This is a genomic window from Reticulibacter mediterranei, from assembly GCF_016587455.1.
Map to the genome: position 1 here is coordinate 5299944 of NZ_BNJK01000001.1, position 57671 is coordinate 5357614.

At 51.2% G+C, this 57671-nt stretch carries 53 protein-coding genes (1 of these 53 only partly in view); 24 read left to right on the forward strand and 29 right to left on the reverse strand.

Going from position 1 to position 57671, the window contains the following annotated elements; translation table 11 throughout:
• The 5 genes from K3T83_RS22785 to K3T83_RS22805 form a co-directional block, all read right to left on the reverse strand.
• Nucleotides 1-277, reverse strand: the 5' end (the start) of a protein-coding gene (locus K3T83_RS22785) for an HAD family hydrolase (RefSeq protein ID WP_220205230.1). 620 nt of this gene lie to the left of the window's left edge; only the first 277 of its 897 coding nucleotides appear in the window; it begins with the start codon at nucleotides 275-277; its stop codon lies off the left edge, out of view.
• A 157-nt stretch (nucleotides 278-434) separates the two neighbouring features.
• Entirely contained in the window at nucleotides 435-1088 is a 654-nt protein-coding gene (locus tag K3T83_RS22790; RefSeq protein ID WP_220205231.1) for an ATP-dependent Clp protease proteolytic subunit, read from the reverse strand.
• A 163-nt stretch (nucleotides 1089-1251) separates the two neighbouring features.
• A complete protein-coding gene (locus tag K3T83_RS22795) occupies nucleotides 1252-2928 on the reverse strand; it encodes an ATP-binding protein (RefSeq protein ID WP_220205232.1) in 1677 nt (558 codons plus the stop codon).
• Nucleotides 2916-3692 carry a DnaD domain-containing protein gene (locus tag K3T83_RS22800; RefSeq protein ID WP_220205233.1) on the reverse strand — a complete coding sequence of 259 codons (777 nt, stop codon included), beginning with the start codon at nucleotides 3690-3692 and terminating at the stop codon, nucleotides 2916-2918. Before K3T83_RS22800 ends, K3T83_RS22795 begins: the two co-directional genes overlap by 13 nt.
• Before the next feature lie 13 nt (nucleotides 3693-3705).
• On the reverse strand, nucleotides 3706-6333 hold the full coding sequence (locus K3T83_RS22805; RefSeq protein WP_220205234.1) for a replicative DNA helicase: 2628 nt from the start codon (nucleotides 6331-6333) through the stop codon (nucleotides 3706-3708).
• Between the two features lie 698 nt (nucleotides 6334-7031).
• Here K3T83_RS22805 and K3T83_RS22810 point away from each other — a divergent pair.
• The 6 genes from K3T83_RS22810 to K3T83_RS22835 all read left to right on the forward strand — a co-directional run bounded on the left by K3T83_RS22810 (nucleotide 7032) and on the right by K3T83_RS22835 (nucleotide 12693).
• The gene (locus K3T83_RS22810; protein ID WP_220205235.1) at nucleotides 7032-8621 is read left to right on the forward strand and encodes a peptidoglycan-binding domain-containing protein; all 1590 of its coding nucleotides are present in this window, start codon (nucleotides 7032-7034) and stop codon (nucleotides 8619-8621) included.
• A gap of 100 nt (nucleotides 8622-8721) precedes the next feature.
• Entirely contained in the window at nucleotides 8722-9138 is a 417-nt protein-coding gene (gene tsaA, locus K3T83_RS22815) for a tRNA (N6-threonylcarbamoyladenosine(37)-N6)-methyltransferase TrmO (RefSeq protein WP_220205236.1), read from the forward strand.
• A 261-nt stretch (nucleotides 9139-9399) separates the two neighbouring features.
• Nucleotides 9400-10386: a peptidylprolyl isomerase gene (locus K3T83_RS56350; protein ID WP_236064960.1), complete on the forward strand. Its 987-nt coding sequence runs from the start codon at nucleotides 9400-9402 to the stop codon at nucleotides 10384-10386.
• 82 nt (nucleotides 10387-10468) lie between these two features.
• A complete protein-coding gene (locus tag K3T83_RS22825) occupies nucleotides 10469-10981 on the forward strand; it encodes a peptidylprolyl isomerase (protein WP_220205237.1) in 513 nt (170 codons plus the stop codon).
• Nucleotides 10982-11167: 186 nt separating this feature from the next.
• Nucleotides 11168-12124: a TIGR03560 family F420-dependent LLM class oxidoreductase gene (locus K3T83_RS22830; RefSeq protein WP_220205238.1), complete on the forward strand. Its 957-nt coding sequence runs from the start codon at nucleotides 11168-11170 to the stop codon at nucleotides 12122-12124.
• An 86-nt stretch (nucleotides 12125-12210) separates the two neighbouring features.
• Nucleotides 12211-12693 carry a nuclear transport factor 2 family protein gene (locus K3T83_RS22835; protein ID WP_220205239.1) on the forward strand — a complete coding sequence of 161 codons (483 nt, stop codon included), beginning with the start codon at nucleotides 12211-12213 and terminating at the stop codon, nucleotides 12691-12693.
• Between the two features lie 51 nt (nucleotides 12694-12744).
• Here K3T83_RS22835 and K3T83_RS22840 read toward each other — a convergent pair whose 3' ends face one another.
• The 8 genes from K3T83_RS22840 to K3T83_RS22875 all read right to left on the reverse strand — a co-directional run bounded on the left by K3T83_RS22840 (nucleotide 12745) and on the right by K3T83_RS22875 (nucleotide 22212).
• Nucleotides 12745-13332 carry a cell division FtsX domain-containing protein gene (locus K3T83_RS22840; RefSeq protein WP_220205240.1) on the reverse strand — a complete coding sequence of 196 codons (588 nt, stop codon included), beginning with the start codon at nucleotides 13330-13332 and terminating at the stop codon, nucleotides 12745-12747.
• A 121-nt stretch (nucleotides 13333-13453) separates the two neighbouring features.
• On the reverse strand, nucleotides 13454-14032 hold the full coding sequence (gene lepB, locus K3T83_RS22845; RefSeq protein ID WP_236064961.1) for a signal peptidase I: 579 nt from the start codon (nucleotides 14030-14032) through the stop codon (nucleotides 13454-13456).
• Nucleotides 14033-14317: 285 nt separating this feature from the next.
• Nucleotides 14318-16090, reverse strand: a complete 1773-nt coding sequence (locus tag K3T83_RS22850) for a hypothetical protein (protein ID WP_220205242.1) — start codon at nucleotides 16088-16090, stop codon at nucleotides 14318-14320.
• 125 nt (nucleotides 16091-16215) lie between these two features.
• Entirely contained in the window at nucleotides 16216-16533 is a 318-nt protein-coding gene (locus tag K3T83_RS22855; protein WP_220205243.1) for a hypothetical protein, read from the reverse strand.
• A gap of 71 nt (nucleotides 16534-16604) precedes the next feature.
• A complete protein-coding gene (locus K3T83_RS22860) occupies nucleotides 16605-18752 on the reverse strand; it encodes a glycosyltransferase (RefSeq protein WP_220205244.1) in 2148 nt (715 codons plus the stop codon).
• Nucleotides 18746-20092, reverse strand: coding sequence for a lipopolysaccharide biosynthesis protein (locus K3T83_RS22865; RefSeq protein ID WP_220205245.1), 1347 nt, complete (start codon nucleotides 20090-20092; stop codon nucleotides 18746-18748). Before K3T83_RS22865 ends, K3T83_RS22860 begins: the two co-directional genes overlap by 7 nt.
• 217 nt (nucleotides 20093-20309) lie before the next feature.
• On the reverse strand, nucleotides 20310-20999 hold the full coding sequence (locus K3T83_RS22870) for an RNA polymerase sigma factor (protein WP_220205246.1): 690 nt from the start codon (nucleotides 20997-20999) through the stop codon (nucleotides 20310-20312).
• A 373-nt stretch (nucleotides 21000-21372) separates the two neighbouring features.
• Nucleotides 21373-22212, reverse strand: coding sequence for a PIG-L family deacetylase (locus K3T83_RS22875; RefSeq protein WP_220205247.1), 840 nt, complete (start codon nucleotides 22210-22212; stop codon nucleotides 21373-21375).
• A 299-nt stretch (nucleotides 22213-22511) separates the two neighbouring features.
• On the opposite strand from K3T83_RS22875, the gene K3T83_RS22880 reads away from it, so the two are divergent.
• On the forward strand, nucleotides 22512-23282 hold the full coding sequence (locus K3T83_RS22880; RefSeq protein ID WP_220205248.1) for a phosphate signaling complex PhoU family protein: 771 nt from the start codon (nucleotides 22512-22514) through the stop codon (nucleotides 23280-23282).
• A 43-nt stretch (nucleotides 23283-23325) separates the two neighbouring features.
• Here K3T83_RS22880 and K3T83_RS22885 read toward each other — a convergent pair whose 3' ends face one another.
• From K3T83_RS22885 to K3T83_RS22895, 3 genes are all read right to left on the reverse strand, one after another.
• A complete protein-coding gene (locus K3T83_RS22885; protein ID WP_220205249.1) occupies nucleotides 23326-24081 on the reverse strand; it encodes an SGNH/GDSL hydrolase family protein in 756 nt (251 codons plus the stop codon).
• A gap of 79 nt (nucleotides 24082-24160) precedes the next feature.
• On the reverse strand, nucleotides 24161-25336 hold the full coding sequence (locus K3T83_RS22890) for a glycosyltransferase family 39 protein (protein WP_220205250.1): 1176 nt from the start codon (nucleotides 25334-25336) through the stop codon (nucleotides 24161-24163).
• A 187-nt stretch (nucleotides 25337-25523) separates the two neighbouring features.
• A complete protein-coding gene (locus tag K3T83_RS22895) occupies nucleotides 25524-26108 on the reverse strand; it encodes a beta-class carbonic anhydrase (protein WP_220205251.1) in 585 nt (194 codons plus the stop codon).
• 553 nt (nucleotides 26109-26661) lie between these two features.
• Here K3T83_RS22895 and K3T83_RS22900 point away from each other — a divergent pair.
• Nucleotides 26662-27219, forward strand: coding sequence for a DUF4388 domain-containing protein (locus K3T83_RS22900; protein ID WP_220205252.1), 558 nt, complete (start codon nucleotides 26662-26664; stop codon nucleotides 27217-27219).
• 62 nt (nucleotides 27220-27281) lie between these two features.
• Here K3T83_RS22900 and K3T83_RS22905 read toward each other — a convergent pair whose 3' ends face one another.
• The 8 genes from K3T83_RS22905 to K3T83_RS22940 all read right to left on the reverse strand — a co-directional run bounded on the left by K3T83_RS22905 (nucleotide 27282) and on the right by K3T83_RS22940 (nucleotide 37233).
• Nucleotides 27282-29486 (reverse strand): hypothetical protein, encoded by a 2205-nt coding sequence (locus K3T83_RS22905; protein ID WP_220205253.1) that lies wholly within the window; start codon nucleotides 29484-29486, stop codon nucleotides 27282-27284.
• A gap of 421 nt (nucleotides 29487-29907) precedes the next feature.
• On the reverse strand, nucleotides 29908-30243 hold the full coding sequence (locus K3T83_RS22910) for a hypothetical protein (RefSeq protein ID WP_220205254.1): 336 nt from the start codon (nucleotides 30241-30243) through the stop codon (nucleotides 29908-29910).
• Between the two features lie 176 nt (nucleotides 30244-30419).
• Nucleotides 30420-31769: an ABC transporter substrate-binding protein gene (locus tag K3T83_RS22915; RefSeq protein ID WP_220205255.1), complete on the reverse strand. Its 1350-nt coding sequence runs from the start codon at nucleotides 31767-31769 to the stop codon at nucleotides 30420-30422.
• A 55-nt stretch (nucleotides 31770-31824) separates the two neighbouring features.
• Nucleotides 31825-33429, reverse strand: coding sequence for a cache domain-containing protein (locus K3T83_RS22920; protein ID WP_220205256.1), 1605 nt, complete (start codon nucleotides 33427-33429; stop codon nucleotides 31825-31827).
• A gap of 17 nt (nucleotides 33430-33446) precedes the next feature.
• Nucleotides 33447-34004 carry a DUF4388 domain-containing protein gene (locus K3T83_RS22925; protein WP_220205257.1) on the reverse strand — a complete coding sequence of 186 codons (558 nt, stop codon included), beginning with the start codon at nucleotides 34002-34004 and terminating at the stop codon, nucleotides 33447-33449.
• A gap of 47 nt (nucleotides 34005-34051) precedes the next feature.
• The gene (locus tag K3T83_RS22930) at nucleotides 34052-34909 is read right to left on the reverse strand and encodes a carbohydrate ABC transporter permease (protein ID WP_236064962.1); all 858 of its coding nucleotides are present in this window, start codon (nucleotides 34907-34909) and stop codon (nucleotides 34052-34054) included.
• A 6-nt stretch (nucleotides 34910-34915) separates the two neighbouring features.
• A complete protein-coding gene (locus K3T83_RS22935; RefSeq protein WP_220205258.1) occupies nucleotides 34916-35890 on the reverse strand; it encodes a carbohydrate ABC transporter permease in 975 nt (324 codons plus the stop codon).
• A 20-nt stretch (nucleotides 35891-35910) separates the two neighbouring features.
• Nucleotides 35911-37233 (reverse strand): ABC transporter substrate-binding protein, encoded by a 1323-nt coding sequence (locus tag K3T83_RS22940; RefSeq protein ID WP_220205259.1) that lies wholly within the window; start codon nucleotides 37231-37233, stop codon nucleotides 35911-35913.
• A gap of 613 nt (nucleotides 37234-37846) precedes the next feature.
• Here K3T83_RS22940 and K3T83_RS22945 point away from each other — a divergent pair.
• On the forward strand, nucleotides 37847-38680 hold the full coding sequence (locus tag K3T83_RS22945) for a DUF3761 domain-containing protein (protein ID WP_220205260.1): 834 nt from the start codon (nucleotides 37847-37849) through the stop codon (nucleotides 38678-38680).
• 125 nt (nucleotides 38681-38805) lie between these two features.
• Here the strand turns inward: K3T83_RS22945 and K3T83_RS22950 are convergent, their stop codons facing one another.
• Nucleotides 38806-39159, reverse strand: a complete 354-nt coding sequence (locus tag K3T83_RS22950; RefSeq protein ID WP_220205261.1) for a hypothetical protein — start codon at nucleotides 39157-39159, stop codon at nucleotides 38806-38808.
• On the opposite strand from K3T83_RS22950, the gene K3T83_RS22955 reads away from it, so the two are divergent.
• The 9 genes from K3T83_RS22955 (at nucleotide 39158) to K3T83_RS22995 (ending at nucleotide 48688) form a co-directional block, all read left to right on the forward strand.
• On the forward strand, nucleotides 39158-40006 hold the full coding sequence (locus K3T83_RS22955) for a hypothetical protein (protein WP_220205262.1): 849 nt from the start codon (nucleotides 39158-39160) through the stop codon (nucleotides 40004-40006). The two genes, K3T83_RS22950 and K3T83_RS22955, sit on opposite strands and share 2 nt — an antisense overlap.
• Nucleotides 40007-40862: 856 nt before the next feature.
• A complete protein-coding gene (locus tag K3T83_RS22960; protein WP_373324605.1) occupies nucleotides 40863-41570 on the forward strand; it encodes an ABC transporter ATP-binding protein in 708 nt (235 codons plus the stop codon).
• 24 nt (nucleotides 41571-41594) lie between these two features.
• The gene (locus K3T83_RS22965; RefSeq protein WP_220205263.1) at nucleotides 41595-42908 is read left to right on the forward strand and encodes an ABC transporter permease; all 1314 of its coding nucleotides are present in this window, start codon (nucleotides 41595-41597) and stop codon (nucleotides 42906-42908) included.
• A 112-nt stretch (nucleotides 42909-43020) separates the two neighbouring features.
• The gene (locus K3T83_RS22970; RefSeq protein ID WP_220205264.1) at nucleotides 43021-43443 is read left to right on the forward strand and encodes a MarR family winged helix-turn-helix transcriptional regulator; all 423 of its coding nucleotides are present in this window, start codon (nucleotides 43021-43023) and stop codon (nucleotides 43441-43443) included.
• A gap of 43 nt (nucleotides 43444-43486) precedes the next feature.
• Entirely contained in the window at nucleotides 43487-44353 is an 867-nt protein-coding gene (locus tag K3T83_RS22975; protein WP_236064964.1) for an NmrA family NAD(P)-binding protein, read from the forward strand.
• A gap of 317 nt (nucleotides 44354-44670) precedes the next feature.
• Nucleotides 44671-45315: a globin family protein gene (locus tag K3T83_RS22980; RefSeq protein WP_220205265.1), complete on the forward strand. Its 645-nt coding sequence runs from the start codon at nucleotides 44671-44673 to the stop codon at nucleotides 45313-45315.
• Between the two features lie 197 nt (nucleotides 45316-45512).
• A complete protein-coding gene (hppD, locus tag K3T83_RS22985) occupies nucleotides 45513-46616 on the forward strand; it encodes a 4-hydroxyphenylpyruvate dioxygenase (protein ID WP_220205266.1) in 1104 nt (367 codons plus the stop codon).
• Complete coding sequence (locus K3T83_RS22990) at nucleotides 46616-47506, forward strand: fumarylacetoacetate hydrolase family protein (protein ID WP_220205267.1); 891 nt, start codon at nucleotides 46616-46618, stop codon at nucleotides 47504-47506. The genes hppD and K3T83_RS22990 overlap by 1 nt, the downstream gene beginning before the upstream one ends.
• 18 nt (nucleotides 47507-47524) lie before the next feature.
• Nucleotides 47525-48688 carry a homogentisate 1,2-dioxygenase gene (locus tag K3T83_RS22995; RefSeq protein WP_220205268.1) on the forward strand — a complete coding sequence of 388 codons (1164 nt, stop codon included), beginning with the start codon at nucleotides 47525-47527 and terminating at the stop codon, nucleotides 48686-48688.
• An 86-nt stretch (nucleotides 48689-48774) separates the two neighbouring features.
• Here K3T83_RS22995 and K3T83_RS23000 read toward each other — a convergent pair whose 3' ends face one another.
• On the reverse strand, nucleotides 48775-49152 hold the full coding sequence (locus K3T83_RS23000) for a DUF4180 domain-containing protein (protein WP_236064965.1): 378 nt from the start codon (nucleotides 49150-49152) through the stop codon (nucleotides 48775-48777).
• Nucleotides 49153-49581: 429 nt separating this feature from the next.
• Between K3T83_RS23000 and K3T83_RS23005 the strand changes: the two genes are divergently transcribed.
• Both K3T83_RS23005 and K3T83_RS23010 read left to right on the forward strand, forming a co-directional pair.
• Nucleotides 49582-50124 (forward strand): helix-turn-helix domain-containing protein, encoded by a 543-nt coding sequence (locus tag K3T83_RS23005; RefSeq protein ID WP_220205269.1) that lies wholly within the window; start codon nucleotides 49582-49584, stop codon nucleotides 50122-50124.
• Between the two features lie 382 nt (nucleotides 50125-50506).
• Nucleotides 50507-51433, forward strand: coding sequence for a hypothetical protein (locus tag K3T83_RS23010; protein ID WP_220205270.1), 927 nt, complete (start codon nucleotides 50507-50509; stop codon nucleotides 51431-51433).
• Between the two features lie 4 nt (nucleotides 51434-51437).
• Here K3T83_RS23010 and K3T83_RS23015 read toward each other — a convergent pair whose 3' ends face one another.
• Nucleotides 51438-51830 carry a winged helix-turn-helix transcriptional regulator gene (locus K3T83_RS23015; protein WP_236064966.1) on the reverse strand — a complete coding sequence of 131 codons (393 nt, stop codon included), beginning with the start codon at nucleotides 51828-51830 and terminating at the stop codon, nucleotides 51438-51440.
• Nucleotides 51831-52065: 235 nt separating this feature from the next.
• Here K3T83_RS23015 and K3T83_RS23020 point away from each other — a divergent pair, with 235 nt between their 5' ends.
• The 4 genes from K3T83_RS23020 (at nucleotide 52066) to K3T83_RS23035 (ending at nucleotide 55499) form a co-directional block, all read left to right on the forward strand.
• Nucleotides 52066-52548, forward strand: a complete 483-nt coding sequence (locus K3T83_RS23020) for a nitroreductase/quinone reductase family protein (RefSeq protein WP_220205271.1) — start codon at nucleotides 52066-52068, stop codon at nucleotides 52546-52548.
• A gap of 259 nt (nucleotides 52549-52807) precedes the next feature.
• Nucleotides 52808-53227 (forward strand): cupredoxin domain-containing protein, encoded by a 420-nt coding sequence (locus K3T83_RS23025; RefSeq protein WP_220205272.1) that lies wholly within the window; start codon nucleotides 52808-52810, stop codon nucleotides 53225-53227.
• A gap of 590 nt (nucleotides 53228-53817) precedes the next feature.
• Nucleotides 53818-54870, forward strand: coding sequence for a GlxA family transcriptional regulator (locus K3T83_RS23030; RefSeq protein ID WP_220205273.1), 1053 nt, complete (start codon nucleotides 53818-53820; stop codon nucleotides 54868-54870).
• 23 nt (nucleotides 54871-54893) lie between these two features.
• Nucleotides 54894-55499 carry a DJ-1/PfpI family protein gene (locus tag K3T83_RS23035; protein ID WP_220205274.1) on the forward strand — a complete coding sequence of 202 codons (606 nt, stop codon included), beginning with the start codon at nucleotides 54894-54896 and terminating at the stop codon, nucleotides 55497-55499.
• A gap of 240 nt (nucleotides 55500-55739) precedes the next feature.
• On the opposite strand, the gene K3T83_RS23040 is transcribed toward K3T83_RS23035, so the two are convergent.
• Both K3T83_RS23040 and K3T83_RS23045 read right to left on the reverse strand, forming a co-directional pair.
• On the reverse strand, nucleotides 55740-56642 hold the full coding sequence (locus tag K3T83_RS23040) for a patatin-like phospholipase family protein (RefSeq protein WP_220205275.1): 903 nt from the start codon (nucleotides 56640-56642) through the stop codon (nucleotides 55740-55742).
• Nucleotides 56643-56720: 78 nt separating this feature from the next.
• Entirely contained in the window at nucleotides 56721-57644 is a 924-nt protein-coding gene (locus tag K3T83_RS23045; RefSeq protein WP_220205276.1) for a helix-turn-helix transcriptional regulator, read from the reverse strand.
• Nucleotides 57645-57671: the final 27 nt, after the last annotated feature.

The following is a 57671-nucleotide window of genomic DNA, read 5'->3' on the forward strand; positions in this document are numbered from 1 at the left end:
CAAGAGCGAAATCTGGCTCGTATCCAGGTTGTTGGATCTGGCGCGCCTGTGTCTCGACGATTTTGCGGAACTGCTCGCCATACGCAGTTGGATCAGTGGCAGGAAACGCCTCGGTCGGGAATAGCGTATGGAGAAGCTCAACGACCCGCCTGTTGCCAGCCTGCTCGGCCTGTTGCCAGGTAGCAGCGTCCTTGCGTGTCCATAGAGTGTCACCAAAATCGAAGAGAATACAGCGAATTGTTCTTCCGGTTAGTGATGGCACGATTTTTTTAGGCATGGGTCTGCTTTCTCCTTCGCTTAATAATGAAAATGGATACGACATACATATACATCGTATCCATTCCACATTTGTTAAAATGCTGTGTACACCAGCTCTCTTCAGGCGCAAATAGCACTGAAGAGAGCTTCAGCATTTTTGTTTTGAGCAGTGAAAACTACTGTTCGGCTGGAGTCAGGAGATCGTCAACGAGACCATACTCTACGGCCTGAGGTGCGGTCAGGTAGTAGTTGCGGTCGGAGTCCTGCATGATGCGCTCAGGAGTCTGGCCGGTATGGTGAGACAAGATATCATAGAGGCTGCGGCGCAGGCGCAGGATCTCGCGCGCCGTAATCTCGATATCTGCCGCCTGACCTTCAGCGCCACCGAGAGGCTGATGGATCAGCATGGTGGCGTTTGGCAGAGCGTAGCGTTTGCCCTTCTGACCAGCGGCCAGCAGGACCGCGCCCATGCTCATTGCCATGCCCATACAGACCGTCGAGACTTCGGGGCGCAGGTATTGCATGGTGTCGTAGATGGCGAGGCCAGCATAGATGCTGCCGCCGGGCGAGTTGATATACATGCTGATGTCTTTGGTTGCATCCTCACTCTGCAAGTACAGCAATTGAGCAACGATGCTGTTGGCAACCTGATCGTCGATCGGGGTGCCAATAAAGATGATGCGCTCTTTTAACAGGCGCGAGTAGAGATCCCAGGAGCGCTCGCCGCGTGGCGTTGACTCGATGACTGCGGGAATGATCCCTCTGGGTTCCAGGAATTCTTGGGATTCTTTGCTCCACTTTGGATCGCGTGGATTAAAAATGCTTCCCATTTTTGCTCCTTACTTTATCTATCGCGGTTTCCCTCTCTGCTCTTTTAGCGAGTGGGGCCGTTGGTAAAAATTGAATGTGCGGAGGAAGCCCACTAATGCGGGGACATTAACGTTATGATAGCACTTGCAGAATGCAAACGCAAGCACACGATCATGTCCGCTGCTAATCCCTGCGCCTGATGTGATTCGGGCGATAATCACGCGTACGATCAAGGTTCACCGTCTTGACCAGGCTGACATCGCCCAGGCGTGAACGGATGCGCTCGTCGATGCCTTGCAGCCCACGCGGATTGGCCGTGATGACGGTGGGCATCCCCAGGTTATAACGATAATTCAAGAGCTGGAAGAGCTTTTCATTGGCCCAGGGAGAACTCTGTTGTGCTCCCAGATCGTCCAGAACCAGCACCTCGGCCTCGCGCATCTTGGCGAACAGTTGGTCGAAGACCTCCGTTGCGTTGGGCGCGAAGGCGGCGCGCAAATGGTCCAGTAGATCAGGGACGACCGAGAAGAGCACGACCGAGCCATTGTCGAGATTCTGGTTGGCGATAGAGACCGCCAGATGCGTTTTGCCGCAGCCGTTCGGTCCGATCAGCAGCAGCCAGCCATCGGGATTGCGCGCATATTCGACCGAGACCTGAAACGCTTCTCGTACGCCTGGAACGTTCGGGTTGAATGTGCTGAAGGTGTGGCTATGGAAGGCGTCCAGGTTCGACATTTCGCGCAACTGTTGACGCCGTTTCTCTTTGCGCTCGGTCTCTTTGCACTCACAAGTAATCGGTTTGCCAAATTGGGGATGACCGAAGGGTACGTCGAGACGCAGATAGCCCGCTCCCTTGCAGCGTGGGCAGACGCTTTTGGCCGCGATGGGGGCGACCGATGAGACCGGGATGGTGGCAAAGCGCTCTGGCGCTCTCGATTGTGTTCTGGTCTGTTCACGCGTTAACAGTTGACGAGAAAATTGATGTGGCTCCGGCGTCAACTGCTGGCGCGTCTCTGCAATCATCTGCGGTTTGAGCGGTTGCGTCGTGCGATGATAGTGTACCGCCTCCTGTGTGCGAGACGGGGGGAGCTGAGACGCTGGCGGTTGAGTATGTTGTGTCATGCGCAGATCGCGCGTTGGGCGTGGGTATGCGCTCGGTGGTGGGAGCGCTGGCACTTCCCGCGACACCTGGGAATAGCTGTTGCGTGGCGCTGGCAAATGCGCGATATCCTGGCGCTGATAGATGGGTACTTCTTCATCCTCTTCCAGATACTCATCCTCATCATCCAGATAGTCGCCATAGAGCATGTCCGCGTCCATGTCGTCTTCTTCTACATATTCCTGTTCCTGATAGACATCGGCGGGGAGAGCAGGGCTGTGATCGTCAGTATGATAGTAGTTATTAGATGTGTAGGGATTGGGTGGAAGCGGAGGCATAGTGCGCTGCACGTCCTGTTTAAGACGAGGACGCGTTGGATAGTGAGTTGGCGCGGCATCAAGTGGTGGTTGCTGTGGATGGCTGGCAGGTAGCTCGTCATACTGCTGATAATCCTGGGCGACACGCAGTTTTTGTGTATACGCCTCAGCGCTACGATTCTGGGCTGCCTGAGCATTGCGCAGGTGCGCGTGTGGCGGAAGCGAGCGCTGCTGTGCGCCACCCTGGTATTGTGGTCTTGCGAGACGGCCCGTTTGCTCAGGAAGAGGTCGGCGTGTTGCGGGCATCTGTGCTGTATGCTGGCCTGTATATTGTTGTGGTGCGGCGTTCTGTCGCGGTCCCCTGTTCGGCGCTCCTTGCGTGGGCTGCGTTTCCTGAGTACGCCGGGGCATTGTTCTTCCTAAAATATTATTCAGGCGTTCCATGTCTGCCTGCCTTCCGTTTCCCAGCGCCGTAAGATGGCGCGAATATAAGTCCATTTTCTTTTATTATGTTGTACAGCTTCGCGAAATGCGGCTTCAATCCATTCTGCTGGGTATTGATCCGCCGCGTCTTTGAGATCTTCGGCGATCAGTGGGGAGAGTAAACCTATATTTTGTTCATATAATACAAAGATATTAGGACGTTCTACTTCAACTTGAATATTAGAGGCAACGGTTCTGGCCTCGGAAATTTCGCCTCTGGAATTAGCATACTCTCTTACTGCAATAGCCTGTTGCGACTCCTGGGCCGTCACAGGAGCTTCTTGCGCTTCCAGATCGAACAGACGGGCAGGGATCATTTCACCTCCTTGCAATTCGTTCACAACCTTACGGCTACGAGCTGTGTTAAAAAAGTACCAGGCGATAACCTCGGCGTCATTAGTGCCTTCGCTGACTAATTTGAGATATATACGTAATAACGTTCCACGTGCGACCCCCTGTTCCAATCCCTGGCGCAGTCGTTCCTCTGGTGGGCGCGGATCACCTCGTCGGCGCAGCCCGCGCAGGAGCGTGTGATCTGCCTGCAACTCGCGGTCGCTGACGCAGCGCGGGTTGCCCTGTTTTTGTGCCAGCAGCCAGAAGAGGTGGAGCGTCACTTTCAGTTCGGCGCTATCCTCGATCTCCGGCAGCAGTCGCGTAAAAAAGATCTCTGGTACTGGCACATACGGATTGCTTCTCCCTGAAGGGAAGCCGGTAAAAGCCGTCACAGCGTCCCTCCCTCTATTCTTCGGCTGGTGGTGAGACTTCCAGGTCGCTAAAGCGTGTCTGGCTGGACTGGAAGAAGAGACTGATTTCGCCAACCGGTCCATTGCGATGTTTTGCCACGATGATATCTGCAATATTTTTACGTTCAGTATCGGGATTGTACACTTCATCTCGATAAATGAACATAACGATATCACTATCCTGCTCTATCGAATTGTGCAGGATGATATCACCTGCAACAAAGTTATGCAGTTTTTCTACTGTTAAATCATACACTTCCACTTCACCATCGGGTTCGATTGAGATGATCTCGTCCCAGTACACATCGCTCAATGCGAGTTGGGCGAGTTGTGAACATGCAACCACACTGGCTAATTTCGCAGTTCGTTCTCTACTTAGATTACGTTTATAAAGACTTGCGCCACAATAAGCACTACCCATAGCAGCTTGCATTTGGCGAGTTGTTAGGTCAACGACCTGCATAGAAGGAACTGCAAAAAGCCTCCATACTTCGTGCGGAATGACATCTCGATTTGTATTGGCTGAACGTTGGGCTAAATATTCAACTATGGCTTGTTGATGGAGCGTTTTGTTTTTCCCAAGCCCACCTACTTGATTCAAGAAACTTTCCATTTCAGCTTTGCCACTAATCGTAACATGGTACTGATCGCGCCCTTTACTACTTTGAGCATGTTGAGACAGCGTGGCATTAATGTGCAGGCGAAGTAGAAGAGATTGTACTTGTTGAGCTAGCAAACGACTGCTCGATGCATAGTAAATACTTGCATAATGATCTTTTTCGTGATTCAGATGAATACAGCCGTCAGTAGACCACAGATGGCGTAGAAAAATAGCAATGCTGGCTGCTGGTTGAGCGAAAACCTGATCTGGTATACGCTTTTCATACGACCGCAAACCAAAGATGCCGAGATCGTGAAGCCACTTACTGACGGGGTTACGAGTATCGTGCGTAAGGTTGTAACCAGCAGCCAGATAGACCTGATACCATTCACGCTCTTTTTGAATACGTGGTACAACCTTGTCGCCAAAAACTTTCACTGCAAGCTCTGCAACAATTTCTGCCAGCGTTTCGTCATTGGTTGTGTATTGAATCGCATGAGTTGGCAGAGTACAGCCGTCACCAATAAGATGACCAAGTAGCGCTAATTCCTCATTGCTCATCGTATTTTCTTGTATGAAATCGGACAAGCGGCGAGGGAGCGCGATCCGTTCGTTTTGTATCAGTTCGTCCAGGCGCTGCCAACCGTGAATGGTCAGGAATTTGTGATTGGCGGTCGCGCGAATCGAGCGGCCCAGGCGCGTTGTAAGCTTATAGACTGGTTTGTGGCCTGTTGAGAAGGCGTTGCTCACTTCGCTTGGCTCAAGCTGCCAGGTCGTTGTATTGAGTGCCAGCACGCGGAAACCGCTTTTGCCGACCAGTTCGGCTATTGGTCGATAGACGCCCTCATCTGGTAAGTAGACAGGCGTTTCGGCGGCCAGACAACCAGATTCGCGCAGGTCGGAAAGCTGCGGTACTTTGGATTGGCGGCTCTCAACGGTACGCGAGAGCTGGGCTAGCGCTAAGACAGGCACGTTGAGTTCGCGGGCCAGACCTTTGAGGCTGCGGCTGATCTCGGAGACCTCCTGCACGCGGTTCTCGTTGCGCTTGCCTCCCATGTCGGATTGCATGAGTTGGAGATAATCCACTATGATCATATCGACGCCATGCTCGGCGACCAGACGCCGGGCCTTACTGCGCATCTCCATTGTTGAGATACCGGCGGTATCGTCGATCCAAATATTGGCCTCTGAGAGCCTGCCCATCGATGTAACGATGCGCTCCCACTCGTCGTCCTCGATCCAGCCTGTGCGGAGCCGCTGCTGGTCCACGTTTGCGTCCATTGAAAGAAAACGCTGAAGCAGTTGCTCTTTACTCATTTCCAGACTGAAGACGGCCACCGAGCGGTTATGTTTGATGGTGGCGTTGTGCGCGAGGCTGAGTGCAAAGCTGGTTTTGCCAACGGCAGGACGGGCGGCAAGAATGATCAGATCGGAGCGTTGCAGGCCACCTGTGAGCCGGTCGAGATCAGTAAAGCCGGTGGGCACGCCAACAATGCTGCCGCGTCGCTCATGTAGCGCCTCCAACTTGTCCATATAGTCGGAGACTAGATCGCGCAACGCCGAGAAGTCGGAGCGAGCATGGTTCTGGCTGATCTCAAAAATAAATTGCTCAGCTTTGTCCAGTGCAACCTCGGCATCGTTTTCTTCATACGCGACAGCCGCGATCTGTCCAGCAGCATGGATGAGACGGCGCAAGATGGCCGTTCGCTCTACGATGCGCCCATAATGTTCAACGTTGCCGCTGGTCGGCACCTGATTGATGAGAGAAGTAATATAGCCAGCTCCGCCAACCTGATCAAGCTTGTTATGGCGGGCCAGTTCGTCACAAATAGTGATAAAGTCTGCTGGCTCGTGCTGTTCATAGAGATGGAGCACGGCCTCAAAAATCGTACGGTGAGCATCGCGATAGAAATCCTCCGCATGGAGAAAATCCGCCACTTGGTTGATAGCTTCTGGGTCGATAATGATACTGCCGAGCACGCCGCACTCGGCCTCTATATTTTGTGGTAGCAGTTTTTCCACGTCTCCGGCTCTCCCAGCATCTACAAAATAAACATATCGCTTTGCCCGAACAGGCATAAGAAAGACCCTGTGATAGAAACATCCATGTATTACAGCACAAGGTCAACGAAGACACCTCCATACCAGCGCGGTACGTTGGTGCAAGGGACCGACCACATACGAGTGGTCAGAAAGGAAATGATATGAGATTTTCCTACAGAAACATCTCGCGGCATTTGCATTATAACATACTATTGGCACATACGTTCGTGGACAGATGTTCAACTTCTGTCGCATCGTATGACGCAAAGCCGCGTGGTGAAATCTCGTGTGCAGAAAGTGTAACCAATCCTGGGCAGGAAAGCAAATGGGGGAATGGTCGAGGTAATGTGGATATGTGGATAGGGAGAGGGTAAAAATACCGTACTATAGGACAGAAAATCGACTTATCCCCAACTTTTCCACCATGATAGCCGAGTTATCCCGGTTATCCACAAAGTTATCCACCGGGTTATCCACCAAAATTCGTAGGATTGTGGATAACCTCGTTGAGAGATTGGCACGCTGCGGGGGGAATCATGGGCTATCTCGGTCTCGAACAAGTGGTTTTTCTTATAAATAGGTGTACACTTTTAAAAATAACCAAGGATAGAGGGAAAAGTAGAGATTGAAGCAGTATACATGATGTAAATATTTCTCTTCTAAGGAGGGAATTTTATATGCAATTTGTTGAATTGCCCGAGCCTGCGAAACGCATTCTTTTCCTTATTGTGATTATTGTTGGAGTGATTGCGGTTATAAGTGTGGGAATGAGCAGTATACTGGATCTTTTTCATCCACCACCGCCAGCGCAGCACAAGGCATCGTCACCTCCTGCTGAGCTAAAAAATATTTCGCCTTTACTCTTTGGCACTAATCTAGATTTTTCAACTCAACGTACAGGTACGCAGCAAGCTCTGCCCTCAAACCAGGTGAGCACGTTATTACAGAGCATGCACTTGCAAATTGTGCGTGTGACCATACCAGAAAATCCCTCGTCGGCGACTTTAAAAAGTATTGCCCAATATGTGCAGAGCCTCAAGACCGTACCCCTGATCTCTCTGCATGGGCCGCTCTATCCACGTGCTCAAGCCGATAATACGCTGGTGGTGCAGACGATGAAGCAGGTCTTTGGCGACACGACGGTCTATTACGAATATGGCGATGAGGAGGATGCGCTTGGCATCTCCGCCGATCAGTACACAACCGCCTGGAATGCCAATGTGCGGCAATTGAAGAGCCTCGCACCGACCGCTCACTTTATCGGACCTGTAACCTATCGTTATGATCCCGATTACTTGCGTGCCTTTCTCCAAAAAGCACAGCCGCGTCCCGATGAGGTCAGCTGGCATGAGTTTGCCTGTGATGGCGCCTGGAGCGAGCAGCAATGCATCAATGGAATCAATGAATGGAGCGGCCATTTGACCTCCGCTCGTGCCATGATGAAGCCGCTCTTTGGAACGCCTCTGCCGATCATGATTACCGAATGGAATTATGCTGCTAATGCTCGTAACGATGATGGCAAGAGTACAGATAATACATTTTTGAGTAATTGGACAAAGACGGCTTTGCAGACATTTGCGGTCAATCAAGTTTTTGCCTCGATGCAATATTCTGGGATTAAAAGCTCTGTACCACTGATTAACACAACCGAGCAACTGACTATACAGGGACAGATGATGCGCACGCTCTACGAGCAGTTCTTTGCTCATACGGCATCACCAGGATCAACGCCAACGAGTACTTCGACGGCAATGTCAACTGCAACTCCCATGCCCACAGAGACGTCAACAACAACTCCGGTGACTCCAACGGATACTCCTGTCGCTGCTGCCACGAGTCCGGTGAGTGGAACGCTGCCCGGCTCGCCCGTTGTTGTCGCTCCAACATCAACACCAATCCCACCGACGCCAATGCCTGTGCCACCAACAGCGACGTCGATACCACCAACAGCGACGCCTGTACCGCCGACACCAACACCCAGGCCAACGCCAACGCCAACGCCTAAACCCAAGCCGACACCGACGCCGACGCCCAAGCCAGTTTGTCCGGCAACTATTCAGTCTGGCAGTACGGGTTCGTTGGTAAAGACGTTGCAGCAGGACTTGAATAGTCGTGGGATGAAAGGCCAGGACGGCAAAGCGCTGGCTGTTGACGGCGATTTCGGGCCGAATACGCAGTATGCCGTGAAAAGCTGGCAGAAGAAGGCAGGCATTGATGTGGATGGCATTGTTGGCCCGCAGACCTGGCATTCACTGGGCCACTGCTAGCGTGTATACTGCTTTCAGGTTCTCACCACACAGACTGGAAATGGAGCCTCACGATTGAGGCTTCATTTCATCTCTGGCAAATCATTTCAGGAGGGATTTTATGCCTGATACAGACTATCGCCTTGCCCCAATTGGCTTTTTGCGTTCGGCTCTCAGAGAGCGCGAGGGAGCACCGAAGCAGGGCAGCGAGGGGGCACCAGACGCATGGGTGGAGATAGATGCAGAGGTTGCAGAAGGACTTAAAGGTATTGAGGTAGGCGATAACGTCATTGTCATTACCTGGTTTCATCAGTCTCAGCGCGATGTCTTGCAAACGCATCCTCGCAACGATGATCGTATACCGCTGACAGGCGTTTTTGCAACGCGTTCTCCCGACCGACCAAATCCACTGGGTTTGCATCGGGTAATGGTGTTGGAAATCGTTGGGAACAGGCTAAAAGTCGGGCCAATTGAGGCGATTGATGGGACGCCAATTGTCGATATCAAGCCCGTGTTGTCACAATCAGCAGACTCGTAATCTATGTCTTTTGCCGAGAAGCTCATCCAATTTCGGGTGAGCTTCTTTCGTTGTAGATGGATGCTCTACTGGTCAATTCGTGGTCAGTTTCATTGCTGTTTTGAGGAAGGTAAGGGGGCGTTAGCTGGCCTGGGAAGCGCTGTGAGACGTAGTGTGGCGGACCTCTTGCCAAGCGTATAACATGTACTGTATTATAGCATGAGAATTACACGGGTTCATAATGGTCGTGTAAGAAAGATTAAGGAGCATCTATAAGAACCCATGCCAAAGACGAAGAAACGTGCTGCCAGCAAGCGTGCAGCGAGAATTGCCAGAGCGCACTCCACCCAGTTATCGCAACTGGAGGTGAACAAAGAACAACCGCAACAGCGACGCCCGACGGGTTACAAGCCACCTGCTCGGGGTATAGCGCGTTATCCCTGGGCGACGGCACTGATCATTGCTCTGATAGCCCTGGGTGTGTATTTGCTATATGCCAATCATGTTGGCCCATTTGCCCAGCCTCCTAAGAATACGTCGGTTCAGGCAAAGCAGACGGCAACCGCAATTGTTCACAAGACGGCAACTGCAATTGCCGGACCTGCTCAGGCGACTGCTACAGCAGTCACGGCGGCAATGCCAGCAGATCAGACAAAGGCTATCGCAGGCTCTCCCTGTCTGAACCAGGATATTATCAAAAAAATTACCGACACCTCTCCCGCGCCAAATGCTGCTCAGAGCGCGCAGATTAATCGCACTTATAAAGAAGCTCCTGCAATGACGATTGATACCAGTAAAAGCTATTGTGCCGGCATCAATACAGATCGTGGTTTGATCGTCATTGAACTGAAGCCGCAGTGGGCACCGAAAACCGTCAATAACTTTGTCTATCTGGCACAGAACAAGTTCTATGATGGCCTGGTCTTTCATCGCGTTGTTTCTAGCTTGCACATCATTCAAGGCGGAGATCCCAAAGGCAATGGTTCCGGCGGTCCTGGCTACCAGTTTGCCGACGAGAAGGTGCAGGGCGATTATCTGGCGGGCACCATAGCGATGGCGAACAGTGGAGCGAACACCAACGGCAGCCAGTTCTTCATTAACCTGGACAACAACAGCAAAGAGTTCCAGAAGAACTATAATCTCTTTGGTCAGGTGGTGAAGGGGTTAGACGTTGCGATGATGATTCAGGGACCGGACCCTGATGATGCCGCGAAGAAAAATATCACTCCCGACAAAATGAATCATGTCGTGGTGGTTCCGGCGTCATAAAATAGAAACGTATAGTATAATGGCACAATGCACTGGTTAATCACAGTGCATTGTTTTTTGAGTCCAAAGGAGAAGCACATTCATGGCAAAGCAATATAGCAGCGCCCCGGCGATGGTGATTGATCCCAAGAAGCAGTATCGCGCGATCTTCCACACATCCAGAGGCGATATTACGGTTCAGTTGTTTGCGGAACAGGCACCCAAGACCGTCAATAATTTTGTTTTTCTGGCTCGCGATGGCTTCTATAACAACACAACGTTCCACCGCGTCATTCACGGCTTCATGGTCCAGGGTGGCGATCCGACAGGAACTGGACGTGGCGGCCCCGGCTACCAGTTTGCCGACGAGCAGAGCGCACTGGCCCTCAAGCACGACAAACCTGGCATTTTGTCGATGGCGAACGCGGGACGCAATACGAACGGTTCGCAGTTCTTCATCACGTATGGTCCCCAGGCCCATCTCAATGGCAAGCATGCTGTTTTCGGGCAGCTTATCAGCGGGCAGGACGTTCTTGATGCCATCCGTGAGCGCGACCCTCAGTACGATCGTCAGCCCGGCGATACCCTCCATTTTGTGGAGATTGTTGAGGGATAATTTCCGCTCCTGATACCAGAATTCGACACTACAACAAGTAAAAACAGCTTTGTCGCCAGAGAGACGACAGGGCTGTTTTGTGTTCTTTCATGAAAACCTGTGCAGCTATTGCGAGGATCTTGACAGGAATGTCTGGATTGTGCTGTATTGATAGCAAGTTCAAAAGATATAGGAGCTATCAAAATTATGGTAGACATATCGATTATGATCGAGGGACAGGATGGTCTGACCTGGCCCCGCTGGAAGCGCCTGGTAAGCGAGGTTGAGTCGCTCGGCTTTGCCGGCCTCTTCCGCTCAGACCACTTTACCAACGCCAATCCTCCAGATAAAGAATCTCTGGAGATGATCGTTTCGCTCACCTATCTGGCCGATCATACGGAGCGCATCCATTTTGGTCCGATGGTTGCCCCCATCTCGTTTCGCGAGCCAACGCTCTTAGCACGTCAGGCGGCAGCGATTGATGATCTCAGTGGAGGGAGGCTGATTCTTGGCCTGGGCGCTGGCTGGCAGGATCGCGAGCATACGCTCTTTGGACATGACCTGGGCGATATTCCTACGCGTATGGAGCGTTTGGAAGAAGGGCTTGAGGTTGTTACGCGTCTGCTGATCAGCGATGATCCTGTGACCTTTGAAGGCAAATATTTCCAGTTACGCGGGGCAACATTGCTGCCACGCCCTCAGAAGCCTGGGGGACCACGCATCCTGATTGGCGGCAACGGCAAAAAGCGTACCTTGCCGCTTGTCGCTCGTTTTGCTGATGTATGGAACGGCACTTTCCTCACGCCCGATGCCTATCGCGAGTTGAACAGCCATCTCGATACGCTGCTGCAAATGGTTGGTCGTGATGCAAAGGCCGTGCGTCGCACGATGATGACGGGGCTGTTCTTTGGTGAGGATCGCGAGAGCCTGGAGCGCCTGCTGAGTGGATTCAAAGATCGGCCAGAGCTGGTTGATCTCTCACTGGATGAGGCCATCCAGCATTTGCGCGGGCGAGTGCTGGTGGGAACGCCTGATCTGGTGGTAGAGCAGATTCAGGCCTATGCTGCTGCCGGTGTAGAAGAATTGATGCTTCAGTGGTTCGAGCTGGATGATATTGAGCGGCTCAGAGCATTTGCTCAAACCGTTTTGCCGCGCGTATCATGATTGTTCGCTGTGCTGGCAATCTGTCCGACCACCTTCATCGTGTAATGTAGAGAACAGATACTAGATCGAAGGAGGAGGAGAGAATTGTGCGTACAGTTGAAACGGTTAGTGCGTTAGTGACGGCGCTCCAATCGGGCGATTTGGAACTGGCTGCCACTTTGCTGTCTGAAGATTGTGTGGTGAGCGGCTTCACGCCGGAGCCGCTCAAGCGTGACGAATTCTTAGCCTTGCAGAGCCAGTTGTTGGCGGCAATGCCAGACTTCTCATATAACTTGAGCCAGATCGATGCTGAGGGGAAGAATGCGCATGCGTTCATCACTATTACCGGCACCAATACAAATAATCTGGAACTACCTGAATTTGGATTGCGGTCTATTCCAGCGACGGGCTTGCAAATTGTACTGCCTCAAGTACCATCTAGCTGGCGGGTGAGACATGAGGCGGTGGTGAAGATCGAGATGGAGGAGGTTCCAGGGGGCGGTTTGACGGGCCTGTTACAGCAGATAGGGGACGAACTGCCGACCGCTCCAAGAGTGGGCGAGATTGACCAGCGGAACCTGACATCCTGATGCAGAAGCGAGGAAGAGTACTGAAAAGCTTCCTCGCTTTCTTTTGCTCTGTTATTCGTGCGGCTGACCTGCATAGGCCGGGTGCTTGCGCGTGGAGATCCTTGCACCCCACAGACCGATCAGCCCGCCGACGAGACCCCAGATAATCAGGAAAACAATCACAGTAATGATGCCACCAGTGGCCATACCAGCGCTCACAGATGTACTACTGGTGAGGTTGCCGGGATAGTTGGGGATGTAGCGAACGGCGAAACTGGCAAGGTAGACGATGGCTGAGGTCACGACCGCAGCATAAAAGCCGAGTTGTCGCTGGATCGTCGCCTTTCCCACGATGAAGCCGGTCAGGAAACAGGCCAATACCTGGATGAAGAGGCCGAGGCATGCCAGACCAAAGACTGCATAAGTATTCCCTGTAACCGCTTTGCCTTCATTCACGACTGCCTGATAAATGGGAGCGTTCAGAAAAGTGATAACGACGTTGAGTGCGACGCAGAGAATGCCAACCCCGGCACCGATTGCGAGTGCTGTGAACAGGCGAGATGGTGATGTGGTCGTCTCTTCCAACTCTTCTTCCTCCTCTTCAGCCTGTCGTCTGCGACGTGAAGCGTATGATGAATATTGTCCCTCTGAATCTGGCATAGGATTTCCGATTCCCCTCTAAATGATAAGTTGCCATATGATAAGCTTCTCATCTATCGTAGTTGCGCGATTTACTGTGTAGTTCCCACATATGCACGATTTATAGCGTACAATAGGTGATTCAGCAACTCTGCGCCCCGCTGGTGGTTGTTGCCTGACCGGTTTTTACATGAGCATAGACGGAAGAATAGGTGCTGATAAACTCCCAGCTTTTCGTCGGCCAGTAAACGGCCACCGCCTGACCCACAATATAGCTCTGTGGGACGCACCCCCAGTAGCGCGAATCATCGCTGACCGGTCGATTATCGCCCAGTACAAAGTATTTGCCTGGCGAAATTTTCCATGTATTTGTCACCTGGGTTGCGGGAGAGCTGATATACGGCTCGTCTAGTTGTACTCCATTGATGGAGATGTGGTTTGCATCAACCTGTACGGTGTCTCCTGGTACTCCGATCACCCGTTTAATGAAATCGACGCTGGTGTTCGTCGGATTGTGGAAGACAATCACATCGCCCCGTTCAGGCGGATGCAACAGGTAAATGGCTTTGTTCACCAGAACGTATTCGTCGTTTTGGAGCGATGGCACCATGCTGACGCCCTCAACGTGATAGCTCTGGATCACAAAGCGAATGACAAAGAATATGAGGAGCGTGAGAAGTACCGTTTCAATGACTTCTCGCGCCAGATGTGAACGTTTCAACTTCAAACCTCTTTTTATGTATACGGGTTCTTGCGTTTACCAGGATCAGTCTACTCGATCAAAACATGTATTGTTGTTCCGCTTTGAAGATATTACATCCCATTATAGGAGGAAAGGACAACGTTTACAAGGCCATTGATGAGCATAGATAGCAATCAAGCGGCCAGGAAACAGCATCCAATAACTTTCGTAGTGGAGCGATTGATCGCGGTGGTAGAAACACATCCTATGCTGCCCCACCGCGATCAATCGCTCCACTACGAAAGTTATTACAGCCTTTTATTGTCAAGGAGCAGATTGCACCTGATAAATCGAATATCCCTCAAAAACATGCTTTTTAAAGCGAACTTTCCCTTGCGAGAGGATTGTGTTGTTAAAATTGGCGTCCTGCACCACCCCTGTCTCATAAGGGACACCAGTTGAAGGGTCTGCGGCAAAGACGTAAGCCGCTTTCGGATCAGACCGGACCGCTTGCGGATAAAGCTTATAGCGATCCTGACCACGTCGTAACCTATCCGTCAGGACTGCACAGAGGATGCGTTCATTGCTCTGAAAAATGATGCGGTTACAGGTCCAGTAATCGGAGTAGATGCGTGTTGCACCAACGCTCTCTAGATGCTGAACTAATCGCTGTCCCTGCTGGTGAAATGCCTGGGCTTCAGCAATAGCGGGGACGATTTGGATTGTTCCGACCACGAACGTAGCGGCCACCACAAGCAGGAGCGCTACGCGCAGGAAGAACAACCCCTTTTTCACAGGTTGCGTTGTTGTCACAGATGCGCGTTTGTCAGGCGACCGTAGTGTCTGGATGCCGTTCCAGAGCGGCCAGAGAATGGCGGGAAACGCAATCTGGAGGCAGATCAGGTAGCGCGAAGTTGGGCCAGGAAACAGAGCGGCGGCGGGACTGATTGTATAGGCCGCCAGTGTCAGGAGAGCGCCCATGAGTAGTATCAGACGGTTCCATTGCAAGGCCGCTTGCTGACGATCCTCCCGTGTCACCGTCTCTTTTGCGCGCCGAAACTGTCGCCAGTAGTTCCAGAGCGTCGGGATTGAGAGCAGGAGCGCGATGCCTGAGAGTAGGAGAAAGCCGAGCGACCAGAGACCTTGAATAGCCAGACAGGAATAGGGCTGTGCGATACCCGTCTCAAATGGCGGGAACTGTTCGGGGGTGCAGATTGAACTCATTCCTGTAATCGATGGTAAGGCGACGAGCAGCGAACCGATCAGTTGTTGCAGCAGTGGCATGGGCAGCGCGGCCAGTTGCTCGGTGCCTGAGTGCTGTACATCGATCAAGGCATTGAACGATGTTTGCCCATAAGGAGCCGTGATGTTGTAGATGATGAGTGGCATGCCGCCGATGCAGAGGCCGAGCAGCAGGCAGAGGCCGCCCCAGCCGAACAAGTCGCGCCGACAGAACACCAATAACGTCAAGCCGCTGGTGGCCAGGATAGGAAGAATGAGCGAATCGGTCCAGAGCGCGAATCCCATCACAACGCCGAGGGCAACATACAACAAGAGACGCCGTCGAAATAGCGCCTTGCTCGCCTCCTGCAAGGGAAAGATCGAGAGGAGAGCCACGAGCAGCAGGATGAGCGCGCCCAGGAAGATAATTTCAGGATAGCCGCCAATCGCTTTGAGTTGATGCAGGATAATATCGTTCGATCCAAAGCAGAACAGCGCCACTATTGCCAGCGCAAACTTTTTGGTGTAGAGCAGGCTGGTCAGAGCATAGAGCGTCACAAGGAAGAGAGCGAATAAGAGCAGGAGGCCGAGACGCAGGGTGAATGTTGAGGGACCGAAAAGACGAAAAAAGACCGCCCCTAGATAAGCTTCCATCGATCCCATATAGTATTGACCATAGAAGAATGTGGTGTTTTCGTGCTTGTAGGCGATGTGCCCCGCCATCAGGCCCATTGTGGCCTCATCGCTATTCGTAACCGGCCAGTTGAGACTGAGCAAAAGGAGGCGCAGGAGCGTTGCACCTACGACCAGAGCCAGTAAAGCGAGTTCATAGCGGCCAATGCGCAATTTTTTGCTGTAAATTTTTTTAATGTTCATACACGTAATGTTGCACTGTCCTGTTGATTTCTATTCGATAAGAAAATAGTCAAGCAAACTATACTATAGATGGTGCTCTCAAGACAAGTGCAACAGACCGAAAGAGAAGAAAGTGTTATCTTGTGTCAACTGGATGCGAGAAATTCCGCTTGAATGATGTCCTTCACCTCAGCGGAGCCGCGCAATTGTAGTTGGAGCGGTCCATGCTGTGCCGCAAAAATCAGCGCAAATGTGAAAAAGGGGCAACAAATTTTCTCGAAGAGGATAAACTCCAGTAATCGCCTTGCCCATAGATCTTCGGTGGGAAAGGAGAAAGCGTAGCCATCGGGTAGTTCCTCCACTTGAGTTGCTTGTTGGAACATGGCTCGTACCTCTGCTACACGCTGACGTTGTTGTTCCAGGTTCTCGATTTGACAGGCCAGGGATATGTTTTCTTCTGACACCTTTGATCTCCTTATAGATAATAGTTACATCAATATTCAGGTACAGCATAATCCTTCAAGTGTACTTGAAGTCAAGGCGAAAGAAGTTGCTTGTAGATGGCTATCAGATCCTGTCCGTAGCGTTGCCAACTCCGTTCGGCATCGAGGGCCGCCAGTCCTTTTGGGGTCAACACATATCTGTGAGCTTGAGCGGTATAGAGCGCCCGAGAGAGTGAGGAGCGTTGCGCAGGATCGTAGAAGATGCTGGCGTTGGAGGGAAACTGGCCCTGAAAGCGTGGGAGATCAGGAACGATGGCGACGCGCTCATAGGAGAGAGCCAGGACAGCAATTTCCAGCACACCGGCCTGGGGCAGCGCAAAATGGGGCTGCACAAGTGCATCGGCCGCACCGATATAGAGTGGCAGTTTGTCCTCCGTCGTCGTTTCCATAAAAAGATGGATCGCAGAATTGATCGCCGCCTGTTTCAAGAGCCTGTGCGAATATTTCTTCTCTCGCGGCTCGCCTACCAGCAGAAGTTGTGGTGGATAGAGGGCAAAATGAGGGAGGTGATCGGCCTGAAGCCAGTGATCCTGGACCTCGAAAAAGGCATCGACCAGATACATGATTTCCCGCTCGCTATGCATATGGGCCAGACAGAGATAGACAAAACGTGTATCCTGGGGCAGACCCAACTGTGTGCGTGCTTGCAAGGGAGGAAGTGGTGGAGGGTAGTGTCCCCGAAAACCAGGGTGACGGATATAACGGCTGCGGGCCTGAACCTTTTTATCGGGAAAGATATGTTGGGGATGGCGTGTGGGTGTGAGGATGAGATCGCTACAGGCCAGCAGGCGTCGCTCAAAGAGGCGACGAGCGAGAAAGCGCAGGCTGCGTACGTTTTGCCACCAGCCGCCAGCCTCGGTGGTGACAATACGGATGCCCAGCAGTTGTGCCAGCCAGAGCCGCGCATAGAAACGCTGTTGCTGCCATTGATTGAGCTGAAACGCTCCTGGTTGATAGAGATGTACAATGGCGATAGCCCGTCCCTGATGAGCGCGGTGACGCAATAGCCAGCCAAGCGGGATCTCCTCGATGCTGATGGTTGTGAGGGTGGGCGAATGAAAGTCGTGTTGGGAGTGTGCGCCTTTAAGTAGCGTGTGGTCGTACTGAGCGGGACAGACCAGCAAAATCGAGGGCATTGCTGCGCTGGTTGGTGCGTGTTCAAGAAATCGGGTAATCTGACTCACATGGCCCCAGATATGGGCCTGAGCCATAGCCGCCTGGAGTTGCTCGCTGGTAGACGTACTGGCGAGAGAGAGTAAGGGACGTTGTAGCAAAACAAGATGAGCAAGCTGCTGTAGATCGTGGTAGAGGACATGCAGAGTGTGACCCGGAGAGAGAACTTTGCCTGCGCTGGTATCGCTATAGTCGGCCAACGCTTCGGAACGTCCTTGCCAGTAAGCGCGACCGATAAAAAACGCCCGTTGCAATCTAGGAGCAAAGATGCGATGTGTAACCAGAGCATCAGGGGTATACCACAGTTTGTAGCCGGCATGTCTGAGACGAGCGCAGAAGCTCTCTATCTCCATACTGGTTGGTACGGAGAGCCGTTTATTGAGGAAGGGAGAGAATAACCCGATGGAGCGCAGAGCTGCTATCTTGACCGAGAAGTTGCAGCCACTCAAGCTGAGGGAAGCGGGCAGTGGTATGCCTGTGTCGGACGGCGAGAAATGACCGAGCATCGGCAGCAGATCGTCGGTCAGCCAGTAGGGACGAGGAGCCTCCCAGTGAAGATGAACGCGCCCTCCAACCGCATCAGCGGAGCTGGCTTGATAAGCTGCCAGCAGGTATTCGAGATAATGAGGATCGACCAGCACATCATCATCGATGAAAACAGCGATCTCACCGGATGCGGCGCAGAGAGCGCGATTACGCGCGTGAGCCAGACCATTGTGCGGCTCATAGATGCAGGAGACGTGCCAGGTATCTTCAGGCTTGCGCTGCTGATTGGCACCGGCATTGACATAGTGCTGGACCATACGGAGCGTTCCATCGCTTGAACCATTATCGACAACAAGCACCTCAAACTGGTCGTAACCGAGCGTTTGACGGCGTAAACTTGCCAGCGTGGAGAGAACCAGGCGACAGCGATTATACGTGCAGAGGATCACACTGAAACGCGGTTTGCAGCGTGCTATCGTGACCTGAGTTTGCATATCAAGTCGTTGCGATCGAATCACCATTCAATATCCTTTGAGCATTGGATAGCCTGTCCCGCACCCTGGATGGTGGCTCGCTTGAGTAGACGTACACAGAGCAGGATAGAGCCAGCGGCAGAGATGATCTGAGCGGTGGCGCAGGCAAGCGCGGCCCCTGTCATGCCCCACCAGGCAACAAACGGCGGAGCGAGCAGCACATTCACAATTGCAGCGGTCATGCCTAGGCATGACTGCATCTTTTTGTGGTCACCATCGAGCAGATGCTTCAGGCTGATCGAGGCGATACTGCCAAAAAAGGCGGAAATGAGCAGAATATGCAACGGTTGGAGAAGAGGGAGATAATCTCTTCCAAGAAAAAGAGTGAGAAGCTCGGGACTCCAAAGAGAAAGCAGGGCGTAGCAGATGAGAGCGAGCAGCCCAATAGAGCAGGACGAGCGGATGAAAGAGCTATAGTTGGTGAGATAGCTTCTCTGGGGAAAATAGCGATGCAGCAGAGGAGATATGAGAAGGGAGGAGAGTAGTGGGAGCAATTGCATGATGCCTGTGCTTATCAGCGAACTTATCGTATAAAATGCCAGTTCGTCAGAACTTCGCCAGCAGGCCAGCACCAGTATTTCGCTGCGCTGCCACACGATAGCATCGCAGAAAAAGAGGAGCGGTGTGCCTTTGAGATGCTGCTGGAGGCGCTCTTTCAAGAATATGCCCGGTCGCAATGCCTGTCGTAGTGGGAGCAGACGAGTGAGATAGAGCAAGGCCAGCAGCAGTGTGAGTGTGCCTGCTAGCGTGGAAGTTAGCAGGAGCAGACCAATGTGATTTTTATTGATTCGGCAGGCGAGTAAAGAGAGCAGGAGAGTAAAAATGGTGCTACAGAAATGAAGGATGGTCAGAAGATCCGAGCGCCGCAAACTGCGCAATGTAATCCCGATAACGCTGCTCAACAGGAGCGGTAGCATCGAGAGGCAGGCCAGTAACAATAATTGTGGCTGGCAGATGGCGAAGAAAGCATGCAGTGGATAAGCGAGAACGAGGTATAAAAGATAATAGAGAAGAATGCGGTAACATTGACGATACCAGAGAAAATAGAAAATGCCAGCCGACGAACGCTGCGTTTCACGGTTTTGTATCTCTGTGAGGCGGCGATTGGCCAATGTAGAGGTGCCAATACCAATTAAGGGAACGGCAACAGCTGCTAGCCATTGGACGAAGAGATAAATCCCTAAATGGTGCGGCCCCAACGTGCGGGCAATGAATATATATGTACCCCATTGGATCAGTGTTGCACAAAAAGTAGTACTGACTTGCCATATGCTGAAAGAAGAAACGAGACGTTTGCTGGAAATAGTACGTGAATGTAACAGAAGCATATCTACTCCACCCAAACCACACAAATGCAATAAAAATGCATATCCACCAATCACTATCATTTCACGGTATGTCATATTGTGCCACAAAGAGATATGGCTTGCAACCGCAAGTTGGTTAAGATTTTATGGAGGCTGGGGGCTGGCAGGTTAAGAATTGAAGAATGTTAATATAGTGAGAGGAGAGATACCTGCCAGAGCAGACACGTACGCAAGAAATTTAAGAGTTTATTTGCTGATGGTCTGCTATGAACGGGTGCGTTTTCCAGGTTTCGTTGAGATGCAGGAGTCGCCGTAGCGTGTTGAGTGCTGCCTGGATGCGCTTCTTCAATGTATTTTCTGATGTGGCAAGAGTATGAGCCATTTCTGGCAGCGTCATGCTGTGGTAGTAGTGCAGAATAATCACAGTGCGCTGCTTGATAGGCAGGGTCGCGACCGCCTGAGCGAGATCCCAGTTAAGCTCCAGGCATCCCTGCTGATCAGTTGCAACCTGGGTCATAAGATCAAATTCCTGTTCTGCGAGCGTGAGGTGGCTGAATGCGATGGCGCGATTGACGCGTCGTTTGCAGGTAATGCACTGGTTGACGACAATGCGTATGAGCCAAGGACGTAATGCGCCAGTATTGCGTAAATTGGGGAGATGGTGCCAGGCTTGAATCAGGGCATCTTGCACAATATCTTCAGCACTATCATAGTCGCCAACAATCATTGCTGCTGTACGCAGCATGATCGTGCTGTATTGTTGAACAAGGAGCCTGAAGGCTTCATGATCGCCCTGGGAGGCACGCATGACGAGGAGAGGTTGTATCGTTTGTGCTGCCTGTATTTCTGGCGTCGGATATTCGCTGGATGTAACGTTATTGATTGTGGGGTGCGTGGACAGAGAAGGGTGGGCGCTCAGTGTCATCATGTCTACTTCTCCTCTTACTTCAGAGTTTCGGCTTTTAATCTCTGCTTATAAAATCTACTTTCGTACTATGTGCAAACCACGTACAGAAATATAACATATGCAACGGTAACGTACAAGGTATGTATACTCAAGAAATTAATTGCATGCAGTGTTTATCAAACATGTAGAAAAATAAGTTGATTCCTCTGGTTCTGCTTATCGTTATGAGCAGAGATAATCTCTATCTGGACGAAGGATTGGGGAGTGAGGAGCGACAAACTCAGTGAGTGATGAAATGGTGGTGGAAGCCTCTGTCGTCGTCGCGCATTCTGCACAAGTGCGATAAAATCGCGCGACGACGGCAAAATTTGGTTAAATCTTAGAAAGAAGGGTATTAGATGACCCTGGCGAAGAGGTCGTTTTCGCCCACTACGTCTGGCCCGATGCGTGAGGTGGCCAATTGATAATATTCTGTGCTGCGCCATCTGCGTTGTAGTTCTGGGGGCAGACGAGTGAGCATATTCATAGAGTGCAGTTGCGTGCGGTGAGATGCCCAGGATTGCGCCTTGCTGTCTTGCCAGCGCTCCACATCAAGCACGACGCTGATCTGATCGTCGGCCAGACCCAGCGTATTCGGATCTACGTCTTTGAACATCTCCTCGTAGTTTTGTTCACGTATCCAGTTTGCCATCATGAGCAACTGACGACGGGCGGGAGAAGCGTAGTAGAGCTTGGAGACAGAATGCGCTGGCCCCAATTCCGGGTAGAGGACGCCATCGGCGGCGGCATGAAAGGCGCTGGTTGTATAACGATAGATGGCGATATGGTCAGGATGTCCATAGCCACCGCTCTCATCGAACGTCACCATCACCTGGGGGCGGAATTGACGGACGATTTCGACCAGTTTCCCCACTACTTCGGCAGCGCGAGCATTGATCAGGGCGCGAGGATCTTCATTTTCGGGTGAGTCAGCCATCCCTGAATCGCGATACCCCAGGAACCAGAGATGATTGATGCCAAGAATATCGGCAGCTGCTCGCATTTCAGCTTCGCGTACCTCTCCGAGCGTTTCTGGCGTTGCCAGAGAAGGATCTGCAATTTCGCCAGCCTCACCACGTGTTGCGCAGATCAAACCTGTTTCGCCGCCAGATATGCTATACTGTAATAGTGCGCCGCTGATCAGTCCCTCGTCATCGGGGTGGGCGAAGATGCCCAATAGTCTTTTCGTTGACATACTTTTATTCCTTTTTCTTCTGCCTCGTGGGGGTAACTCTTCTCTCGTAATGTAGCACTGTACTGGAAAACTGTCAATTCTCCATAGCTCATGCGCTTATCCTTAAAGAATAGAACGAGTATTTAAAATAAACTCTATCTTTTCTGTGATAAATATGTTACATTATAGCCAGGAATCAGGTATGAGTGGAGGCCCTGCTGCGCAGAGTACTGATAAAAAGTACTGATAGCCGGACTTATTGTGAATAGCCCGGCATTTGTCATGTTCTGTGTGGAGATCAGATATAAGGAGGTAACATCATGGCAAGAACTATTCTGGACAGAGAATTACGAGAATTGGATGCTCAGATTGTCCGCCTGGGGGATATGGTCGATGATGCGCTGGGCAAGTCTCTAGAGGCTTTGGGGGCTGGTGATCTGGCACAATCGGGGATGGTCATTGAAAATGATAATCTGATTGATAGTCTGCGGGCCGCTGTTGAGGAGCATGCCATTCGTTTGTTAACTTTGCAACAGCCTCTAGGCGGTCGCGATCTACGCTTTCTTGCCTCCGCGCTCTCCATTGTGGGTGATCTGGAGCGCATGGGCGATGGCGCAGCAGGCATTGCGCAGAACGTGTTACGTATGGCCCCGTTGCGAGGCGAGACGATGCCTCACGTGAAGATTGATGAAGAGATTGCTGGCAGAAAATTGCATGAAGAGGTTTCCGAAGAGACGATCATGCATGGTATTCAGGAGTTAGGCAAAGAGGCCCGTCGCGTCTTGCAGGGAACCATGAAAGCTTTCGCGGCTCGTGATGTCAAGGCTGCTCGCTACATCTGGGAAGAGGATGATGTTGTCGATGTTCGCTACCATCTGGTACGCCACGATTTAATGGCAATGATGACGGGCGCTCGTGCGATCCCGGCACTTCAGAATGACTCGCTTATCTTACAGCGTGCCACCTATCTGTTGTGGATTGCACATAAACTGGAACGCGTCGGCGATCATTGTTCGAACATCTGCGAGCGGTTGCTCTTTATTGTCGAAGGTGAAACATACGCTCACCAACAAACGCAGCCAACTTCATAAAAGAGCGGCAGGGAACAATTTCAGGTGTACCCTGCCGCTTTGATTATTCCTTGATGGCGTCCCAGAAATAGTTTGCCAGCTGTACATATCCTGAAGGACTGGGATGAAAACCATCGGCACTGATGTATTCTGGATGCGTGGTGAGTGCTCCTCCTCGAATAAAAAGATCAACCAGGGCGATGTTATAGCGTGTAGCCAGAGTTGCTATCCCCGTGTTCCAGCGTCGAATCTGAGTGAGTATTGTCGCCTTCTGTTCCGCCGTTTTTTGGGCAAATGCTGGAAGCTTCGTCAAATCCGGTAAATTTGCCATCACTATGCGTGCCTGCGTCCCTTCGCGCAACTGTTTGAGCAGCGTTGCCAGATCCTGCATATAGTCATCATAGCGCACACCAGCCACGAAATCGTTCGTCACCAGCCAGATCGTAATCAGGCGTGGAGAGGTCGAAAGGGCCAGGGGTAGCTCTTTCTGAAGCGCTGCATGCAATTTGATGCCGCTCACCCCCAGGTTGAGGAGGTGAGAGCCTTTGGGGAGATGATCCGCGATGAGTGGAACATAGCCCTGCGAGCCTGGTTTGTTGCTGCCGACGCCAACCGCGTCTGACGCTCCAAGCGCAACATATGTAATGGAACCATGTGCCAGCAGTTGTTGTCCTGTAATTGGTTGTACTGGCTGTTGCTGGATCTGGTTGGTTGGTGATGGTCTGCTCACGGGATTGCTTGTGGCTTGCGATGAACAGGCAGAGCAAACAAGAAGCAGCACCAGCGCTTCTAACGTTATCCAGAATCGAAAATGCTTCATGCGAAATAAACCTGATAATACTATTTCAACTTGATCTATATTGTATCATACTGGGGATGGCGCGCTGGATAGTCCTGAGTTAGACCATCCAGCGATTCATGATATAGAGTAGCGTCAGGACGCCAAGCAGGATAGGGAAGAAGAGAGTGAGTGCTTGATGCAAACGAGGATATTTGATGCCGAGAGCGCCAAGCGTAATGAAGCCAGGGAACATGACCAGCACAAAACGCTGGCTCGATTGCAGCGGATCGGCAAGTGCGCCTGTGGCCGGGGCAAGCAGGGCGATAAACAGCGAGAGGACGAGCCAGAGCGTATAGCTGGGTCGCAATCTGCGCCATCCCGCAACCGTTAACGCGATAAAGCCGAGGATCGCGCTCAGATCGAGGATCGAGTGCGGCGTGTTGCTGCTCGTGAACGGCTGTCTCCAGAAGATCTCGGCCAGGTTTTGCCAGATGCCTACCACCGGCAGAGCCATGAAGCGCCCCCAATGGCTTTGCACTGCGCTAAAACGCAAGGGATCGCCAGTCACTTTCCAACAATAATAGGCATAGACGGCGATGCCCAACGGGATCAGGACGATGGGCAAGAGGCGAAGTATCAACGTTCTGGCCTCGCTCAACAAGATTTTTACTGAGAACCCCGTTTCTTCTCGCGATACCCACACTTCATAAAGATAAGGTAAAACAAGCAAAATACCAGAATTGCGAGTCAATGAGGCAAAGAAGCCCATGATGCCAGCGAGCAGCCAGCGGCGGCGTCTCATTGCCAGAAAACTGCTTGCTGTACACAGTAGGAAGAGCGATTCGGTGTAGGGGGCAAAGAAGTAGAAGGCGGTCGGGAAGAGGCAGAGATAGAGCAGTGTGCGCCGCCCCACCTGTTCTCCCAGCGCATCTTCAGCCAGTTGATAGATCACGAACATGGAGGCCAGAAATGCCAGATTGCTGATAATGATCCCCAGCAGCACGTGACCATGATTGCCGAAGACCCAGGCGGCTGCACGGATCAGAAGCGGGAAGAGCGGGAAGAAGGCGTGGTCGTAGGGATGGTTTAGCGAAAGATACCCATATTGCGCGATGCGTGTATAGTTGGCGGCATCCCAGCGATTCCAGGAGGCGACCAGGGCGTTTAAACCAACGGGCGTGCTGGTATATTTTGGCAGCGTCATCAAAATATAGCCGAAATACGTGACCATCACCAGAGCGAGCCGCGAGGCCGAAAAGAGGTAGAAGATGTCACGAATAGCTGTGCGTTTCATGATCAAAATACCTGTTCCATTCAATAGCTCTTGAGAAGATCTCATCATATGATAATAAAAACGAAAGAGAGATATGTGAGATAACTATATGTTGTTTTGAGCAATCTGTAAACTCATTAGACGAGGCATGGTCACGAAGTTCTATTTTTCTTGCCATACCTCGTGAAAGAAACGCCAGAAAGAGTGGTTAGAGAGAACTGCGGCTATCGCGGTCAACCAGGGTAAGTTTGCCGGTGTTGATGTCGATGACGAGGCCATGTACGGGAATGCGTGGCAGATATGGGCTGCTGCGAATAACGTTCACAACTTCCTGTACATTGACGTGGACATCGTTAAAGGCCCCGGTCCAGTTCACCAGCCCATTCAGATCGCCCAGACCTTCTTTCTGGATCAACTCCTGTGGATCAACACCGAGAGCCTGCATTGATGCCGTCAGCACCGTTGGGTTGACATTGGCGAGGCCGCACTCGGTATGTCCAATGACCAGTACCCGGCGCACTCCCAGCAAATAGACACCGCCAGCCAATGAGCGAATCAGGTCATTAGCTGCCTGTGGACGGTCGGGAGTGGAAATAGTGGCACCAGCGGTACGTAGTTCCAGCACATCGCCGCGCTCTAATCCAAGAGCTGGCTCGAACATATTGATCAGGCGACAATCCATGCAGGTAACAACCGCCGTATGCTTGCGTGGTGCATGCCCCACATGTGGAAGCTGCGTTTGCTGAAGAAAGCGTTCATTGTTGGCCAGAATCTCATCTAATATGTCAGGCATAGAAGTATATCCTTCCAATCGCTTTGTGATATGACGGCTCTGTAGCGACAATGCCTTGCGCTTGTCGCGGTCGGATAGCTTTGTGATATGACGGCTCTAGTGTAGCATAGCAATCATGGAGGAACAAGCTTTCTCTGAGGAAAATAAGCAAGGGGATCGAATGCGAAATGGCTAAAACTGTCAAGGTATTGCGTGAGGGAATGGTGCTATCATAGCATCTCTCATACCATAGAAATAGTGAGATTGACATTGACAAGCTACTGACCCCATGCTATTATCATATATACAAGTGCTTATTCTGCTATTTGTAGTAGAAACTGTTTTCTAGCTATTACATAATCAGCACCAGTTGTGGTAAGATATTTACACGGCTCTCTCTGGTAGTACCGTAGAAAGATCTGCCGCCGTTTCTCCTTTCCGTTTTTGCTTGTCCTGGAAGTCATTCGGAAACTGCTTCGCCATAACCCCGGATTCTTTGCTATACTGCGTTTCCGAACGAGTTGTTAATGACTCATTCCAGCGATTGAAGTTAGTAGTCGTTGGAGCAATGTGCATGAAATTACGTGGGACTGCTACAGATAAACTCGCCGATGTTATTCAAATGCTGCAACTTGTCCATCGAACTGGACTTCTGCGAGTACAACGTGCTGTAGATAATGGTGTTGAAGAGGGATCGATCACCTTTCAAGATGGACAGGTTATGGATGCGAATGCCGGTGCCACTCAGGGATCGGACGCGTACAAAAGGCTGATGACCTGGACCACCTGCAATTTTGTATTTGAAGCCTTACCCTCTTCGGCTTCCCCTTCGCTTCCTCCTACCTCTGCTCCTCCCGCTCGGCCTGCCACAGGAAACATTACCAGGCCGCTTCCCGCCTATACGCGGGAGCCACCGGTTGCTTACTCTGGCGTGCCGTATCGGGTCTGGCCAGTTGGGGAGGTCTTACCGGACTTTCAACGTCTGGGTCTTTCTCGTGTCCATCGACAATTATTTTTACTTATCGATGGGCGACGTACAGTTTATGAGCTGATGAATTTGATCCGTCGTCATCCCCAGGAAGTCTCTGCCATGCTGACTGATCTGGAGTACGCTGGTCTCGTCAAGCAATAACGAGTACGCAGTTTTCATGAACAGGCAAGCAGGTGAAGATATGCGCCTGCTTGCCTGTTTCTCTATTGGATCGGAGCCAGCGTAGCGGTTCCCATCGTTCCACTCGCAGTGATTGCGCCACAGCCAATCAGTGTTGGCTGGCCGTTAGCGTTGGGCGTTTGCGGGTCAACGACGGCGAAGAACCAGTTGGTTGGAAGGGCCGTTCCCTGTACTCCATTGATATTGGTGTCGTCATCGTTCATCCCCTGCGCATTGAGATCTTCGCGGTGATTAAAGATGACGTTGCCGGTGCAGCTGTTGGTACGCACCTGGATATTGACGGCTTCGTTGGGACGCTGCGTGTAGGTGACGTTCTGCATGATCTCTACACTATGCTCCATCGTATCCAGATTGAACGTCGCGTTGCCCTGCGCGCTCACTGCGGGAACACCATTGCCGCCATTTGCTGGGACTGGGAGGACGGTGCCAAGCGTCGCGGTTGCTGTCTGACCGTTGCCATTCGCGACAACGGATCCGCAGCCTACTGTAGCATTCTGCATCTTCGTATCGGCCACCGTAAAGAACCAGTTGCCAGGTAATGTCACTCCTTGAACGTTGTTGATGACAGTATCAGCATTGTTTGCCCCGTTATCATCCAGATCTTCTCGCTGCGTAAAGATGACTTTGCCAGTGCAGCTATCGGTACGCACCTGGACATTGACGGCCTGATCCGGGTGATTGGGATAGGTGATATTCAACTGCACACCAACACTGCGCTCGTTGGCCTCTAGATTAAATTTGGCCGTCCCCTGAACCGCTTGCGTCACTCCGCCATTATTGCCGCCCTGGTTGGCAGGTGTGGTTGGCGTTGGGACTGGATTTTGACCATTCCCATTGTTGCCATTTGGCTGGTTGATTGTTGCGGCGGTAACAACTCCATTGGCATCGGTGGTGAGCGTGATCGGGTTCTGGATTTTCAACAGGCCGACGCAGTTTAAGCCATCGGCTCCCAGCGATGCCGAGAGGCGGTTTGCCAGGAAGGTGAACATATTGTTGGCCGTTGCGCCACCGTCCGGCGATGGGAGCGCCTGGAAGATTTGCATATCGAGCTGTAAGCGGGTCGGATTGATATTGACCAGATTTTGACAATAGGTTGTGCCGCTGGCTGCGTTGAGGCTGGCCGCAGGCTTCTGGTTCGCGCCTCTGCGGTATGCATTGACCTTATTCAAATCCTGGTTGCCGTTGTTGAGAACCATCGGATCGTTTGCAGGCACCAGTGCTACCGGCGCTTGCTGATGAGCCGCAGCCTGTAGTTCGTCGGTCGCAAAGGTGGCCACCATATTGTTATTGTCGGCGATATCCGGCACCGTCCACGATTGGCAGCCAAGAGCAGGTGCAACGAATGCTGTTAATAGCGCATTATCGCTCGGATTAGCAATAACGGTTGCATTTGCCAGTTGTGCCTTGTTCGCGGCAGTGTTCTGGGCGGTCTGGCCGTTAGCGTTCACAAGGTATTGTGTTTGCACGTTGTCGGCCTGGTCCATATCGACGAGGCTGAAATCACGTGTCGTGGGGCAGGCCTGCCCATCTTTCGCCATCCCGATAGCGGGAACGGTGAGGTTGCCAGCTTGAATAGCCCTGTTCGCGGCGGTGAAGAAAGCGGGGGCATTGCAGTAAGCGAACTGACCAAAGGGAGAGTTTGCAACGCCGTTGACACAGTTGCCGTTGGCCATATTGCCGCCTAGCCTGACCTGTGATCTTCTCGTTTTGGTGGTGGCCTTCCCGCCTGTCTTGGCGTTGTTTTTGAGTATCTTGATGGTATCGCCGTTGAAGCCAAACCAGATCCCGACGACCGCGCGTGCGGGCAGCGTGGGGACGGTTGGCGCGACAGCGGGTTGAGTGCCCTGGTCGATAACCAGGGGATTGTATGTGGTAATCTGACCGGTGGCGGGATCAATAATGTCCGCCTGTACAAAGGCCGATTGCGCGATGTTGGCTTCATTACACGGCCCTTGAGCCGGATCGGTGGCAACCAGTTGATAGGGCGTTGCCAGTCCCTGTGCCGTTAAAGGATTGGCCGGTACAAGCAATGTACAGTTAGGGTTAGGATCTGCCGCTGCCGCGTGGGAAGCGATGAATGTCTGAATAAACACTGTGCCAGCGATCAGCGCGAGTATAATCGGAATACTCAGACCGATCAGCATCAATGGCGACATGCGCTTTCGCCGTTTCCGAGTGTAAATAGTAGTGTTCAGCGATTTTGCTGGATCTCTCGGTTTTGTAAGCATAGTTCTCTCCTGAAAACCCTTTCGATGAAGTGAAGCAGCTATATTTACTTCTCATCCTGTAGTGCAGACGTACACCCGCCAGGTAGAGCTATGAGCTTCTGCCCCTCTCAAAAAATAATCTTGTACTGATCCTACCATGCATCCTGGCACATATATGCATGGGTTTTGTTTTAGCTGATAAATAAGTACCAATACGGCATTGAGAAATCTCAACCATGTATATATGCTTTATGGGGAACAATTCCTAGATTTGGCTGTTTCTGTAAAAAACGGAGGGTATAGACGTAGAGGGACTGGAGTGATAAAACGACTTGGGAGGCGTGGTGAAGCCGCTCAAACGGGAAGCGAAAGAGGAAGTTTTGGGGTATAGGTGCTTCCTCTTTCTACTAAAAGAAAGGTTATTAATATGAAGCGCTAGAGCCTACATGTCAACATAGATAGTACCATCTTCCGCGTTGAATGTCTGACACTTGCCTGGATAAATAACATAGATGCCATTGTCGCCGATGAAGTTAACCGGGAACCTATTGGTGTCGCATATGCGCGTTACCCCGCTGAGTTCCTGGCCGCGTGTGCCTGGTGGAAGACATTCTGTGCCAGCATCTGATGTGACCAGCGCTCCGATACAACCAGATTGTACCGATGTATGTGGTTGCACTGGAGCTGCCGCATGTGCATGGCTTGCAACCACTCCCGCGACACTAAATAATCCCACCAGAATGAGTAGCAAGCCAATGAGTTTGATTCTTTTGCGCATTTCCTCTCCTCTCGTGTATTTATGATGAAGCTACCAGATACTTTGCTATAATACATTGTAAATAGAATATAAAATCAAATATATAATTATAAACCCGATCTATGGTGTGGACATGAAAAAAGGGCAGCGAAAACGCAAGACGACGTTTTCGCTACCCTTTTTAGCAAAAGAGCGTATTAGCCAGCGGATACCTTTTTGGCTCCGGTATAGAGAGCCTGGGCACCGTCTGAGACGGTACGGCTGCCAGCGGCAACCTCGTTGCCAATGCTTTTGAGCAAATCCTGTACCTTAGATGCTCCTGGTGGATCAAGCACCGTTTTCACAGCGGTCAGGTTGCTGGCGGAGACTCTGGCGATATAATCGACCACTTTGAGCTGGATATCTGTCATCTTTGGTCGGAGCAGGTTCAATCCTTTGGCCGATCCTGGAATGCCACGTTCAATGCCAAGCGTTTTGATCGCATTGCTATCGTTAATGATGAAATTGGCATATTTAATGGAGGTCTGTGGATACTTCGTATCTGCGTAGATGCTAAGTAGCTGAGATGTTTTCAGATACATGGCTGGGCTTGATCCCGTCCCTCCTGTCGGTGGAGTTGTGAGGCCCAGTCTTCTCTGTGGCGAGATCGCAAATGCGGCCTTCTGAGAAGACTCGTACAGGTTGGAAAGGGTGAACATAAACGCGGCTTTACCTTGCACCACGCTATTGTCCTGTGTCGAGCCGGAAACGTCCAGATTTTTTTGCAGGCTATACGGGAGACAGGCGCGTGCATCCCGCATCTTGCTCCAGTAATTGAACCAATCTCCGGCTTCTTCCTGCGTGAAATTGACCTGTCCGTCGCGGGTATACATCTCATGACCATGCTGACGGAGGAATAATTCAAAGGAGGTGATATCAACGCTAATATCCTGTGTCGCATAAGCGGTACCACCCAGCGCCTTTGTCAGCTCGGTTGTATAGGTCATGAAGCTATCCCACGTCCAGCTTTCCGGCAGCGGCATACCTGCTTTGTCCAGATATTCCGCATTATAGAAGCAGGACTGGTAGTTACCGCCCAGAGGGATGCCATAGACTGTGTTGTTGACCTTGCTACTGCTCAGTAAAAGCGGGTCGAAGTCCGACATATCTAGCGTCTGGTTATAGATGATCTCGGTCAGGTCCATCAATTCGCGTTTGCGCACATATCCTGCGATATAACGCATATCCATTTGGATAAGGTCTGGTGCCTTGCCACTGGCGACCAGGGCATCCAGCTTATTAAAATAGTCATTAAAAGCGAAGTACTGCGAGGTGATCTTGTAGTTTGGGTTCTGCTTATTGAATAAGTCGAATGTAGCGCGGGTGAGCTGGTCCCTGGTGGCCGAACCCCAGAACAGCATGCTCAACGTCCCGCTATCAGGTTCCGCCTGATTTGTGCCGATAGTTGCGTTTGCGTTATCGGTGCCGCAGCCAGCCAGCCCTAGCAGAGAAAGGCCGGCGAGACCAGTCAAGCCCTGTTTAATGAAGTGTCTACGTGTAGTACTCATAACCCATGCATTCCCTTTATGTGTCCTTGTATCTACTTGTTCCCCTGCAAGTTGCTTATCTTTCTCCTACAACGGAGGTGAGCTGCTCCACGATGTATTCCATCTGACTCGCTGCCTCGTTGGTTGAGGTGGCTCCACGTGTGAGCTGCTCGGTTGCCTGGGTAGTGACGCGCAGGCTGGTGGCCAGTCTATCGTTCATCGTTTCCTGGTGTTTGACCGAGCGTTCGATGTACGCTGCTGCCTCCATCATCTCGTACAACGACTGCTGCAACTTCTCTTTGTCAAGATAGTGGATATCGCGGACAAGATCATTGCTGAGAGTATTGATACGTTTGGCGGCAACCGAGGTCGCGTTGGTGTAGTACTGCACCGATTTGAGGGCTACCTGTGAGGCTTCAACCATCCAGGTCTGCTCAGCTGCGACAACACTCTCTTCGTCTGCCAGAGTCTTCAAGGAGACGTTGCTCTTACGGAGCAGGGAGACCGAACGCAGGATAGGCACTGCGAGATTTCTACCGACGAACAGACCAACGCCGAGCGCTACTACCAGCACCAGAGAGACGATAATAAAGATACTGATAAGCTGCTGATCCGCAAGGCCGGTCACTGCATTAAACGGTTTGAACAGAACATACGTCCAGGGAACGACGCTGCTGGTATAGCGAGCAACTTCAAAGCTTTCCTGTTGCCCGGCGGGAGTAAATTGCGTGATGTTGGCAGCAGCATCGTTTTTCTGGAAGGCGGCCAGCTGGTCATCAGCTTTTGTTACCACCGCGTCTGTATCGTTACCGTAAAGGTTTTCGTCCTCAATTTGTTTTTGCGTATCCGTCGAGAGTGAACCTATCGCTTTGAAAAGAAAAGGCGAATGTGTAAAGCCTGAGTGGTCCGAATTGGTATAGGCGATACGCACGCCGTTCTGGTCAACGATAGTGGCATAGGTGCCGATGCCGTTGGTTTGTGGCTCACTGTCTACTGGTCCCCAGATACGTCGTAGTCCTAGCGAGGCACGTACATAGCCGACGATGTTGAAATTGGTATCAGTCACACGCGCATAGAGATCAACAGAAGGCGTGTTACTGGCGAGATCATAAAAGACATCAGAGATATAGATATTACCAGATTGCTTTAAAGTTTGCTGCGCGCCAGGCACGATCATATATTTATTTTTCCCATGTGTTGCTGGCGCGGATGGATAGCCCATAACCAGTTTGCCCTGGGCATTGAGAAGCGAGATACTGATATAGTTGGCGACATCGCGGTGCTGGGCGCTCAGAAGGATATTGCGTACCTCGGCGTCGCTGATCTGGCCTCCTTGCAGCTTTGTTCTTACAGCGGATGTCTCGCTCAGTGTTTTGACATCGTTCAAGCGCTCCGAGAGATAGGTATCGACCAGTTGAATATGCGTCTGGGTCGATCTTTCCATATCGCCACTAATCTGTGAGATCAAGGCGGGACGCAAAAATATCTCAATACTGCCAATCGTTACCAGCAGCGGCACGATAGCGGTCAGTGCCAGCAGCAAGGAAATATAGACAGAGAGTGAAAAGCGTCTTTTTCTAAATGAGATGGGCGCATTTTTGGGCGTCCGAGATGCACTATTGTTGATTTGCGTACCTGGCGCTTCCTGTTGTAGCATGGGCGGCGCGTCGTGTTGCAACATAGATATGACCTCCTTCTCTACCAGCGAATTAGACCGGCACGTTCTAAGTCATCAAGCAGCGTGTCCACCTCATCAGTGCGATGGCCGATCAAAATAATCAGTTCTGGCACACTGCGTTGTCCATCGATGAGCAAAAAGAGCTGGCGATGGAGACGTGTCAGCCCCAGGCGATTAAAGTGTGGCAGGATCTCGTTCACTGCCCGTGTCCGCTGAGGAACATGACGTGCTCCTAGCGATCCAGTCGTAGGCTTGCTTATGGGGGCAAAGCCCACGAGTGAATTTCTATTCACTGGTGACATTTGTACAGGCGGTAAAGGCGGGCTGTTCGTTTGCGTAGGCGCTTGAAAAACGAAATAGCAGAGCTGCCACGCCTGTAGCCGCTGTAACGCCTCTGGCCCCCGATAGGGGCCGAGGCTGGCATCAATGATTTGTCCGTTCTGGAGAATAATGACGCCCTGTTCAATTGTATGGTCCAGTGCGTCCCGATTGACCAGTAAGGTGCCTGATTTGCGGGCCATTTGTAACATCTGAATGACATCCGACAGTTTGTCGGTGGCTGTTCCTCGCGCCATCATGACTCACTACTCCCACCAGGATGCGTGTTTGTATTACACCTGTAGTTTTAGCCTTTGATTCCTGACGATGCAGCGCCTTCAATGAGGAGGCGTTGGAAGGCAATAAAGAAACCGAAAATGGGGATTAACGAGATGACCGAAACGGCAAAGAGCTGTCCATAGGCCGATACCCCTGTACCATCTAGAAACGTACGTAGCGCTACTGGTACGGTGTAAACCGATTGGTCATTCAGAAAGATAAGCTGGGTAAAAAAGTCGCTCCACGTCCAGATAAAGGTAAATATTGCGGTTGTCGCTAGAGCTGGCATTGCCAGAGGTAAAATGATGCGTAGATACATCTGGAAATGGTTACAGCCGTCAATCTTTGCTGCGTCATCCAGGTCGCGCGGTATGGCACGAATGAATTGGACGAGCAAGAAAATGAAAAAAGCGTCTGTCGCGAGAAATTTTGGCACGATCAGTGGCAGAAAGGTATTCACCCAGCCGAAATCTTTGAATAAGACATACTGCGGTACGATAACAACGTTATAGGGCAGCATAATCGTACCGAGCATGAGCATAAACCAGAACGCTTTGAATTTGAAGTTTACGCGGGCAAAGGCATATGCCGCGAGGGAGCAGGAAACGACGTTTCCTACTACGGCTCCAAGACAAACAATGAGAGAGTTCCCAAAGAATACATCAAAAGAGTAGTCTAGCGCTGTCCATCCGTCTGTGTAGTTGCTCAGCGTCCAGGTACGCGGTATGAGACTTACGTTGGTGAAGGTTTCGTTGAGCGGCTTAAATGATGCGCCGATCAACCAGAGCACCGGGTAGAGCATCAGCACCGCCCCTATGATAATGACGGCGTGGGTAAGTGTCCGCGTCCAGATTCGTTGCTTTGTGCGTCCAACTTGATGAATCATCGTTGATTAATTCCTTTCATCCTGATAGAACACCCAGAAGCGCGAAGACAGGAATGCGAGTGCTGTAAAGATGGTAATGGCAATCAAAAGAACCCAGGCCATTGCCGAGGCATAGCCCATATGCAGGTTGCCAAAGCCTTCTTGATAGATGTACAGGGTATAGAATAACGTGGAGTCTATCGGTCCACCACTTCCACCACTGACGATGAACGCCGGGGTAAAGGCCTGGAACGCTCCAATCATTTGCAGCACCATGTTGAAAAAGACAATTGGTGTGAGCAAAGGAAGCGTGACGTGCAGGAAGCGGTTGAACGCTCCCGCCCCATCTATGGTTGCAGCCTCGTAGTATTCTGGTGAGATCTGCTTGAGGCCGGCCAGGAAAATGATCATTGGTGAGCCAAATTGCCAGATTGCCAGAATAATCAATGTGCCCAGCGCATAACTTGGACTGGAGATCCAGCTGGTGTTGGACTTGATTCCGATCAGGGCCAATACCTGATTGACCAATCCTGTAGTGTCAAAGATCTGACGCCACAGGATTGCAATGGCTACACTACCTCCCAGCAACGAGGGGACGTAATATACGGCACGATAAATGGAGAGTCCTCGTAACCCGCGATTGAGCAGTAACGCCAGTGCTAGCGCGAAGACCATTTTGAGCGGCACCGAGACAACGACGTAGATCAACGTGACTTTGACCGAGGCCAGCCAGCGTGGGTCTTGAAACATCGCCGTAAAGTTCTGGATGCCAATCCATTCTGGTGCCGAAAGTAAATCGAACTTTGTGAATGAAAGATAGAGCGAACTAAACATAGGACCGGCAGTCAGTCCTATTAACCCCGCAAACCAGGGAAGGAGAAAGAGATACCCGGCCAGGTTCTCTTTCCCCGCTGCCGATAATTTGAAGCCGCGAGCGCGCTTCTCCTTTAGCCCTGTTTCCTTTACCTCATCATGTTCTTGCTTGCTGGGGGTAGGTATCATAGCCCCGACTCCTTTTGTTATCAGCCCCCGAGGGCTTTCTGCGCGTCCGCGTAGAAGGATTGTGCCCCGTTGGTTACGGTTTGTTTGCCAAATCCAACAGCCTGAGCTGTACGGATCAATGCTTGCTCGACTGCTCCAGCGCCTGATGGATCAAGGATCTGTTTGGGCCGCGACTGACCGCTCTTGCTCACCATGTTGATGTAGTCCACAACCATCTTCTGCGAGTCGGTCAGAGAAGGGGCAAGGAGTTCTTTGGCTTTCGCCGAACCGGGAACGCCGCGCTCCACCGATAGAACTTTGACTGCTTCAGGATCGTTGATCATGAAACCAACAAATTTGGTGGCATCATCGACATATTTGGTCTTTGAGGAGACGCTCATGAGCTGTGACGTTTTGAGATACATACCACCCTGAGATCCCTGCGCGCCTGTTGGGGTCATATGAATGCCCACTTTGTGCTGCATCAACGCCTGGAACGCATCAACCAGGTTGGAGAGTGTGAGGGTGAAAACGGCTTTGCCTTTGACGATGTTGGTGGTCGGGGTGCCGCCTGTGATCGCTTCGGCTGCGACATCGATTGGCACACAGGCTTTCGATTTGCGCAACTTATCCCAGTAGCTGAACCAACTGGCTACATCGTCCGCTTTGAAGCCCAGCTTGCCGTCAGCGGTGTAGAGGTCGAGTCCCCGCTGGCGAATCCAGATCTCGAAGGCGGTAATGTTGGTACTTTCGTCTCCAGTCCCGAAGATATTTGGCCCCAGAGCCTTTGCAAGATTTGCACAAACAGTACCGAACTCGTCCCAGGTGAACGTGTCGGGTAGGGTGACTTTGGCCTGTGCAACCAGATCTTTGTCGTAGATGAACGCCTGGTAGTTTCCTCCCAGGGGGATACCATAGGATTTCCCATTAACCAGGCTACCGGTCAGCAACGTCTGATCGAAGTCGGAGAGATCGATGGTCTTGGCGGAGATGGCGGAGGACAGATCGAGCAGGAGGCCTTTTTTGACATACTCTGCGATATAGCGCATGTCCATCTGAATGAGGTCGGGAGGAGTGCCGCCTGCAATCTGAGTGCTCAGTTTGTTCCAATAGGCGTCAAATGCTGTGAACTGCGATGTAATCTTTACATCGGTGTGCTTCTTCTCAAATAGTTGAATCGTCTGTCTGGTCAGTTTGTCGCGTGCGGCAGCACCCCAGAAGAAGAGTTGCATATTCTTTGTTCCCCCAGCAGACGAGGAACCATTACTACTGCCACCGCAAGCGGCGAGTCCTAAAAGTGAAAGACCCGCAACACTCCCAGCACCCAGTTGCAATACCTGGCGTCGGTTATAGATTGTCTTCATTGCTGTATTTCAATTCTCCTGTGTAATTCTGAGAGCATCTGAAGCCTGGGTAGATACAAGTGGAGATCACACGCTCTCAAGTGCCAAATAAAAATAGCATCGATGCAATGACGCTATTAAAAAATAAAGTTTGATTCTGCTATCTGTTGGTGATGAGCTACAAGCTTTGAATGACGTGTAAAACGATTTCTTCGCCCAGCATTCGGATATTAACATAAGGTAATTTTATTGTCAACAATAGTAGGGTATTCTGGCGTATTATTTAGGATCAAAACTGTATTAAAATAGTATTAAAAATGTAGATAATTTTATCCTTTGTCTTATGCTTTAAACCTCCTGCATTTTGAATCAAATTTCGTCGCACGTATCCTCTGCGTTTGTATCATTCTGTAAATGTACAACGCGCATTACTCGAATTTTTTCTCTGCCATACAGCATACCGCTGTTTCGTTTATTGGATAATAACCTCTTCAGGGTGTACCCCCATTTTCCTCTTCGTGGCCTTTTTCTCTCTCCTCTACGAGTTGTCTATCAATTCTTCAATTTTATGTTACTACTGCTACATTCATAAGTTTAAATATTGGATGAGTTTTTTGTGAATAAGGGGGATCTCATGTATTATCAGCCGGACAACAACGATTCAAATCAATCACCTTTCAACAATCAGCCTACACAACAAGGGCCAGGCGCGTTTGACAATTCTTCCTGGCAGTATCCATCAAATGATCCATATAACAATTACAAGAGCAACTACAATCAAGCAGGCTATCAGCCACAGTTCCCGGGACAGTTTGGCTATCCACCGCCGACTGCACAGAAAAAGGGTCTCTGGAGCTGGTATAAAGGACAAAAGAAGTGGACGCAGACGGGTATCGGTTGCGGAACCGTTTTCCTTGCACTCATGCTCTGTGTCTGTTCGCTATCGGCCATTAATGGCAATCAGCCGTCTTCTCAGGTAGCATCCTCGGCGACAGCAACGCCTACTCAATTTATCTCTACAAATGCGGAGACCGCGACCCCAACGGATGCCGCTGTGGTCTCAACTGCAACTGTCGATACTATGTCTGCACCGGCAACTGCCACACCAACACCCATACCACCAACGCCGACGCCGATTCCACCAACACCAACGCCTGTTCCCACGAAGCCGCCGACGCCAACACCGACGCCGATTCCCACAAAGCCACCGGTTCCCACGCTGGCACCAACACAGCCGCCAAAAACGGGCGTCAATGGGAATCCCTGGGGCTACGACTTTACCCCTGGCAATCTGATTTCTAGCCCACCTGCTAATTTTTGCGACTACTTTAATTGCATTAAAAGCTTCTGGCAGAGTACGAATGGCTATGTTGATGAGTGCAATGATGGAACCTTTTCGCATTCGGGCGGCGTCAGGGGGGCATGCAGTTCTCATGGAGGTGAGAAGAGGCCATTATACAGTCATTAATATTGATATATTGATATTAATCGGTTTATCGTGCAAGCTTGCGCGTGTATGGCGGCGTCTCGTTCGTTGCCATACACGCACCATATACCTATTAGATGGGAAGTGGGGGAAGATGCGTTTGGGAGCTAGTCGGGAACGGTTGTGAGCGTGGGGACCACGCCGATAATGTAATGCTGGCTGACTTTGACATCATTTTTCGCGATGGTCAGCGTCTCCACAAGCAACTCGATACCTTGATATGGGATGCGTCGCACCTCTAGCTGAATCACCTTTGGATCATCCCCTTCGTTCAAGCGGGCGAAGATGAATGGAGGGGCTTCACCTGGATCGGTCGCTTCGTGCCTGGGATTATTGGCAAAACCATCGTTGGAATCCTCAAAGTTATCCCACAAATCGAGCTGCGCATATTCTGTAAACACCTCTTGTTCCGCCTGCGAGCCGAGCCGTTTCGCCTGTGCGAGCAATGCGAGTTGTCGCATGATGAGAGGCATCCTGAATGGTACGCTGGTTGGCTTGCTGGCCGGATTCCCATATAGTTTGAGTTTGTGGCAGGCGATGGGGAGCGATATGCTCGCCAATGCGCTGTTGACCGCCGGGTTGTTTGCCTTCCTTGGCCTGGGAGCGTTTTTGCTCGCTGATGTGCTTATTCATTTTGAGGCGGCTAAGATACGGCCAGCTGAGACCTTCACCTGGTCGTGGAGAGGAATGTGTTATGGGTTTCTCAAGTCTCTCAGTCTGGCGCTACTGGGCGCGCTGCTCATCGGGCTTATCGGTGTGATACTTGATGGGATCGTCAATGGTGTAGGAGACATACCATCCATACTGCGGCGCATATTGTTGATTGAGAGCTGGTTTTTGTGGGCATACGGCCCCTTCTTTGCGTTGATCGGCGGCCTCTTTGGTGCTGTAACTGGTGCAATATCGGGCAACTTTATCGATGTACGCAATATTACCACCCCGAATCAGGGCATTCGACGGTCAATGCGCAATGGTGTGCTGGTGGGTGGCGCCTGTATGGTGATTGGGGGGATGGTTGGTGGGCTGTTCGGCGAAGCCATTACCGTACAAGATACGACGCATTTTCTCGTCTTTGCGCTGGTCTTTGGACCGTTAATTGGGATTGTGTGTGGGCTGCGTGTGGGTGGCGTCACCTGCATTCAGCATTTCACCTTGCGCTGGCTACTCCGCGATGCCGATGCGCTCCCCTGGCGCTATGCTCGCTTTCTGGATTTTGCTGCTGAGCGCGTCCTCTTGCGCAAAGTTGGCGGCGGCTATAGTTTTGTTCATCGCTTGCTGCTCGATTACTTCGCCGGGCTGGAACCATAATAGCGGCAAGTGAAAATGAGGAATGGGTAAAACAAGTGATAAGGGGCAGAGAGGGAGCGTATAGGGGGTGTACGGGCCTATACGCCTCTCTTTATCCATTATTTTACGCAAAAAAATGAGACCACGATTAAAAATATTCATCAATTTCAGAGAAAGAGCAAATGAAAATGATCTCATAATTACAAATCTATCATTCCCCGCCAGTGTAGATGTTGTAGTACATTCTGGTTATGTATCTCTGCAAGCGCTGTTTTTCCATCGTCTTTCTTCACGGGGCTTGTATAATTACAAGAGATACATGCATAATAATAATGGTAGCTTGCCATCCTCTATTGGTGCCATGCCAGATGATACGCATGGCAATCGCTGCACGTGGGGGACTTTTTTTGTGTGTCAGATGCTAAATAGGCTGACTCCTATGCTATCGTAAATGCTGTACAAGGATGTTGCGGTTCAACATATTACTGCGATGTCCCTTGTGTCGTAGTCGCGCGATTTATCGTGCATTTCCGCTGATATGTGATAAATCGCGCGACTACGACAGGGGGATGAGAACTAGCTTTTTTGCTTTATATGCATCTATGCGGGTAAATGATATTGAAAAGAGAGAATCTTTCCTATGGCACATGATAATAACAATCCTTCGTGGAGCAACGCTTTTGGCTCGCATTCTTTAACAACGCCTGTTCCTGCGGTAGGGGAACACTCCGGGAATACTGTTCAGCGGCAAATGAGCGGGACAGATATTCATGATCAGACTACGCTGCACAACACCCTGGCTGCGGCAACCGGGGTAGTCGATGCTAATCCCAATATAACCCCTGTGATTCGCGTTCGTCATTTGAGGAAAACATATATGCTGGGTCAGACTCCCGTGTATGCTTTGCGCGATGTCTCTCTGGATGTGTATCCAGGCGAGTTTGTGGCAATTATGGGACCATCGGGGTCCGGCAAATCAACATTTATGAATACTCTGGGGTGTCTGGACCGTCCAAGCAGCGGCGAATACTGGCTAGCTGGAAGCCTGGTGAGCAGCATGCCGAGTGAGGCGCTGGCTCGTGCCCGCAATCGTTTGATCGGTTTTGTCTTCCAAAGCTTCAATCTTTTGAGTAAGGCCAGTGCTTTGAGCAATGTAGAACTGCCGATGATCTATGCTGGCGTCTCGAAGGAAACGCGGCTGCGGCGAGCGCGTCAGGCGCTCCAACTGGTCGGGCTGGGTTCGCGCATGGACCACAAGCCGATGCAGCTTTCGGGCGGACAGCAGCAGCGCGTGGCTATTGCTCGCTCGCTGGTCAACAGTCCCTCGTTACTGCTCGCTGATGAGCCAACCGGCAACCTTGATAGCCGCACCAGCGTTGAGATTATGGCCCTCCTGCAAGAGTTGAATCAGCAGGGCTTGACGATTGTACTGGTTACTCACGAACCTGATATCGCCAGTTATACGTCGCGTCAGGTGGTGTTCCGCGATGGACGCGTAATGCGTGATGAACCAAACCTCAATCCCCGTGATGCCGAGGAAGAGTGGCAGCGGATCGTTGCTGAAAATCCCGATAACGATTACTAAGAAGACTGCAAGGAGTTCTAGCACGTGAGTACACTGCAATCAGGAAGAAAGGCTTCCGGATCTGATCTGATCGTTCCCGCAAAACCACCAAGAAGGGCTTTACCCCCGCTGACTCCGAAAGATTTTTCAGCGGGTGGCATGCTCGGGTCCAATTTTCGTATTGCTCTCGAAGCATTATGGAGCAATCGCGTTCGTTCGTTTCTGACCACGCTTGGTATCTTCATTGGTGTAGCCGCCGTCATTGCCGCCCTGACGCTCACGCAGGGAGTCAGCGAGGCAATTAACAATCAGATTGCTGGCCTGGGAACCAATGTCATTAACATTATTCCGGGCGCTTCTAATAGTCGCGGTGCCTTTGGAGGCGGGGGTGGGCAGTCATTGACGAGTAGCGATGTGACCGCGCTGAAAAAAGTGGACTATGTGACCAACATCAGCCCGGTAATCTCCGTAAGCGCTCAGGTGGTCTATGGCAATCAAAACTGGAATACGCGTGTTCAAGGCGTGAGCGTGAATTATCAGTCGATCCAGAACTGGAACGTTGTCCAGGGGATGTGGTTTTCCGATAACGATGAGGTTGGTGCCAAGCCCGTTGCGATCATCGGGCAGACGGTGGTGGACAACCTCTTTGGCGCGACGGGCGACGATCCCGTTGGTAAAACCATTCGTGTTCGCGATCAACTGTTTAAAGTGGTTGGCGTTCTGGAGGCGAAGGGATCGAACAGCGACGATGTTATCTTTGTGCCATCTTCAACCGCGCTCAACCGTTTGAAGAACTCGATCTATGTAGACCAAATTATCGTGCAGGTCAGTTCTACAGATGCCATCGATCCTGCCCAGCAAGAGATTACCGCGATGCTGCGAGAACGCCACCATCTCCTGAAGGGAGCAGCCAATGATTTCAGCCTCTTCAACTCGCAGCAATTACTGCAAACGGCTGGTCAATTCACCAGCATGCTCACTATCTTGCTCGTTGGTGTGGCGGCTATCTCGCTCACGGTAGGTGGCATCGGCATTATGAATATTATGCTCGTCTCGGTCACAGAGCGGACGCGTGAGATTGGTATTCGTATGTCGATCGGGGCGCAACGCAAGGATATTCGTAACCAGTTTTTAATCGAATCGCTGGCGCTGAGCCTGCTTGGAGGCATTATCGGCCTGATTATTGGCCTGCTTATCGGTCTGGGCGTGACCCATCTGGCGAATCTACCATTTGTCGTTTCCGCATCCTCGCTGATCATGCCCTTTGCCGTCTCTGGCTCTATCGGCGTGATCTTTGGCCTCTACCCTGCGGTCCGAGCCTCCAAGCTTGACCCTATCGTCGCGCTACGCTCTGTCTAACAATGTTTCATGGCTGGCCTCTTTCGGTCAGCCATGATCTGTCGATTTCCCTTTGTGTTCGCAATTCTGACAGACCCTTGACATCTGCCAAATGCGGGTATATACTCACATTATGAAAAGGACATTTTCCTGTCATTGCACAACTCTGCGCTATGCGGCGCAGACGCTCACCGAGGTCTATGATCGAGTCCTTGCGCCGAGTGGTCTCAAGGTGACACAATATGTGCTTCTGAGAAGCCTTCTTCAGGAGGAAGATGAGCAGAGCCTTACCGACCTTGCCCAAAAGCTAGGAAATGATCGTTCGACTATTGGCAGAAATGTGCGTATTCTCGCACGCGATGGGTTGGTCTCTCTGAGTAGAGGGAGCGACCGACGAGAACATACTGTCCATGTCACCCAGAAGGGACGTGAGCAATATGCTCTCGCCACTCCCTTCTGGCAAAAGTCCCAGGCAGCCGTTGAAGAGACACTCGGAGAGGATCAACTGAAGATGCTGAGGACGCTCCTTTCTCAATTGGAAGAGATAAGCTTTTAATTTTTTTGTCCAATATGGGTATATACCCGTGTTATGGAGGAACATGATGAGTTCAAAACGATTTTTGATTACAGGAGCAACAGGATCAACGGGCGGAAAAACCCTCGAATTGCTTCTTGAACGAGGCTACCAGGTGAGGGCATTCGTTCATAAGCGCGACGGAAAAAGTACCCGGCTAGAAAAACGAGGCGTTGAGGTCGTTGTGGGAGATTTGCTCGATTTCACCACGATTCGACCCGCCCTCGAAGATGTTACAGGTGCCTACTTTGTGTACCCTATTGCCCCCGGCCTCATCGAGGCCACTACCTACTTTGCTCAAGCCGCCAGAGAGGCCAGGGTGCCAGCCATCGTGAATATGTCGCAAATCTCAGCAAGGCGCGAAGCGAAGAGTCATGCCGCGTTCAATCACTGGGCGGCAGAACGCGTCTTTGATTGGTCGGGGCTTGCCGTCACCCATTTGCGCCCGACCTTTTTTGCCGAATGGTTTTTCTTCGCGGCGCAACAGATCAAAGACGGTCTGGTGCAATGGCCGTTTGAGGGTAAGCATGCCCCCATTGCGGCGGAGGATCAAGCACGTCTCATCGCGAGCATTTTAGAGCGGCCATCAGCGCATGCCGGGCAAATATACCGACTGTTTGGTCCCAACGAGTATACCTATGCCGAGGCCTTTGAGAAGATTTCGCAGATCTTGGGACATTCAATCAGGTACGAAAGAATATCGTATGAAGAGTATTACGAACAGTTGCTCAAGATAAGGAGTCCTTTCTTTGCGCAGCATATCGTGGAAGTTGCAAAAGATCACGGGAATGGCATTTTCTCTGGCACAGATGAAGTGATCGAGAAAATCACAGGCCAACCGCCAATGGGCCTTGAGGAATTTATCAAAAAGCACCGAAAAGCATTTGAATAAGCCATCTCCATGATCATTGAAAGCGCACCTCTTCTCCTCTACTGATAAGAATAAAGGAGAAGAGGTGCGCCGCTTGCATCTCTCATTCATATTTCCTGCACAATCGGATTGTTCATTCGGCTTTATTTCATCCATATATGTAAATTTATGTAAATGTACTCATACATTGCTCATAAAGGACAATGGATGAGTATATAAATAAAAAAAATGAGGCGCCTATATTGGTACTTTTTATCTACAGCGTTCGCAAATGGATCTATGTTGTGTTATTCTGCCAGTGTCAAATAGCGGCTGTTTGGAAAAGGAGGATGATTTTATTGCAAAAGCAATCCATTCCCAGGCGTACCGACTACGCGCTCAATACCATCATTTCTACCTCTCCCTGGGCTATGTCCTGGCAGCGAGTATATCGGCTGGTCTTCTGGTTGTCTGATGGACATAGAGACATAGAAAGAATAGCCACTTTATTGCACAAGCCCGAGCCACGTATTGGGGGAATTGTTGGAGAGCTAATGGTGGGTGGCTATGTCAGTTTGCATTCGGAAAGAAAGGTTTTGATGATGAACGTTGCCTTGCTCAAGGAAAGTTTCGATATGGTGGCCCCTCGCAAAGAAGCTTTTGCCCATAGTTTCTATGAGCGCTTATTTGCCTATTATCCGACAACGCGCGCTCTCTTTGCGCATACGGATATGAAGCGGCAGGAGGGGTCTCTCATGGCAACGCTGGCGGTTGTCGTTGCCGGAGTCGAACGAGGTGAGAATCTGGTTCCGACGCTGCAACGCCTGGGGCAAAAGCACTACAAATATGGAGCCAAACCGGAGCATTATCCGCTGGTCGGTGGTGTCCTGTTGGAGACGTTTCACGAATATCTTGGAGTCGCCTTTACCCCTGCCATGCAGGACGCATGGAGCCAGGCCTTTGAAATTATCAGCGGTCAGATGGTCGGTGCTGGGAACCTCTAACGCAATACGGTTAGATTGATGGTACGCAATGTCGTCACCCTTTTCCAACGATGAAGGGTGGCGATTTTTTGTGGCGGAAAACTATTACTACCCCTTTTCACCATCCACAAATATTGTCGATGGTATACTATAATAATTAGAGAACATGTTTCTTGTGTTTGGTTGTACATTGAAGAAGAACGAAGGAGTTCGATCTTATGTCCGGGCAAGATTTCATGCCAATTCAGAATTTTGACCATCTCGAATTGTATGTTGGCAACGCCAAACAAGCTGCCTATTACTTTAGCAATGCCTGGGGTTTCGTTCCCATCGCCTATGCCGGACTCGAAACGGGTATGCGTGATCGCAGCAGCTACGTTCTCGAACAGGGCAATGTGACTCTGGTTGTGACCTCTCCATTGGGACCAGATGGTCCGATGGCAGAGCATATCAAGTTGCATGGCGATGGTGTGAAGTCGGTTGCCCTGCGCGTCGATAACGCCGAGCGAGCCTATCAGGAGGCCACAAAACGTGGCGCGCACGGTCTGATGGAGCCAACCTCGTTTAAAGACGAGAACGGCATAGTCAAACTTTCCTCAATTGCCATTTATGGCGATACGATTCATATGTTTGTGGAGCGCCAGGACTATAAAGGCGCTTTCCTGCCCGGCTATCGTCCCGTCTCAGCCAATCAGCCACGTCGCATGCGCCCAACTGGATTGGCGGCAATAGATCACGTCGTTGGCAACGTCGAATTGGGCAAGATGAACGAGTGGGTCTCTTTCTATGAGCGCGTCATGGGCTTTACGCAGTTGATCCACTTCGACGACCGCGCCATCAGCACCGAATATTCTGCGTTGATGTCCAAAGTGATGCAGAACGGTAGTGGGCGCATCAAGTTTCCCATCAACGAGCCAGCACCGGGCAAGAAGAAATCACAGATCGAGGAGTATCTGGAGTTCTATTGCGGCCCTGGCGTCCAACATATCGCCCTCAATACGCCCGATATTATCGCAACGGTGCGCGATTTGATGGGGCGCGGCGTCGATTTTCTCGCTACTCCAAACACATATTACGAGCAGGCAGTCGAGCGTGTTGGTAAGATCGACGAGGACATCGAGCAGCTCGCGGAACTTGGTATCCTGCTTGACCGCGATGATGAGGGCTATCTGCTGCAAATCTTCTCTCGGCCAGTCGTGAATCGCCCAACGGTCTTCTTTGAGGTGATCGAACGCAAGGGGGCGCGCGGCTTCGGTGAGGGCAATTTCAAGGCGCTCTTTGAAGCTCTGGAGCGCGAACAGGCACTACGAGGCAATCTCTGATGAAACTGGTTACGTTTCGCACTGGCGCGGGTGACACTCGCGCCGGTCTGCTGCAAAAAGAAACCATTCTCGACCTCAACTATCCAACTGTACTCGATCTATTGCGTGATCCACAGGGGTTGGTAGTCCGGCAATTGGAGAAGGGCAAGGCGCAAACGTATCGCCTGTCAGATATAACGCTGCTCGCTCCCATTCCTGAGCCTCCCACAATGCGCGATTTCTACGCCTTTGAGCAGCACGTCAAAACGGCGCGCGCCGGACGTGGTCTGGAGATGATCCCCGCGTGGTATGAAGTGCCCATCTTCTACTTCACCAACACCAGCGAAATCTACGGCCCCGAGAGCGCCGTCCCCTATCCAGTCGGCAGCAGCGCCCTCGATTTTGAGCTGGAATTGGCCTGCGTCATTGGACGTGAGGGGCGTGATATCCCTGCTGAGGAGGCTAGCAACTATATCGCGGGTTATACAGTGATGAACGATTGGAGCGCGCGCGATTTCCAGATGCGGGATATGCAGCTCAACCTGGGACCGGGCAAGGGCAAGGATTTTGCGACCTCACTTGGCCCCTGGCTGGTCACTCCCGACGAACTGGCAGGCCGACGCCTGACAAGCGGGGCCGAAGAGCGCTATGACCTGACGATGGTTGCGCGCGTGAATGGACGCGAGGTGTCGCGCGGCAATTTTAAGGACATCTATTACAGCTTTCCGCAGATGATCTCCTGGGCCTCGCGTAACGTACAGCTACGCATCGGCGATGTGCTCGGCTCCGGCACGGTTGGGACAGGCTGTATTCTGGAGATCGGGACGGAAAAACAGCCCTGGCTGCAACGCAACGATGTGGTCGAGCTGGAGATTGATGGCCTGGGTATCTTACGCAATGCTATTGTCTGACCCGAGAAGGAGGCTGCTATGCCTGGTTATCATCGCCTGGGGGAGATTCCTCCCAAGCGCCATACCCAGTTTCGCAAGCCTGATGGCTCGTTTTATGCCGAAGAGGTGTTCGGTACCGAGGGCTTTGCGGGAAACTATTCCATTCTCTATTATCATTATCCACCAACGCAGGTAAAGAAGATCAAGCCGTTTGTGCGCGAACAGACCGCCCACGAGATCTGGGACGAGAGCGTGCAGCGGCACCATCATATGAAAACTGCTCGCCTGCTCTCTGGTGGCGATGCCGTGCTAGGCCGTCAGACGCTTATGTTTAATAACGATGTGCTGATTGGAGTGGCAAAGCCAACGCTGAATATGGACTACTTTTTCCGCGACGGCGACTCCGATCTGGTCTACTTTGTGCATGACGGGCATGGCACGCTTGAAACCAACTTCGGCCTGCTGCCCTATCACGAGGGCGACTATATCGTTATTCCTCGCGGCACAACTTTTCGTTTCGATATTCCGACCGATAGCCCAAGGACCACGTTCCTGATCATCGAGTCGCACGGGAGCATTGAGCCGCCGCGCCGCTATCTGAACAAGAACGGGCAATTGTTGGAGCATGCGCCCTACTGTGAACGTGATTTTCGTCGCCCCGAAGAACTGGTCACGTATATTGAGCAGGGCGAGTTTGAGGTGCGGGTAAAAGTTGGCGCGAAGATCAGCAGCTACTGGTTTGAGCATCACCCCTTCAACGTTGTAGGCTGGGATGGCTACGAGTATCCCTGGATCTTCAATATTGGCGACTTTGAGCCGATCACAGGCCGAATTCATCAGCCGCCGCCAGTGCATCAGACCTTCCAGGGACCAAATTTCGTGGTCTGCTCGTTTGTGCCACGCAAGCTCGATTATCACCCACTTTCGATACCTGTTCCTTATAATCACAGCAATATCGATAGCGATGAGATGATCTATTATGTCAACGGCAACTTTGGCAGTCGTCGTGGTATCGAGCGCTCTTCAATCACGCTCCATCCACGCGGCATTCCACATGGACCGCAGCCGGGAGCCGTCGAGAAGAGCCTCGGAGCCGAACGCACTGAAGAACTGGCTGTGATGGTTGATACCTTCCATCCCTTGCAACTGACGACCATTGCCCGCTCCATCGACGACGACGCCTACCCCTATAGCTGGCTTTGATCCAGCATACACAACGAGAGAGGTTATCATTTTATAATAGATACCTCTCTCGTTGTGCTACCACAGGCATCAAGTTATCAGGGATGCTATTGTTGTGTATGATCCAAACGTTCGCTGAGTTCCTGAAGATTCGGTATGAACCACACCTGATTGTGACGGTTGGTTTCGTACACAAAATCTCTGAGGGCGCGACTCTGAGCAACATACTCGGAGATGTCGCCGAGGATCACGAGCCGCAGTCGATACGTCACGAATTTCTGAATGACCTGACCTGCAAGACCCGTTTTGAGTTGGAAGAAATCCTCTGTAAGCCGTTCTACTGGAACAAGAACTAACTCAGCAGAATAGGACATTGCATCGCCAATCAGATCGAGTGCATCACGCTCGCTTTTCAATTTTTCTCCGTCTGCTGCACAGGTGAGAACCTGCACGTTATGTATAGTTGTAAGCGTATCAGGCATCATATCTCCCAAAATTCATGCTCTAGAGAGAATCCACTTTATGTTCGCTCAGATCTCCTCTTCAGCATCTTAACATACTGTTTTGCACAGGACAACGTCCTTGAAGCTTGAGCGATGAAAAGGGAAGGCACGGAACGCCACTATTGCGTTCCGTGCCTGCCTTCATGGGTAAGATCAGTCTGGACATGATTGGATCATCGGTGCCGCGTGTATGAGGGGAGACAGCGGCCCCTACAATCCTTGATGTCGTTGGATGAGGTTATCGCTTGACAGAAGAGTCGGCATCACCCCTTTCCACATGACTAAACCTGCTTACGTTTTTGTCGGAGAGCGCCGACATGGAAAAGTATAGCATATCTATGAGCATTTACAAAGATTTGCTCACAATTAGTTGCATTTACAAAGATTTGCCCAGAGAATTACACTTCGGATATGGTCGAGGATGGAGATGCTCCTGGAATTCCAGGGTATGTATCGGTAAGAGAAGCGGCAGAAATCATAAATGTTTCTGAGTCTAGACTTTATGAGTTTATTAGAGAAAAGCGCTTACCGAGATATAAAGTTGGTAATACTTTAGTTCTGGCTCAGGCAGACCTTGAGGCATTTAAACGCAATCCTACTGGACGATTAAGAAAGAGTCCTCCGAAATGGAGGGCGTATCGTGGTGGGGGCAAATTATTTACCACCGAGATGCAGGTGAGGATACGTCCGGGAGAGCGTGAGCGGCTTTTGAAGAAGCTGGAAGCTATCAGGAAAGAGGAGTGGCACACCCTGACCGGCTCGATTGCACGCTATATTTTGCTGGATCGTGCTGCTATTGATACGCTCACGATCTTATTGATGTGGAAAGATAGCGAGATGCCCGACCAGGACATTCACGAGCAAGAACTCGCGGCCTTTCGTGCGGAACTTGCCGATGCTGTGGATTGGGACACTGCGCAAATCAGCGAGAAAGACGGCATCATTTATACCTGAGAGTGCAGGCAGGCTGCCATCAAGTTGCTGCTCAATTCGTCGCTGACCCCCTCTATGCTGATCAGTCTGTTATCCGAATAGTGTATCAGGAGGGATTATGCGTATATATAACCGAAGAATTCGCGTGCTTACGTTACTTGGCGTGAATTTACTTATGTGTGTCATGATGCTTACAGCGTGTGGTTCCACGAACGCCAATGCCAGCAATGGCAACAAAAATAGCAGCTCTCCTAACTCGTCTTCTAACACCAAAAAAAGTTCTACAGATATTTCAGCAAATGTAGCAATATCATCTCCCCAGGTAATTCTCGGGGCTTCGCCATGTCCAGAGGCTGTCAGTTCTCCTACTCATTGGGACGCTATAGTTGGGACACAATCTGGTGTGAGTGCTGTAGGTCGTGTCACCTGTGCCAATTTGATAGGCAATGCAACACTTCAGGCGTTAATTCTGGTTGGCTATCAAGGCACTGGTAATGTAATTGATATCTATGTTTATAACAACATCACCAGTCCAAGCCCTACCCAGATCTTCAAACTACAAAATCTTTACAAAGGCGACGCTCGAATCAGTGGCTATAACACCATTATCACTGCTGAAGTCGATCAGGATTCTAGTGATAATAAGAATGCGGGCGGGAATAATGAACTGCATCCTGATCTTTTCCGCGAGTTTAAGTGGTCGAATGGTGCAGGTACGTTTGTGCAGATTGCTTTTCCGGGCATCTTTCCCGTTCTCACACGGTATCAGGCCGAGGATGATCAGCAGCAGGTCAATCAGGGGCATCAGCCCTGGCAGATCAGCGCCAGCATGACCGCTCAGGCGCTCGTCGCCAATCTGCTCAAGTGGTCGCCCGACTCACCAGCCACGATTACTCGTGGCGGTGGAGAGCACGATGTCGAAGCTGCCGTCGATGTCACAAACAAGAGTCCCGGTGGTGGCACGATCCATGTTGCTATGAGCCGGCTGTATGGGAAGGTTAGTAATATCTGGGTCTCAACCGCCGTCACTTCGGATGGCATGTCTATCACTGCTCCTGCTGCATACGAGCGTCTGGTCAGTCCCGCAAACGTGACAGGCACAAGCAAGGCTGTTGGTGGCAAATCTGGCACTATCCACATTTTCGATCATACGCAAACGGATATCGGCCACGCCGATGTGCAGCCATCGCAGGGCAACGGCAGCGTCACCGTGAGCTATAACACGACGTTTAAGACTGGCACACAGGAAGGAACGGTCGCGCTCTATCGGCCTGGTAGCACCGATGGGTCTATTGCCGCAGCGGTGATTGTGAAGGTCTTGCTGGGGTGAGCCGTCAACAATCTGACGGCTCATTTTCCTGTTTGCCCCATTTGTGGCCCCAGACGTACATGCTGTAGATAACGGTTTGAAACTCCTGCCCTTTCTCCGTGAGAGAATATTCCACTGTGACGGGGACGGTTGGGAAGACGCTGCGTTTGAGAATGCCGTTGTGTTCCAGGTGGCGCAACGTGTCGGTGAGCGATTTTGTGCTGATGCCACCGAGTTGTCGGTGCATTTGATTGAAACGCTGTGGGCGTATATATAGTTGTGCCAGCACGAGAAATGCCCACTTGCTGCCCAGGATTTGCAGTGCTTGATTGACAGAGGACAGACATGCCGCTTCGTTTTCTTTGTTATGCACAAAAATTTCTTTGCTGTGCATAAAATCCTCTAGACTCATAACCATTGTATAAATTCTCCTTTTGTAGTCGAGTGATGTATCGCGGTGACGCTTATCATGCGGTCCCCCCGCGATACACCGCTCGACTACGATCATATTTTCCTTACAAAAAGATAGGTAGTTTTCTTTTTGAAATAAGAGCTAAAAATATTGCCTACTTCAAATAGTAACCTTTCTTCTTTACAATAGCAATGAGATTGATACTCGTATATGCTGATAAAAAAAGGAGAAGGAGAAAGATATGACTGTAGAGACAACTGTGCCTGGGCCGCCTGATCCGTCGAGATTCCTTGTAGGTGTCTTCAACGCGGTCTTTGTGACGATATTGCGTTCCCCGTTGCATGGGATATTGAGCAAGAGCTTTGCTCTGTTATCGTTCAAGGGGCGCAAAAGCGGGAAGCTGTACACGTTCGTCATAGGCTATCAGCGCGATGGCGATGTCTTAACGATAATCTCGCCACGCGGCTGGTGGAAGAATTTGCGTGATGGCAATGTGCCGGTGAAGATTTTCCTGCATGGAAAGTGGTGCAACGCGGTTGCAGAAGCGTTTCAAGGCGGTGAGATAGCTGTGAATGCATTTCAACGTGCGGCGCAAAAGTCTCCCAACCTGATTCGGATGTATCGGATAGAGAGAGAAGCCGATGGGCAATTAAAGCCCGAAAGCTTGCGCCAGGCCACGCGCAAGGTTGCAGTGATCCATGTTCGACTCAAGCCAGAGCCGTGATCGCTGCTGATCTCCCAGCCGGGAGGTTAAGATAAAGTAGAGTAAGGTGTAAATAGATAGTACTTCTCTGTCAATTTGGATGGAAGAGCTACTGCTTCTATGCAATCTGAAGTATACTCCTGCTAGAGCTAATCTCATACTGTTTCTTCGTATTTCATGCCCTGTCAGCCTATTCGCCCGATGCCGCTGACGAAATCAGGAGATGGAGGGAAACGGTATGAGAATCTCTTCATTCTACATATTGAGAACGAGGGTGTACATGAAACGATTCTATTTACTGACCTGTCTGCTTGTGCTATTGAGCGGATCACTTGCTCTAAGCGCCTGTGGCGGCGAGAGCGGAAATGGTACGCAAGAGGTGCGTATTGTGATGGGAGATATGTACTTTAAGCCAGATATGACGACTTTCAAAGTTGGTAAGGCATATCGTTTTGTCCTGGTCAACGAGGGCAAAGTGAAGCATGAGTTTACGATTGCTCCCCCGCGTAAGGCTGGGCAGACCGAGAAAGATGAAGATGCCGTCTCCCTGATTGATGCCGACGATATTCAGCCCGGCGAGACTAAAAATGTTGATTTTACCTTCAAGGATGCGGCTCCTGCTGGCACTCTTGAGTTTGAATGCAGCTATCCTGGCCACTACGAGGGCGGCATGCATACTAGCATTGTCGTCGAAGCATAGCTGTGTAATAAACGGAGAGATCACAAACATATGGTTTGTGGTCTCTTTTTACATTGGAAGGAGGAAAGAACAGAGAGGGCGTGATATGATTTATGTCCTCAAAAAGAAGGGGCAATTGCTGCATATTATATAATATAACAGTATATATATATTGTTTACAGCATATTTACATACGCGCCCGGGTCAATCGAGTGAACTTTCGTCCTTGTTTTTATATACTTTAAGATCTTTATAACTTTTTAACGATGATGTATGTTATTATTGCTAGCGAAGATAGAGATACAGATCGCTATCCTTCTCCTCTGATAGAAGAAGGGAGAGACTCATCATCCTGCGCACGTCGTCGGGTGGAGGTGGAGCAGATGGACCTGTTCTGCCTCGCTGTAAGAATGACGTGTGTTCGTTTCTCCCTTTGCCTATCCACTTTCCAACATGCGACGTTTTCCCCATCATCGTTTGACCTGTGGCGAGATTCGTCCTCCCGCTGACCGAATTTGCCTCTGGCGCAGGCTGGATTGTCTGATTATACTTGACTTAGAGCAACCGGTATGTTCGACAAAGATCGTTCGCTAGAGAAGAGCAGGTAAGATATGTCGCAGCTATTCCCTTCTATTGGTCCTGAAGATGTGGAACAGAGAACGCGCAACGTTGTGTTTTTTCTACTGCCCAATATTAATTTGCTCGATCTGGCTGGACCCTCGCAAGTTTTTGATACTGCCGCCCGGCTGGGCGCACCTTACAGGCTGGCGTTTTGCTCGACTCGCAGCACGCAAACAGCGATACAGGGACTTGTCCTTGCACAACTTGCCCCCTTGCCCTCCGTGACTGCCAATGATCTGGTAATGATACCCGGCATTAGCGGAGTAGATGTATTGAGTAGGGCACATCCATTATTAGATGAGGAGACCCGCGAGTGGTTGTGTGCTGCCTATGCCGCGGGGGCATTGATTGCTTCGGTTTGTACAGGAGCTTTCGCGCTGGGAGAGGCTGGCTTGCTGGATGGCCGACGTTGTACGACGCACTGGTTGGTGGAGTCGGTGCTGCAAGAGCGCAATCCGCGCGCTCAGGTGCAGGGTGCCGTTCTCTTTGTGCATGATCGTGGCATCACGACCAGTGCAGGTGTCGCTTCAGGCATCGATATGGCGCTTTCGTTGCTGGAACGTCAACTGGGACCAATTTTCGCGGCGCAGGTAGCTCGCATGATGGTGGTCTATATGCGGCGCAATGGGACGCATAGCCAGAGTAGTGTCTACCTCGATTATCGTACACATTTGCATAGCGAGGTTCATCGAGCACAGGACCATCTGGTTCAGCATGTTGCGGAATGCGTTTCCCTCAAGGAACTGGCCGAAGTCGCGGGCGTCAGCACCCGCAGCCTGAATCGCGTTTTTAAAGAGGCGACCGGTTTAACGCCGGTGCAGTATCATCAGCAACTCAGACTGGAGCTTGCGGCGACGCTGCTCTCGAATCTTGAGCTGACAATAGAAGAGGTGGCGACAAAATGCGGTTTTGAGGATGTGCGGCATTTTCGCCGACTCTGGCTCAGGCAGTTCGGCATGCCCCCATCGGCCAGTCGTCTCACACAGTGCCCAAACATGCCACCGGAAAGTCGTCGCTGGCTGAGTGAATTAGCCTCGGTGTAAAGAGGCTTGGAAAGGATAGAGATATGACCAGAAATGTTGCGATTTTGATTTTTGACGATGTTGAGGTGCTCGATTTCTGCGGCCCCTTCGAGGTCTTTAGTGTGACAGGACAGCGCGACGGTGGCGAAACGCCGTTTCACGTCTATACTGTTGCCACCAAAAATGGGCCGATCTTGGCGCGCAACGGTTTGAGCGTCAATCCGCGCTATACTATAGAGAATTGCCCGCAGCCTGATGTCCTTCTGGTGCCAGGTGGTTACGGGACGCGCCGTCTGGTTCACGACGAGACCATTTTGCAATGGATCAAAGCGCAATCCGAGCGGGTTGAACTGCTCTTATCGGTCTGTACAGGTGCGCTGCTGTTGGGCAAAGTAGGCCTGCTGGATGGCCTTTCCGCCACGACGCACTGGGCAGCGATGGATGAATTGCGGGCCGTAGCTCCCAATACTGAGATTCGTCCCGATGAGCGCTATGTGGACAACGGCAAAATCGTTCTCTCCGCTGGCGTTTCCGCTGGGATCGATATGGCTCTCTATATCGTCTCGCGCTTGCTGGGAACTGCGCAGGCTGCCGAAACCGCGCGTCATATGCAATACGATCATTGGAAAGAACCAATAGAGAGTAAGTAATAATTGGTGCATCCAATAAATAGTGGAGGGAACGCCACCCGAATATGGTAGGGGCGATGGCTTGTTCTCGCCCGTGGTGGAAGCATCGCGCCGCTTGGGGAGCCGGGCGAGAACAAGCCATCGCCCCTACCATATTCAGTCATCACTTTGTGGCTTGTAACAAGCCCGCTCATTTTGTCTTATCAGAGGGGTATTGGATGCTGTAAAATCATTTCAATACCTCTCTGATGAGACAGACCACTACTCCAACGCTCTCCAGAAAGACTTTACACGCTCTGCTAGCGAACGCCCCTGCCGGCGACCAGCCTCGGCTGAAATGGTCCTCCGACTGACATCAAGCATATTCGGCCCTCGGGCGATCGCAGATGCCTCATCTGGTGTAATCACCATAACCTGTGAACCGGAGCGCTGGAGTTCCGCTAATTCGTCATCGAAGGTTATAACTGGTATCGCCTCCTGTGGGTTCAGTGCCGACACGTCAAACGCTGTTTCAGCTCGTAAGATGAGGACACGCCGATAGCCTGTAGCGATGTCCGCATTGGTTCCCGAACGCACGCCAGCATCAACGTAACGGGAGTTGCCAATGGTGGTAGGAGGATAGACCCCTGGAACGGCGCTGCTTGCAGCAATAGCAACCTCCAGAGGGATGCCACTATCACGAGTAAACTGCACCAACTCACCTGTCTGTGCATTCACAGCAGTAATCACAAGGTGTTGTCTTTCCGGCCATTGCTGAACCCGCAACCGGCGCACGATACTTTTCAAGCGCTCTTCTTCGGATATAGTCTTCGCCGCCAAAGCGACCGCCAGCACGCGTACAAGAGCAGTCTGCGCATCTGGCGCTCCTCTGCCAGGTGCCATCATCCGCAACAACACAGTGCTATCCAACGGCGGCACAAACTGCCCTTTCTCTTGCTCCTGTAATGTGCCTTGCAATATGTAGAACTCCTCAAGCTCGATATCGCTTGCAAGCTGTACTCCCACGGTTGACCCGGCTGAAGTTCCGACGACGAGGGCTGCATCACTCAAATCCACGCCTTCGTCATGTAGCCCGAGAAGAAGGCCTATTTCCCAGGCATTTCCAGTAGAGCCGCCTCCACCAAGTACCAGTGCTTTCGTTTGTTGTTGTTTTGTCTCTGTCATCTGTTGGTCTCGTTTCTATAGAAGAAATTTCGTCTCGACAGAGCATACAGGAAACATGGTGACAACCCTATGTCACCATCAGGTATAGTGATCTGCAATTGTCTCAGCTTCGGTTCGAACACGCAGGCGCAACTCTTCTGGCGCTAGAACTCTCGCATCTGTACCCAGGCTTAACAACACATGTATCAACCACTCGTACTCCTCCGGGTGCAAATGCATGTTGATCCGCCCTTCTTCCTCACCAATTTGCTCAAGGAAGGATGCGAGATGAGGTTCGCGTTCCAGTCTCAGGACACCACGAGCCGTCAGGTGGATCTGTACCTCTGAAAATGAGGGATGAAAATGGAGAACGGTTGAAGCAGGAGGCTCCTGTTGCGGAGGTGGCGGGGCGGCTCTCACTTCCAGAAAACGATCAACACGATATACACGCGTGGCTTTCCGCTCAACCGAATACGCCTCACAGTACCAGAGACCCGCATCAGCATATATGCGCATCGGAAGAAGGGTTTGCTGCGAAACTCCCTTCTCTGAACGATATGTCACAGTCACCCACTGTTTGACAAGGACGCTTTCCAGAAGATGATCGAGAAATGGCGTTGAATAGAGCCGAGGGGGAACATTGAGAGAAAGAGCCTGTGTGAATTGGTCAAGCGCCTTGCTTTCTTGTCGGGGTAGAAGAGTCTTGACTTTGTCCAGCAACGACTCGCGCTCCTGTTTGAAAGGAGTCTCGCTGAGTTGTGAGATTCCTTGAAGCGCCAGGCGCAACAGGAGAGCTTCATGCAATGTCAATGCGAGCGGGGGCAAGGAATAATCCGGTGGTAAGCTATAGCCGCCAGATGGCCCCAGATCGGCGATAATAGGGATGCTCATTTCGCAAAGAGCCTGAATATCACGCAGAATAGTGCGTCTGGATACTTCAAAACGATGGGCTATCTCTCCAGCGGTGCGTTTCCCTCCCTGTAAAAATAAAAGAATAGCGGTCAGACGGTCAATACGATTCATCCCGGGTTATTCTCCATCGGCACCTTT

Coding starts and splice junctions, on each gene's coding strand:
- K3T83_RS22790 (WP_220205231.1), bottom strand. CDS start 1,088: ATGGGAAGCATTTTTAATCCACGCGATCCAAAGTGGAGCAAAGAATCC.
- K3T83_RS22795 (WP_220205232.1), bottom strand. CDS start 2,928: ATGGAACGCCTGAATAATATTTTAGGAAGAACAATGCCCCGGCGTACT.
- K3T83_RS22810 (WP_220205235.1), top strand. CDS start 7,032: ATGCAATTTGTTGAATTGCCCGAGCCTGCGAAACGCATTCTTTTCCTT.
- tsaA (WP_220205236.1), top strand. CDS start 8,722: ATGCCTGATACAGACTATCGCCTTGCCCCAATTGGCTTTTTGCGTTCG.
- K3T83_RS56350 (WP_236064960.1), top strand. CDS start 9,400: ATGCCAAAGACGAAGAAACGTGCTGCCAGCAAGCGTGCAGCGAGAATT.
- K3T83_RS22825 (WP_220205237.1), top strand. CDS start 10,469: ATGGCAAAGCAATATAGCAGCGCCCCGGCGATGGTGATTGATCCCAAG.
- K3T83_RS22830 (WP_220205238.1), top strand. CDS start 11,168: ATGGTAGACATATCGATTATGATCGAGGGACAGGATGGTCTGACCTGG.
- K3T83_RS22840 (WP_220205240.1), bottom strand. CDS start 13,332: ATGCCAGATTCAGAGGGACAATATTCATCATACGCTTCACGTCGCAGA.
- K3T83_RS22850 (WP_220205242.1), bottom strand. CDS start 16,090: ATGAACATTAAAAAAATTTACAGCAAAAAATTGCGCATTGGCCGCTAT.
- K3T83_RS22860 (WP_220205244.1), bottom strand. CDS start 18,752: ATGGTGATTCGATCGCAACGACTTGATATGCAAACTCAGGTCACGATA.
- K3T83_RS22865 (WP_220205245.1), bottom strand. CDS start 20,092: ATGCTTCTGTTACATTCACGTACTATTTCCAGCAAACGTCTCGTTTCT.
- K3T83_RS22870 (WP_220205246.1), bottom strand. CDS start 20,999: ATGATGACACTGAGCGCCCACCCTTCTCTGTCCACGCACCCCACAATC.
- K3T83_RS22875 (WP_220205247.1), bottom strand. CDS start 22,212: ATGTCAACGAAAAGACTATTGGGCATCTTCGCCCACCCCGATGACGAG.
- K3T83_RS22880 (WP_220205248.1), top strand. CDS start 22,512: ATGGCAAGAACTATTCTGGACAGAGAATTACGAGAATTGGATGCTCAG.
- K3T83_RS22885 (WP_220205249.1), bottom strand. CDS start 24,081: ATGAAGCATTTTCGATTCTGGATAACGTTAGAAGCGCTGGTGCTGCTT.
- K3T83_RS22890 (WP_220205250.1), bottom strand. CDS start 25,336: ATGAAACGCACAGCTATTCGTGACATCTTCTACCTCTTTTCGGCCTCG.
- K3T83_RS22895 (WP_220205251.1), bottom strand. CDS start 26,108: ATGCCTGACATATTAGATGAGATTCTGGCCAACAATGAACGCTTTCTT.
- K3T83_RS22900 (WP_220205252.1), top strand. CDS start 26,662: ATGAAATTACGTGGGACTGCTACAGATAAACTCGCCGATGTTATTCAA.
- K3T83_RS22905 (WP_220205253.1), bottom strand. CDS start 29,486: ATGCTTACAAAACCGAGAGATCCAGCAAAATCGCTGAACACTACTATT.
- K3T83_RS22910 (WP_220205254.1), bottom strand. CDS start 30,243: ATGCGCAAAAGAATCAAACTCATTGGCTTGCTACTCATTCTGGTGGGA.
- K3T83_RS22915 (WP_220205255.1), bottom strand. CDS start 31,769: ATGAGTACTACACGTAGACACTTCATTAAACAGGGCTTGACTGGTCTC.
- K3T83_RS22920 (WP_220205256.1), bottom strand. CDS start 33,429: ATGTTGCAACACGACGCGCCGCCCATGCTACAACAGGAAGCGCCAGGT.
- K3T83_RS22925 (WP_220205257.1), bottom strand. CDS start 34,004: ATGATGGCGCGAGGAACAGCCACCGACAAACTGTCGGATGTCATTCAG.
- K3T83_RS22930 (WP_236064962.1), bottom strand. CDS start 34,909: ATGATTCATCAAGTTGGACGCACAAAGCAACGAATCTGGACGCGGACA.
- K3T83_RS22935 (WP_220205258.1), bottom strand. CDS start 35,890: ATGATACCTACCCCCAGCAAGCAAGAACATGATGAGGTAAAGGAAACA.
- K3T83_RS22940 (WP_220205259.1), bottom strand. CDS start 37,233: ATGAAGACAATCTATAACCGACGCCAGGTATTGCAACTGGGTGCTGGG.
- K3T83_RS22945 (WP_220205260.1), top strand. CDS start 37,847: ATGTATTATCAGCCGGACAACAACGATTCAAATCAATCACCTTTCAAC.
- K3T83_RS22955 (WP_220205262.1), top strand. CDS start 39,158: ATGATGAGAGGCATCCTGAATGGTACGCTGGTTGGCTTGCTGGCCGGA.
- K3T83_RS22950 (WP_220205261.1), bottom strand. CDS start 39,159: ATGCGACAACTCGCATTGCTCGCACAGGCGAAACGGCTCGGCTCGCAG.
- K3T83_RS22960 (WP_373324605.1), top strand. CDS start 40,863: ATGCTGGGTCAGACTCCCGTGTATGCTTTGCGCGATGTCTCTCTGGAT.
- K3T83_RS22970 (WP_220205264.1), top strand. CDS start 43,021: ATGAAAAGGACATTTTCCTGTCATTGCACAACTCTGCGCTATGCGGCG.
- K3T83_RS22975 (WP_236064964.1), top strand. CDS start 43,487: ATGATGAGTTCAAAACGATTTTTGATTACAGGAGCAACAGGATCAACG.
- hppD (WP_220205266.1), top strand. CDS start 45,513: ATGTCCGGGCAAGATTTCATGCCAATTCAGAATTTTGACCATCTCGAA.
- K3T83_RS22990 (WP_220205267.1), top strand. CDS start 46,616: ATGAAACTGGTTACGTTTCGCACTGGCGCGGGTGACACTCGCGCCGGT.
- K3T83_RS22995 (WP_220205268.1), top strand. CDS start 47,525: ATGCCTGGTTATCATCGCCTGGGGGAGATTCCTCCCAAGCGCCATACC.
- K3T83_RS23000 (WP_236064965.1), bottom strand. CDS start 49,152: ATGATGCCTGATACGCTTACAACTATACATAACGTGCAGGTTCTCACC.
- K3T83_RS23005 (WP_220205269.1), top strand. CDS start 49,582: ATGGTCGAGGATGGAGATGCTCCTGGAATTCCAGGGTATGTATCGGTA.
- K3T83_RS23015 (WP_236064966.1), bottom strand. CDS start 51,830: ATGGTTATGAGTCTAGAGGATTTTATGCACAGCAAAGAAATTTTTGTG.
- K3T83_RS23020 (WP_220205271.1), top strand. CDS start 52,066: ATGACTGTAGAGACAACTGTGCCTGGGCCGCCTGATCCGTCGAGATTC.
- K3T83_RS23025 (WP_220205272.1), top strand. CDS start 52,808: ATGAAACGATTCTATTTACTGACCTGTCTGCTTGTGCTATTGAGCGGA.
- K3T83_RS23030 (WP_220205273.1), top strand. CDS start 53,818: ATGTCGCAGCTATTCCCTTCTATTGGTCCTGAAGATGTGGAACAGAGA.
- K3T83_RS23035 (WP_220205274.1), top strand. CDS start 54,894: ATGACCAGAAATGTTGCGATTTTGATTTTTGACGATGTTGAGGTGCTC.
- K3T83_RS23040 (WP_220205275.1), bottom strand. CDS start 56,642: ATGACAGAGACAAAACAACAACAAACGAAAGCACTGGTACTTGGTGGA.
- K3T83_RS23045 (WP_220205276.1), bottom strand. CDS start 57,644: ATGAATCGTATTGACCGTCTGACCGCTATTCTTTTATTTTTACAGGGA.